We start from the raw sequence: 53,255 nt of genomic DNA, 5'->3' as shown, positions 1-53,255 counted from the left end.
AGATCCCGAAGCGATCATCAGCAGCGGCGCGAGCATGGCGGTCATCCTCGCCCTAATTGCGTGCGCCGCTGCCGACGTCTAGTCATGGGGCGTGCGCCCACCTACCGATCCCGCCGCCGCGCGCGCCCGCCTGACCGAGGCGTTGGTGCGTACCGGGCAGGAGGATCGCGCGGCGCTGCAGGACGTGTACCGGCTGACATCGGCGAAGCTTTTCGGAATTTGCCTGCGTATCTGTGGAGAGCGGAGCGCTGCCGAAGATGTATTGCACGAGGTCTATCTCACGATCTGGAAGCGCGCCGGCGCGTACGAGCCCGGCCGCGCGAGTCCGATTTCGTGGCTGGCGACGATCGCGCGCAACAAGGCGATCGACTGGGTGCGGGCAAGAGGCGCCCGGCCCTCGCATCCGGTCGAGGAGGCCGCGTTGGTAGCCGATCCGTCCCCCGATCAGCGCGAGATCGCCGAGCGCGACCAGGAGTCGCAACGGCTACACGATTGCCTCGACGCGCTCGACGAGCGCGCGCGCGACGCGATCCGCACGGCCTTTTTCGACGGCGTGACCTATGCCGAATTGGCCGAGCGCAAGAACGTGCCATTGGGCACGATGAAGAGCATCATGCGGCGCGGCCTGCTCCAGCTGAGGGGATGTGTCGATGACGCCTGACGCTCCCGATCCCGATATGACCGCCGCCGAACTCGCGCTCGGCCTGCTCGATGGCGAGGAGCGCGCCGCGGCGCTGCGTCGCGTGCTGGCCGATCCCCATTTCGCGCGCGAGGTCGAGCAATGGCGCCAGCGGCTGGCCGGCCTGTTCGACGATTATCCCGAGGTGGCGGCCCCCGACTCGGTTGCCGCACGGCTGGCCGCGCCCGAGCCGCTGCCCCAGGCACGGGCGACACCCGGCTTCCGTTGGCCGATAGCAGCGCTGGTCGGCGCGGTCGCAGCGATGTTTGCGCTGTTCGTCGTGCTGCAACCGACGTCGCAAGTGGCCGGCCCGCCGCACCACATGATGGTCGCCTCGTTGATGATGAGCGATAAATCGAGCGCGGTGCCGGCGATGGTCGACATGACCACCGGCGAGATGCGGATCGGCGAGGCCGGGATGGCGCCCCAGGGCAAGACCGCGCAGCTCTGGATGATCGGCGGCGACGGCGTGCCCAAGCCGATGGGAATGCTGGCCTCGACCGGCCCGTCGCGCATGATGCTGCCGATGGAGAAGCGTCGCGGCCTGAAAGCCGGGATCATGCTGGCGGTGTCGATCGAACCACTGGGCGGGTCGCCGACTGGCCTGCCGACCGGACCGGTGGTGGCGAGCGGCAAGCTCTCGATCGCCTAGCTGCATCCAAGGGTGATCCCCAGCCGTACCTCTCGATGCACGCGCCAGAAGGCGTGCTTCAGGAGAGAGCGACATGAAGGCATTCCGGAAATTCGCGCTCGCGACCGCATTGGTCGCCGGCGCCACCGCGGGCGTCGCCGCGATGAAGAACCCGATGGTCGGCGGCGCGCCGATGTATTCGACCAAGACGATCGTCCAGAACGCGGTCAATTCGAAGGACCACACCACGCTGGTCGCCGCGGTCAAGGCCGCGGGGCTGGTCGACACCTTGTCGGGCAAGGGCCCGTTCACCGTCTTCGCCCCAACCAATGCCGCGTTCGCCAAGCTGCCCGCAGGCACCGTCGACACTCTGCTCAAGCCCGAGAATAAGGGCCAGCTGGCGTCCGTCCTGACCTATCACGTCGTGCCGGGCCGCATCACCGCGGCCGACATCGCGGCCAAGGCCAAGAAGAATGGCGGCGTCGCCAGCTATGCGACGGCCCAGGGCGGCATGCTCAAGTTCAAGAAGATGGGCGCCGGTTGGGCCGTGATGGACGACAAGGGCGACATGGGAATGATCACCATCGCCAATGTGATGCAATCGAACGGCGTGATCCACGTCATCGACACCGTCATGCTGCCCTAATTCCTGCCGGGGCAGCGAGGGACCGGCGTCATTCCCCCGGCGCCGGTCTCTCACGTCACCAGCTTCCTGATCCCCGCGATCGTGTCCGCCTCCGCGGCCGGCTTGTCGGTGCGGATGCGGTGGATGCGGGGGAAGCGCATCGCGACGCCGGATTTGTGCCGTTTCGACTCGTGGATCGAATCGAACGCGACTTCGAGCACCAGGGTCTTCTCGACCTCGCGCACCGGGCCGAAACGGTTGACGGTGTGGTTGCGCACGAAGCTGTCGAGCCATTTCAGCTCGTCGTCGGTGATCCCCGAATAGGCTTTGCCGACGGGCAGCAACTCGCCCTCCTCGGTCCAGCAGCCGAACGTATAATCGCTGTAGAAGGACGAGCGCCGGCCATTGCCGCGCTGCGCGTACATCATCACGCAATCGGCGGTCAGCGGGTCGCGTTTCCATTTGTACCACAAGCCGGTGCGGCGGCCGGCGACGTAGTCGGAATCGCGCCGCTTGAGCATCACGCCCTCGATCGCGGCATCGCGCGCGCCGGCGCGGATTTCCTCGAGCGCGGCGAAATCCTTCGCTTCGATCAGGACGCTGATGTCGAACCGGCCGGAATCGAGCCGGCCGGCGAAGCTCTCGAGCCGCGCGCGCCGGTCAGTCCAGGCGAGCGCGCGCAGATCCTCGCTGCCATCGAACAATATGTCGTAGAGGCGGACGAAGGCTGGATAATCGTCGAGCATCTTCGCCGACACGATCTTGCGCCCCAGCCGCTGTTGCAGCGCATTGAAGCTGGCGGCGCCCGCGCCTTCCTCGAGCGCGCTGCCCTGCGCTTCGCCCTTCACCATCAATTCGCCGTCGAGCACGCCCGGCGAGCGGAACGCCGCGGCGATGTCGGGAAAGCTGCCCGTGATATCGTCGCCCGCGCGGCTATAGAGCCGAGTCTCGCCGCCGACATGGACGAGCTGGACGCGGATGCCATCCCATTTCCATTCGGCGGCATAATCGGCGAGATCGACCGTTCCGTCCTCGAGCGGATGCGCGAGCATGAAGGGGCGGAACACAGGAATATCCGCGGCGGTCGGCTGCGGGCCGCGGCCTTCGACCCAGTCGAACAATTCGGCATAAGGCGGGCGGATCGCATGCCAGACTTCCTCGACCCCTTCGACCGCGACGCCGAAGGCCTGGGCCAGCGCGGTCTTGGCGAGCCGCGCGGAGACGCCGATCCTGAGCGCACCGGTCGCCATCTTGAGCAAGGCGAACCGCTCCTCGGCGTCCATCCGGTCGAGCATCGCGGCGAGTGCGGCCGGCGCGTCCGAGCGTGACAGTGAATTGAGCGTGTCGACGACCTGCCCGACCGACAGCGGCTCGCCTTTGCCGTCATCGGCACCGGGCCACAGCAAGGCGATCGTCTCCGCGGTATCGCCGACATAATCGCGGCTCATGCGGAACAGCACCGGGTCGACGCGCTCCTCGATCAGCGCGCGGATCACCGCCGGCTTGACCGCGGGGAGGTCGAGATCGCCGGTCAGCGCGGCGATCGCCCAACCGCGGTCGGGATCGGGCGTCGCCTTGAGATAATCGCCGATCAGCTTGAGCTTGGCGTTGCGCGACCGCGTGTAGATCAGCGAATCGAGGAGCTGCGCGAAAGCGTGCATGTCGCGACCAACATGGCGCTCGCGTAACGGTTCCACCAGAGGCGTTGGCGAAGGCGAGCATGATCGTGCATGTCCAAAATTCCTCCCCGGCACGGGGAGGAATTTCCAGACCATTGCTCGCCGCCCGCGCACCCCTTACGCCCTCGACCATGCGCAAGCTGCTGAAGGTTCTGCTGATCCTGCTGCTGATCGTGGCGGGATTCTATCTCTATGCGCGCGCCGAGGCGCGGTTCGACCCCATGGTGCGCACCGCCACGATCAAGCTGCCGCGCTGGCCCAAGGGGGTAAAGTCGGTTCGCGCCGTCCTGATCAGCGACGTGCATATCGGCAGTCACGCGATGGACGAAGCGCGCCTCAGCCGCATCGTCGACCAGATCGACGCGCTCAATCCCGATATCGTGCTGATGGCGGGCGACTTCATCTATGGCCACGATCCACATGGCGGGAGGAAGCTCGGGCCCGGGTTAGTGGCGCCGTTCAAGAAACTGCATCCGCCGCTCGGCGTCGTCGCGGTGCTCGGCAATCACGATCATTGGACCGGAGCCGACGACGTCACCAGCGCGTTGGCCCAGGCGCGGATCACCGTTCTCGTCAACGACGTCACAGCGCGCGGGCCAATTGCGATTGGAGGGATCGACGATGATTTTTCCCACCATGCCAATATCGCCGCGACGATGGCCAAGCTGCGCCCGTTCGAGGGAGCACGCATCATCCTGACGCATTCTCCCGACATCGCGCCGCGATTGCCGGGGGACGTGCATCTGCTGCTCGCGGGACACACGCATTGCGGACAAGGCGTGCTGCCCTTTTACGGCCCGGTTGCAAGCGTATCCCGTCTCGGGGACCGGTATCGCTGCGGGCTGGTGCTCGATCCGGGGCGTGCCGTGATCGTGACCGGAGGATTAGGCACGAGCGGCCCGCCGCTCCGGTTCGGCGCGCCGCCCGATCTGTGGTTGATCACGATCGAGGGCTGACGCTTATCCGTCCGCTAACTCGCGCAAGAACAGGCATCAGCCTCCATATCACGCCTTCCGCCCAGCCTCGAACAGGAACCAGGCGCGGCGTTCGGCCTGGTCCGTCCAGTCGTCGATCATCGCGCTGGTGGCATTGTCCCTGGCGTTGTCGGCGATGTCCTTGGCCTCGCGCAGGCTCTCGACCAGCTTGAGGTTATCGTCGCGCAATTCCTTGAGCATGTCGTCGGGCGCGACGAAATCCTTGTCGTTGTCCTTGAGCGTCTGGTGCCGGGCGATGTCGCCGATCGAGCGCAGGGTGACGTTGCCGGTCTTGCGGACGCGCTCGGCGATATCGTCGGTCGAGGCGAAGATTTCCGCCGCCTGTTCGTCGAGCATCAGATGATAGTCGCGAAAATGCGGGCCCGAGACATGCCAGTGGAAGTTCTTGGTCTTGAGGTAGAGCGCGAACGAATCGGCCAGGATCGTGTTGAGCGCGTCCTTCACGCTTTTCGCGGCGTTGGACGACAGATCGGTCGGCGTCTTGAGATCGGCGTTGGGCATGGTGTCTCCGTTGAACGAAAGAGTCGTTGCGACAACGGATCAATATAGGATTGGCTCCGCCCCTTGCCGCACGAAAATGCCGGGCAGAGTGATCGACGCGCTAGATCAGCCGCAGCGCCGAGAATGCCAACCAGAACCCCGCGACTGCGAGCAATCCGCCCAGGATTATGCCGATCGCGCGGTGCGGCAAGGTGCGCCAGATCAGGTCGCCGCCGATTGCCGCGAACCCGAGCACAACCGCACTGCCGATGAACCCGCCGATCCCGGCAAGCGCGGCGGTGCCGCTCATCGCCAGCGCGAGCGTGACGAATTCGCTGCGCCCGCTCCACCCGCCGACGATCAGCCGTGCGGCGACGGTCCAGAACGGATGGCGCCCCTCGCCCGGCTCGATCGGCTTGCCCGGCCAAATCCCCCCGCTCGCCGCGGCGAGCAGGGCGAAGGCGACGAACAGCCGCTTCGGATTGGGCGTGAGATGCGGCGCCAGGAAGAAGCCCGCCACCGCGGCAATTGCGTGCGTGATCAGGATCGCGACCAGCGCACCGGCCAGCACCGCGCCGGCCTTGCGAGAGCGATCGGCGACACGCGCGACATAGGCCGCGGTTGGATCGGTCGCGCGAATCAGCAAGGCGGCAACCAGCGCCGCCATCAATGAATCCATTAGCCGCCCAGTCGCATCGCGCCGGCGGCGAGGAAGACGTGGCCGGTCTGCGCGTCGGTCTGGCCGCAGCCGACCGCTTCGGTCAGCATCGCGATCCAGCCGCGCACGATCATCCCGCTTTCGCCGCGTCCCAGTGCCGATTCGAGCGCGTGCGCCACCGCCACAACGGGCAGCACGCCCGCCGCTTCGGCCACGCAACGGATTGAATCGACTTCGACGACGAGGTCGCGCGGACGCACATGCTGTGCCATCAGGTCGAGCCGCGCGATCCGCGCGGCGAGATCGTCATTACGAGCAGAAACCCCCATTTCCCTAACTCCCGCTTCGCTGGCTCGAGAGTGCTACCGATATGGTAAAGGGGGTGTTAAAGCCCCTTCCGCTTGACAATCCCCCTCGGCTGGGCCAATGGCCCGCCCCTGACAAGCGGCGGCGCGTCCGCCGCTTTTGTATTTCAACCAGCAGGAATTTGGGTCATGGCCAAGCCGACCACCGTCAAGATCAAGCTCGTCAGCTCGGCCGACACCGGCTTCTTCTACGTCACGAAGAAGAATCCGCGCACCCAGACCGAGAAGCTGTCGTTCCGCAAATACGATCCCGTCGTGCGCAAGCATGTCGAGTTCAAGGAAGCGAAGATCAAGTAACTCGCGCTAGCGCGAGTTACGCAGTTCCCGCGTCAGCGGGGACCCAGGCCGCAGGGGAAACCCTCGCGGCCTTTTTGCTTTTCCCGCTCCGCCAGCCCCGACTCGTCACCCCAGCGAAAGAGCGTCGGGTTGAGCATGCCCCGCATGCTCAAGGATCGTCCGGGGGGACGATCCGACCCGACGCTGGTCTCACGCGGATCGCGCCATCGCGAGAGATCCCAGCTTTCGCTGGGATGACGGATTTGGTGTCGATGACGGACTCGCGTCAAAGCAGCGCGTTCACTTCCTCGACGAATCGCGCGACCGAGATCGGTTTGGACACATAGGCGTCGGCACCGGCGGCGCGGATGCGGTCCTCGTCTTCGCGTCCGGCATAAGCGGTGACCGCCATGATCGGGATCTTGCCCAGATTCTCGTCAGCCTTGATCTGCAGGATGAGGTCATAGCCGCTGACATAGGGCAGCTGGATGTCCATCACGATGAGGTTGGGAACGAAGGCGCGCGCGCGGTCGACCGCCTCGCGCCCGTCGCGCACGGGTTCGGTCTCGAATTCGTGCGCGCGCAGCAAATCGCAGAACAGCTTCAGATTGAGTTCGTTGTCCTCGACAACCAGCACGCGCTTTGCCAACGGGGTCTCCTTGGACCACGACATAGCAATGAACCCCACCGACACCAACGACGCCCCGACCCTGGCATTGCACGCGCTGGCCTGGACGCTGGCCGATCCGGCGCGCGCGCGGCGGTTGCTCGACCTGACCGGACTCGACGCCGATGACCTGCGTGCGTCGGCGGCAAATCGCGGTACCCAGGCGGCAGTGCTGGGATTCCTCGAAGCGCACGAGCCTGACCTGGTCGCCTGCGCGGCCGAGCTCGGCATCAAACCCGAGGCGCTGGTCGCCGCCCGCCGGAGCCTGGAAGCATGACGCGCCCGCTGCTGATCTGCGATTGCGACGAAGTGCTGCTGCACATGGTGCGCCATTTCGGCACCTGGTTGCGCGAGCGCCACGACATCGCCTTCGCGCATGAAACGGGCAGTTTCATCGCCATGACCCATGCCGATGGTAGCCCAGTCGACCATCAGCGAATCTGGGCGATGCTCGACGAATTCTTTCCCGCCGAAATGGAGCGCCAGACCCTGGTCCCCGGCGCCGCCGAAGCGCTGGCGGCGCTGTCCGAGCGCGCCGACATCGTTATCCTGACCAATCTGGGCGACCATTGCCGCGACCATCGCATCGAGCAGCTGGCGCGGCACGGCATCCGCCACCGGGTCGAGACCAATCAGGGCGGCAAGGGTGGACCGGTCGCACGGCTGGTCGCGGAACATGGCAATCCGGTCACGGTTTTCGTCGATGATCTGGCGACGCACCACGAATCGGTTGCCAAGCACGCGCCCACAGTCCACCGGCTGCACCTAGTCGCCGAGCCCGCAATGGCACCGCAAGTGCCGCCCGCGGCGCACGCGCACGCACGAATCGACGACTGGGGGGCAGCGCGCGACTGGATCGCCCAGCGCTTCGCCGCCGACCAGCCGGCCATAACAGAAGGGATTTCCGCATGACCGACCGTATCGACCGCAAGCTGGAGGAAATGGGCCTGAGCCTGCCGTCGCCGGCCGCCCCGGTTGCCTCATACGTGCCGACGGTCGACGCCAACGGTTTGCTGCACATTTCGGGGCAGTTGCCGTTCAAGGACGGCAAGGTCGTCACCGGCCGATTGGGTGACGGGGTCGACAAGGTCGCGGGCCAGGAAGCCGCCGAACTGTGCGGGCTGATGCTGGTCGCGCAGATCAAGGCGGCGTTGGGCGGCGACCTCAGCCGCGTCGAGCGCATCGTCAAGCTGGGCGTGTTCGTCAATTCGGCGCCCGATTTCACCGATCAGCCCGAAGTCGCCAATGGCGCATCGAACCTGATGGAAGCTCTGTTCGGTGAAGCCGGCAAGCACGCCCGCAGCGCGGTCGGCGTCGCGGCGCTGCCGCGCGGCGCGGCGGTCGAGGTCGACGCCGTCGTCAAGCTGGCCGACTGAACCAACTAAACGTCATGCCGGGCTTGTCCCGGCATCCACCCGTCCGCATATTCCCAAGCATGCAGGATGAACGGCGGCGTGAATCCCGGCGCAATGTCGGGGTGACGGGGAAATGCGGCGCGTGAGCCGCCAGCCCGTCACCGCGCGCATCTCGGAAGGCGTGTCGCAAGTGGCGGCCGCCGACTGGGACGCCTGCGCCGGCACCGGCAATCCGTTCGTGCGCCACGATTTCCTCTCGATCCTCGAAGAATCGGGCAGCGTCGGGCGCGGTACCGGTTGGCAAGCGCTACCGGTAATCGTCGACGGCGCCGACGGTCGGCCCGCCGCGATCGCGCCGGCCTATGCCAAGAGCCACAGCCAGGGCGAATATGTCTTCGACCATGGCTGGGCCGATGCCTGGGAGCGCGCCGGCGGTGATTATTATCCCAAGCTTCAAGTGGCGGCGCCGTTCACCCCGGTGCCAGGCCCGCGATTGCTGCTACGCGACGAGACGATGGCTCCCGCGCTGATCGGCGCGATCGAGGCGCTGACCGATCAGAACGGGCTGAGCTCGGCGCATGCGACCTTCATCGCGCCCGACCAGTTGCCAATGTTCGAGGCGGCGGGCTGGCTGATCCGCGAGGGCACCCAATTCCATTGGCAGAATGACGGCTATGCGACATTCGACGATTTCCTGACAGCGCTCGCCAGCCGCAAGCGCAAGGCGATCCGCCAGGAGCGCGCCAAGGCGGTCGAGGGCCTGACCATCCGCCACGTCACCGGCGCCGAGCTGACCGAGGCGCATTGGGACGCGTTCTGGGCATTCTATCAGGACACCGGCAGCCGCAAATGGGGGCATCCCTATCTGACGCGGCCATTCTTCTCGTTGCTCGGCGAGCGGATGGCGGATGAGGTTCTGCTGATCCTGGCCGAACGCAACGGCCGCCCGATCGCCGGCGCGCTCAACCTGATCGGCGGCGATACGCTATACGGCCGCTATTGGGGATGCGTCGAGGACGTCCCCTTCCTCCATTTCGAACTCTGTTATTACCAGGCGATCGACGCCGCGATCGCGCGCGGGCTGTCGACGGTCGAGGCAGGGGCGCAGGGCGAGCACAAATTGGCGCGCGGCTATGTTCCGGTGCCGACCTGGTCGGCGCATTACATTCCCGACCGCAACTTCCGTCGTGCGATCGCCGATTTCCTGGCGCGCGAACGCGCCGGCGTCGAGAGCGACCAGCAATATCTGGCCCAGCTCACGCCATTCAGAAGAGGGGAACCTTGCTCTTAGGCGGGAGCGGGAAGTCGCTCCTCTTGGCCTGCGGCGCCACCTCGACATGGTTGACCTTGAACACCACGCTGTCGCCGCTGCGCCAGATCGGGGTCAGGTCCTGGACGTATTTGGCGTGATAGGGCGGCGGCGTGATCAGCCACACATAATCGAATGCCGGGCGCGGGAAGAGCGCGAGGCTGCGGTCGATCGGTCGCCACCATTCGCGCGCGCATTGCCGTTCGGTGACGATTTCCGAGGGGTCGTGCGAGAAGTGCCCGGCAGCGACATATTTGGTCGTGAGCAATTGCGCGCCCGGCATCGACCATTGGTCGTTGGTATAGGCAGCGTTGCGTTCGAGCGCGAGCGCGGGGAGATGCTCGAGCCGGCTCATCAGCCATTCGTTGTTGCACGTCTTGCCGACGAAGCTGACCAGGCGCGCGCCGACCGGGATGTGATCGAGCGCCTTGAGCTCACGGTCGTAATTCTGGTCGAAGATGTAAAAGCTGACCGTCGTCGCGGTGGTACGGACCAGCACGAAGGCAAGGCCCAGCGCCGCGACCGTCGTCATCGTGCGTGGCGACACCATTTTTTTGGGCCGGATCGCGATCACCGCGATCGCCACCATGAACGGCGCCAGCCGCATATCGGCATAAGCCGAACCGAACACGATGCGCGGCAACAGCACGAAGACCGCGACCAGGAACAAGGTCGAGAGGCCGACGGCGCGCGAATATTCGAAATTGGGGTCGCGCACCGCCTTGTAGATGACGAGCCCGATCACCGCCACCGAGGCAATGTCGAACGCCATCCAGCGATCGCGCAGCATCATCGTCAGCCAGCTGATCTTGGCCTGCCAATTGAACCAGTCGCCGGTCTCCCCGGTCACATGCTGGCCATTGCGCCAGGCGATCATCAGCAGCATCGGCAAGCAGAGCGGCAGGCAGTGCAGTCCGGCACGCACGAATCCCATCGCCCAGCGCTTGGCGCCTTCGCGCGTGATCGGCCCGATCCGCGCCCCGACCTCGTTTTTTATGCGGTCATGCTCGCGCACCATTTCCGCCGAGAAGGCAAGCACGCCGAGCACGCCCCAGCCGAAGGTGTGACAGACCCACAGGATGCATGACAGCGGCACGAAGAGGATCGCGCGCAACCAGAACTTCTTGAGCCGCGCGAGGCGCAGCCACAGCGCAAACATCGGCAGCGCCCAGGCCATGGACAGCATGAAGTTCACGAAGCCGAATTGCAGCGGGTAGCAATAAGCGAGCGGCAACGCGAACAAGGCAGTGGGCGGGATGCGCCCATGGACTTCGCGCGCGATCCACAACAAGCCGATCACGATCAGCGGCGGGATCGACAATACGATCAGCTTGACCGACAGTTCGAGCCCGAAGATCGGGTGCATGATCTCGACCAGCAGATCGACGCCGAGATTGCCGATCAGCGACCATTGAAAATTGTACCAGTCGAGCAGCCAGGGATAATTCTGGAGATCGACCTGGACACGATACCGGCCCATATGCCCGGGCAGGTCGACGAGCGGCGGGATGTCAGGCCATAACAGCGGCACCATCGACAACAATGCCATCACCACCACGAAGGTGCGCGTCTGCCACCATTGAAGTTTGCCGCTGCCGTCCATCTTCGCGGCTTTAGGCATGGGCGGGGCCACGCCGCAAGATCAACGCACGCGCCAAACCTTTGCGGGCGAGCCGGGGAGCGGCATCGGCGTCAGCCAGGCAGGTATCCGGCCGGCGTCGAGACGTGCCAGGAACCCCGAGGGCGATTCGCTTTCATAGATCATGATCTCGGGCAGGCCGGGGCAGAACGCGACATAGTCGATTCGCCGCTTGAGGATGATAGCATGCGCCTGATCCTCGGTGCCGACAAACGCCGCGATCACGTCATGCATGGCGGTTGCGCCACGATGATGCCCACTCGCGACGGCGTCGTGCGGTGTGAGCAGCAGGATCGCCGGCGAAATATCGAGCGGCGCGAGCACGTTGCCGCGTGGCAAAGCGTGGAGCGCCCGCATGTCGCTGGCGTCGAGGCACCCCATCGCCCGGTGCACCGTTGCGACCCGCGGATCGGGCGCCAACGCGGCCAACGACGTGTCGAAAACCGCGCCCGGCGCCGCCGCGGCAAAGATACCGAACGTCGCTGCGAGCCGCTTGGGCAGGCTGTCGATCGCCCGCGCCCGTAGGAGCAGCGGATGAAGCAGGCGTACCACCCCCGCGATCGCCAGCAGGTTGGCGACGCCGCCCGACCGCTGGACGAAGATCGCCGCCGCCGTCGCCGCCCCCAACAGGAACAACAAGGTGATCCAACGTACACGCTCTTCGCCCGTGCTCGTCCTCACCGCCAGCATGGCCCCGGCCAGCCCGAGCAGCGGAAGGGCAATCGTGTTGACGATCGCGAACGGCGTCTGGTCCCATAACGGCAGGCCTTCGGCCACGTTCATGTACCAATAATGGTGGACCAGCGGATCGAGCTGGCCGAACGGACCCGCCGCGCATTGCGGCGCGAGCAAGGGAAGTGGGACGAGGGCTGCCACGCCGACGCCCGCCAGTCCGGCCAGACGACCGGCGACCGTCCGGATCGGCAGCGCGGTCAGGGCGATTGTGCCCACCGTCGCGACCATGAGCATCGCGAGATAGACTGGCGACACCGCGTCGCACGGCGACACCAGCCAGGCGCTCGCCGGATGCGATGCCAGGAAGATGGAGACGGCGCCGAGACTGGTGGCCGCTACCGTCGCCGTCAGCAGCGGGCGATTGGCCGGCGTCACCGCCCATTTCAGCGAGACCAGCGCCAGGATCGCCGCGATCATCGGCAAGCCTTCGAGCGAGATCGACAGCCACACGGCGATCGCCGCTCCGGCCAGCAATCCCGCCTTGCGGGTCGGGGCGCCGACCAGCGCATAGGCCGCGAGAAGCGCGGTCGCCATTTGCCAGCCGTGATGGTCGATCCGCATCGGCCGCAGCTGGTGGAGGACTTCCACGCCGAGGGGGGTAATACACACCGCCATCAGCGCCGCACCGTCATTGGCGAGCAGCCGCCGGGCGAGCGCCGCGACCAACGCCATCACCACGCCGAGCGTCAGCAGCGGCACGACCACCAAGGCGACATGTTCGGCGGCAAGTTGGCCGAGCAGCGGCCGCAGCGTCACGATCACCGCCGCGATCGGCAAGTCGACCACGCGCGACCAGTGCATCGGCACGCCGGCGGGATCATTGAGACGATGCTGGGTCAGATCGAACCAGCTCTGCCCTGCCAGCCAGTCGCGGACCTGCAACAGCCGCATCTGGTCGTCGGGATCGGGAAAGCGCCAGGCGACGATGGCGCTCCAGGTGATGACGATGAGCAGGGCCGACGTGATCGCCCAGATCGCCGCGACCGACAGCCAAAAGCGCCGCCGAGTCATGCGAATACGATCTTCGCCCGCAATAGATACGTGGCCTGGAAGCTCGCCGCGACCGCGATCAGCTTGGCCAGCCGGGCGTCGAGCCCGAATTGAACCGCCAGGCTGACGATCGCGACGGTGATCAGCAGGCCGGCAAAGGCCGAGAGCAGGAACAGCGCCTGTTGCCGGGCGCGGTCGATGCCGACGTCGCGCAACTCACCGGCGAACACCAGCCGACTCGATATCAGCCAGTGCATCAGGATGCCGGCGCTGTAGCTGAGCGCCGACAACAGCGCGATCGGCATGCCGCTGGCCTGGAGCACCAGGAACAGCGAGACATCGACGCCAAGCGCGACGACGCTGGCGGCGAGATAGCGCAAATAGGTTGCTCGCCACAGCAAGGCCATGACGCGATTCATCATGCCGCCGCCCCCAGGCGGGCAGGCACGAGGCGTTCGGACGCCAGTGCGGCGCGTTCACCCTCATTGCCGCTCTCGTGATATTCGGCGTCCTCGTTGACCGCCCAGATATCGTAGATGCGCTCGCCCGCCTGGATGTTGCGGACAGTGAGCATCGCGGTCATCATCGCGTGATCCTGATTGTTATAGCGATGCATGCCGTTGCGTCCGACCATATGGAGCGTCGGATAGCGCGCTTCGAGCTCGCCGCGCATCTCCTCGACATTGGTCCGGTAAGCGTCGTCATAGACCGGATAGGCCTTTTCCTGCCGCACGACGCGCCCGCCGACCACGGTGGCCGGATCCGCCAGCCCGAGCGTCGCGAGCTCCTTCGTCGCCAAAGCGACGAGGTCATCGTCCGAAGCCGACCACAGACCATCGCCTTCGAAGCAGAAATATTCGAGGCCGACACAGGCGAGCGCTTCGTCGGGCACCATTTCGGGCGACCAGCTGCGGAAATTCTGGACGCGGCCGACCTTCACGCGGGGGTCATGGATATAGATCCAATTGTCCGGGAACAGATCGTCCGACCGGATCATCAGCGCCACCGTCAGGAAGTCGCGGTAATTGAGGTCGAGGGCATTGGGCAGGGTCACGGGCAACGGGTGGATCCGTCCTGCCAGTTCGCGCATCGGCGCGGACGAGATGACATGGCCGGCATTGATCGTCAGCATCTCGTCGCCACGCCGCGCCGCGACGCGCCAGCGCCCGGTCGCCTGATCCTGGCTGATCTGATGCAGCGCGGTGCCCATCAGCACACGATTGCCCCCGGCCAGCACCTTGTCGCGCGCGGCATCCCACATCATGCCCGGCCCCTGGCGCGGATAGCGGAAGGTTTCGAGCAATGTCTTGACGGCCATGCCGTCGTTGCGCCGCTTGTTGAGCCCGAGCGACCGCTTGAGTCCGTCGATCACCGCGCCGCCCAAGCTCAATCCCTTGATGCGCTGCGCGGCCCAGTCCGCCGACATTTCGTCGCACGGCATTCCCCAGACCTTTTCGGTGTAGGTCTTGAAGAAGATCGAATAGAGTTTGTGGCCGAACTGGTTGACCACCCATTGCTCGAACGAGCGCGGGTTCTTGGTCGGAAACGCCTTGGCCTTGGCATAGCTCAGCATGCACATTGCCGAGCGCCAGATGCCGAGATTCATCAGCGCCTCGAACCCGCGCAACGGATAGCTGTAGAATTTGCCCTCATAATAGATGCGGCTCATCCGCGGGCGTTCGATGAAGTCATCGGGCAGGATCTCGTTCCAGAGATCGACTACCTCTTTCGATTTCGAGAAGAAGCGATGGCCGCCGATATCGAACCGGAAGCCGTCATGCTCGACCGTGCGGCTGATCCCACCGACATAGACCGGATCCTTCTCGATCACCGTAACCGAATAGCCGAGCTTGGTGAGCTGGTACGCGGCAGTCAGGCCCGCCGGGCCGGCGCCGATGATCGCGACATCGACTGCCTGATCGTCCCGCATGTCTACTTTCCCCCCGAACCGCGATGGTCGAGAGGAGCCTTGGCGGCAAAATGGTTAACGCTCCCCTAAAACGCGCTTGGGGTTGCGCGGAATCGGACCATTCCTGCTCGGCTGCACGAGCAGGCACCAATAGTCGTCATCCCAGCGCAAGCTGGGATCTCAAGCGAGGGCGCGATGCCGCACGAGACCCCAGCTTGCGCTGGGGTGACGATATGGGGCGATGACGGATGCTGGCTCAGCGATCCCGCCGCCCGAGCAACCGCAACCGCAGCGCGTTCAATTTGATGAACCCTGCCGCATCGCGCTGATCGTACGCGCCCTGATCGTCTTCGAAGGTCACGACCTTCTCGCTGTAGAGCGAATAAGGCGATTTGCGCCCGATCACATAGACCCCGCCCTTGTAGAGCTTGAGCCGCACCGTGCCGGTGACCTTTTCCTGGCTGTGGTCGATCGCCGCCTGGAGCATTTCGCGCTCGGGCGAGAACCAGAAGCCGTTATAGATCAGCTCAGCATAACGCGGCGCAAGCTCGTCCTTGAGGTGGGCAGCGCCGCGGTCGAGCGTCAGCTGCTCGATGCCGCGATGCGCGAGGTGATAGATCGTGCCGCCCGGCGTCTCGTACATGCCGCGCGATTTCATCCCGACGAAGCGGTTCTCGACCAGGTCGAGGCGGCCGATGCCATGGCGCTTGCCCAGCTCGTTGAGCTTGGTGAGGAGCGTCGCGGGGGACATGCCCTCGCCGTTCAACGCGACGCCGTCGCCGCGCTCGAAATCGATCGTGATGATTTCGGGCGTGTCGGGCGCGTCCTCGGGATTGTCGGTGCGCGAATAGACGTAATCGGGGACTTCTTCCCACGGATCCTCGAGCACCTTGCCCTCGGACGAGGTGTGGAGGAGGTTGGCGTCGGTCGAGAACGGCGCCTCGCCGCGCTTGTCCTTGGAAACCGGGATCTGGTGCTGTTCGGCGAATTCGATCAGCCGGGTGCGGCTGGTCAGGTCCCATTCGCGCCACGGCGCGATCACCTTGATGTCGGGGGCGAGCGCGTAATAGCCGAGCTCGAAGCGGACCTGGTCGTTGCCCTTGCCGGTGGCGCCGTGGCTGACCGCATCGGCATTGACTTGCTTGGCGATCTCGATCTGGCGCTTGGCGATCAGCGGCCGCGCGATCGAGGTGCCGAGCAGATACAGGCCCTCGTAGAGCGCATTGGCGCGCATCACCGGGAAGACGTAATCCTTGACGAATTCCTCGCGCAGATCGTCGATGAAGATATGCTCGGGCTTGACCCCCGCCATCTCGGCCTTCTTGCGCGCGGGCTCGAGTTCCTCGCCTTGGCCGAGATCCGCGGTGAAGGTCACCACCTCGCATTGATAGGTCTGCTGGAGCCATTTGAGGATGACGCTGGTGTCGAGGCCGCCCGAGTAAGCAAGGACGACACGATTGATCTTTTCCGACATGGCGGCTCCGAACGCTGAATTGGGGAATCGCGAGCGCGTCTAAGTCCCGGGGGACGGTTCCGCAAGCGGCGGAGGCGTTCCGACGTCCTTGAGCAGCCCCGGCCACCACAAAGCGAGCGCGCCAGCGCGATAGACATAGCTCATGGTCAGTGCGATCCACACGCCGAGCGCTCCCCAGGGGCGCATCGCGAGATCGGTCGCGATGTACAAGCCCGTCGACAGGATCGCGGCGTTTCTCAACGCCTTGCCTCGCGTCGCGCCGATGAAGATGCCGTCGAGCAGCCAGGCTGGCGCGCCGATCAGCGGCAGCAGCGCGGCGAACGGGGCAAACGCCAGCGCGCGTTCCTGCACGTGCGGGTTGCTGGTCATCAGCTCGACCAGCCAGCGCCCGCCCAGGCCGATCGCCGCGACGAAGACGAAACCGCTGGCGAAGGAGAATTCGCCGGTCAGCCGGATCGCACGGAGGAAATCAATCCGCGACTTTGCCCCTATCGCCTGGCCGACACGCGATTCGGCGGTGAAGGCGAAGCCGTCGAGCACATAGGCCGCCAGGCCGACGAATTGCGACAGGACATGGTTGGCGCCGAGCTGGACCGGTCCCAATCGGGCGCCGGCATTGGCGAACCAGCCGAACAGGATCAGCAAGGCGATTGTGCGGACCATGATGTCGGCATTGACCCCGAACAGCCGCTTGAGCGCGGCCGGATCGAAGGCGCGCGCCGCTTCGCTGCGGATCGCGGTGCGGCCATCGCGCCCGAGCACGACAGCGGCGATGGCGAGGCCGGTGGCGAGCGCGATCCACTCCGCGCTCGACGTACCGAACCCGACGCCGCGCGCGCCCCAGCCGAAATGCCAGACGAAGATCAAATCGAGCGCGATGTTGGCGGCGTTCATCACCAATTGGAGCAGCAAGGCCGCGCGCGTCCGCCCCAATCCGAGCAGCCAGCCGTTGATGGCGAAGCCGGCCAGCGCGGCGGGTGCGCCGAACAGGCGAGCGGCAACGAACCCCTCCGCCACGCTGTCGAGCTCGCCCGAGCCCGCGAAGATACGAAAAGCGAGCGGGATGAGCACAATCTGGAGCGCGAGCAGCGCCGCGCCGAGTCCGAGCCCAAGAGCGATGCCGCGGATCAGTAGCGCACGAACCTCGACCGCGTCCTTGGCACCCTCGGCCTGCGCGGTCAGACCGGTCATCCCCATCCGCAGGAAGCCGAAGGTCCAGAACAGGAAAGTGACGACGAAACTGCCGAGCGCGACCGCCGCCAGCGCCACCGCATCGCCGGTCCGGCCGATGATCGCGGTGTCGACCAGCCCGACCAGCGGCACCGTGATCTGCCCGATCATGATCGGCCAGGCCTGCGCTGCGATCGAGCGGCGGGTGATCGCGGAGGCGGTCATGGGGGTGTGCCTAATCGGCGGTGCAGCCGGCGTCACGTCGAGATTGGCGAGCGGACGGGCTCAAAACTGGTCGTCATGCCGGCCTTGTGCCGGCATCCACTGAACCGCTCGGCCCAGGGGTCGGGGCAAGGTGGACCCCGGGACAAGCCCGGGGTGACGACGGATTGTTTGGCAAGCGCTGGGCAGACAGGGGCCGCCAGCGCGACCACGCAGCCCTAAGGCTTCGCCCCGATCTCGCTCACGCTCCCGGCGAATTCCTCGAAATCCTTCGCCTCGGTGAAGTCCTTATAGACGCTGGCGAAGCGGATATAGGCGACCGAATCGAGGCCCTTGAGCCCTTCCATCACCATCTGGCCGATCTGCTGCGCGGGGATTTCGGGGTCGCCCGTCGTCTCGAGCTGGCGCTGGATGCCCGACACCAGTTTCTCGATGCGCACGGGATCGATCGGGCGCTTGCGTGTCGCCACCGAGATCGAGCGCATCAATTTCTCGCGGTCGAACGGTTGGCGGCGATCGTCGCTCTTGAGCACGACCAGGTCGCGCAGCTGGATGCGCTCGAACGTGGTGAAGCGCGCCGCGCAGCCCTCGCATTGCCGCCGGCGGCGGATCGCCGCGCCGTCCTCGGTCGGGCGCGAATCCTTGACCTGGCTGTCTTCGTGGCCGCAAAAGGGGCAACGCAAGGTCGATCAGTCCTTCTTCGTGAGTCTGTCGAGCGCGGCGGCACCGGCGCCGATCACCGCGCCGCCGATCACGCCGATGCCCGCGACTGGCAGCGAGACGATCGCCCCCAGTACCGCACCGCGCTTCATCGCACCGCCAACGCCCGGTTCGGGCTCACCGGCGCGCGAGCGGTGAAGGGCGGCGCGGGCCGCCGCGAGCGTTTCGTCCGAAGAACTCATACGTCTCCTTATTTGGCGAATCGATTATACGCCATGATTCCGGCGCCGATCACCGCGCCCGTCACCATCGAGATCGGCAGCACGATCGCCGCCACCGCGCCAACCGCCGCGGCACCCGCGATCTTCTGCGCATCCTCGTTCTTCATCAGCTCGCGCGCGGTCTTTTCGGCCTCGGACGCGCTGTTCATCACGAACGCCTTGGCTTCTTCATAGGTGGTCGAACCGTCGCCGGTCGCGACGCCGCACGCCGGGCAGAATTTGGCGCCGTCGGGCAGTGCCGCGTCGCAATGCGTGCACATCCGCTTCAGATTGTCTTCGGTCATGTCTCAGCCTTCCGGATAAATCGGGAATCGGTGACATAGTGCATTAACACGGTCACGCACAGCCATTTCGACTTGAGCGTCGCCCTGCTCGCCATTTTTGGCCAGGCCATCGAGCACGTCGGCGACCATATTGCCGATCTCGCGGAACTCGGCGGGACCGAATCCGCGGGTAGTACCGGCGGGCGATCCGACGCGGATGCCGCTGGTCTTGACCGGGGGGAGCGGGTCGTTGGGGATGCCGTTCTTGTTGCAGGTGATGCCCGCGCGCTCGAGCGCTTCGTCGGCGTCCTTGCCGGTCACGCCCAGCGGGGTCAGGTCGATCAGCGCGAGGTGCGTGTCGGTGCCGCCCGAGACGACCGCCGCGCCGCGTTCGGCCAAGGTCGCCGCCAGCACCTTGGCATTCTCGATGATCGCCGCGGCATAGAGCTTGAAGTCGGGACGCAGCGCCTCGCCGAACGCGACCGCCTTGGCGGCGATGACGTGCATCAGCGGGCCGCCCTGCAGTCCGGGGAACACCGCCGAGTTGATCTTCTTGGCGATCGCCTCGTCATTGGTGAAGACGGCACCGCCGCGCGGGCCGCGCAAGGTCTTGTGCGTCGTCGTGGTGACGACATGGGCGTGGCCGAACGGGGTCGGGTGGACGCCGCCCGCGACCAGCCCGGCGAAATGGGCCATGTCGACCATGAAGATCGCGCCCACTTCATCGGCGATCGCGCGGAACCTGGCGAAGTCGATCTGGCGCGGATAGGCCGAGCCGCCGGCGATGATTAATTTGGGCTGGTGCTCGCGCGCCTTGGCCGCAACCTCGTCGAAGTCGATCAGATGCGTCGTGGCGTCGACGCCATATTGCACCGCGTTGAACCACTTGCCCGACATCGCCGCCTTGGCGCCGTGAGTCAGGTGCCCGCCCGAATCGAGGCTGAGCCCCATGATCGTCTCGCCCGGCTTGACGAGAGCGAGCATCACCGCACCGTTCGCCTGCGCGCCCGAATGCGGCTGGACGTTGGCGAACTCGCAGCCGAACACTTCCTTGGCGCGATCGATCGCCAACTGCTCGACTTCGTCCGACGGGTGGCAGCCTTGATAGTAACGCTTGCCCGGATAGCCTTCGGCATATTTGTTGGTGAACACCGATCCCTGCGCCTCGAGCACCGCTTTCGAGACGATATTCTCCGACGCGATCAGCTCGATCTGGTTCTGCTCGCGGGCGAGTTCGTGGCGCACGCCGGCGAACACCGCGGGATCGGCCTCGGCCAGGCCGCGAGTGAAATAGCCGTCGGGCTGGACGTCGTGGAGCGTGCTGGGATTCGTGCTCATCGTTCAGGCTTTCGTTGGTTCTGCTGGCGTGGGATGGCCGAGCTTGTCGACCCGGTGCTGGTGGCGGCCCCCGGCAAAGGGGGTGGATAGAAAGGCTTCGAGGCAAGCGATCGCCATCGCCTCGCCGGTCAGCCGCGCGCCGATCGCGATCGCGTTGGCGTCGTTATGTTCGCGGGCAAGCGCGGCAGACAAAGGTTCGGAGACGAGCGCGCAGCGAACCTTGGGATTGCGATTGACCGCGATCGAAATGCCAATGCCGGATCCGCACAAGGCGACCCCGCGTTCGGCCGCACCACTGGCGACCGCCTCGGCGAGCTTGTAGCCGTAATCGGGATAATCGACGCTCGCGCCGTCGTGCGGACCCAGATCGTCGACTTCATGCCCGGCCGCACGCAACCATTCCGCAAGCGTCGCCTTGAGGGCGATGGCGGCATGATCGGACGCGATGGCGATGCGCATGAACTGGGCGCGGGTCCTTTGAGCTGTCGTGTGAGACGCCCTTACCGATCCGTCGCGGGTTACGCCACCCCGACTTTGGGTTTTATCTTCAGCCAGCCGCGCGCGCGGACCGCGGAAAGGTAGGTGTCGCTGACCGGCAGCCGCGTCCCGTGGACCAGCACCAGCCGCCAGGCGCGCCCGTCGCGCACCGCGCCGTCCATGCCCGCGGCGGCGATCCACGCGCCGCGATGAACCTGCTCGCCGTCGATCCCCGCCAGTTCGGCGCGTAGATCGGCGAACCGCGCCAGCACCAATAGAGTCCGTCCGTCGCCGAGATGGACGCGGCAGTAATGATCCTCGGCACGCAGGCCGTGCACCTCGGCGAGGTCGCGGACGCCCGCGCGAAACAGGATGCCGGTGTCGGCGGGAATGACAGCTTTCGCTGGGCCCGCCCGCCGCGCCAGGAACAAGGCGACGAATAAGGTGACGCTGATCGCCGCCGCCTCGATCCAGGTCCGTGCGGGATCGATTGCGGTACTGACCCCGAACAAACGGAGCGCGAGCGGGATTTCGAGCGGCAGCGGCAGGTTGATGGCCAAAGCCCCGAGCACCGCGGCTCGCCGCCAGTCCCGCGGGCGCCGCACCCGCCAGGCGAACCAGACGATCCATTTGGCGATGTTCCAGCCGATCAGCAGCGACCAGAAACCGAACCGCGCCGGATAGGCCATCGCGATCGTCCCGAACGCCCCGGTGATCGTCGCCAGAACGATCGCCGCGAGCCCGCTCGCCGTCAGCGGCACGAAACCCGGCAAAGCGACCACATGGTTCGCGAAATTGCGTGCGGCATTGGCGAAGCCGCGATTGCGCGGCCGTTGTCGTTTCGGCTGATCAGGGGAAAGCGTCGCCATCGCGGCCGACGCTGCCACGAAGCGACGCGGAGGACCATATGCGGCGGATTATCCTGGGGACGTTGGCTCTAATCATGACGGTACCGGCGAGCGCGCAGCAAGCCGATCCCGCCACGATCGCTGCGCAGAAGGACGCAGCGGGCAAATTCGCCTGGATGGACGGCACCTGGCGCGGCACCGCAACGACGCGCGGGCCGAGCGGCGAGCATAAAGTCACGCATACCGAGCGCATCGGCACCATGCTTGGGGGGAGCTTGAGGGTGATCGAGGGCCGGTCGTTCAATGCCGACGGGTCGATCGGCTTCAATGCCTTCGCAGTGATTTCGTACGAACCGACGAAGAAAGCTTACAATTTCCGCTCTTATGCGCTTGGTCATGCCGGCGACTTCGTCATCACGCCGACCGCCGACGGCTATGTCTGGGAGGTTCCTGCCGGCCCGGCGACGATCCGCTACACCGCGACGTTCAAGGACAAGGTGTGGACCGAGATCGGCGAGCGCGTCGTGACGGGTCAACCACCGGTGCAATTCTTCGAGATGCACCTGACCCGGGTCAGCGACACCAGCTGGCCCGATGGCGGGGCAATGACCCCGTGATCGCCTCGCCCCATCGCGAGTCCGGGGGGCGTCATCGAAACGTCACCGGATTGCCCTAGCGCGAAAAGGTCGCGCGCGGTAAGGCCGCGCACCCTCTGGGACACTTCATATGGCCACTGCCCTTGCTCCGCAAAAGAACCGCGCCGTCCAGGATGCGGTCCACCGCCACGACCATCTGACCAAGCAGGGCATTCTCGAACGCGCCTTCACCTTCGCCTTCCGCGGCCTGGTCTATGCGCAGATCTGGGAAGATCCCTCGGTCGATATGGAAGCGCTGGCGATCCAGCCCGACAATCACGTCGTGACGATCGCCTCGGGCGGGTGCAACGCGCTCAGCTATCTGACCGCCAATCCGCGCCGGATCACCGCGGTCGACCTCAACACCGCGCATATCGCGCTCAACAAATTGAAGCTCGCAGCAGCCCGCCATCTGCCCGATTACGATGCTTTCCACCGCTTCTTCGCCGAAGCCAACACCAAGGCGAACATCGCGGCGTACAAGAGCTATATCCGCCCGCATCTCGATGAGCCGACGCGGCATTATTGGGAAAGCCGCGACCTGATCGGCCGCCGCCGCATCGGCGGGTTCGCCAAGGGGCTGTACAAGCGCGGCCTGCTCGGCGGCTTCATCGGCGCGGCGCATATGCTGGCACGGCTCCACGGGCTCGATCCCAAGGCGATCCTCAAGGCCAATACGATCGAGGAACAGCGCGAGATATTCGACCGCGAATATGCGCCGTTCTTCGACAAGGCGTTCGTGCGCTGGCTGACCGACCAGCCGGCGTCCTTGTTCGGGCTCGGCATCCCGCCCGCTCAGTACGAAGCGCTGGCCGGTGACGCCAAGATGGCGACGGTGTTGCGCGAGCGGCTCGAAAAGCTCGCTTGCGACTTCGACCTCAAGGACAATTATTTCGCCTGGCAAGCGTTCGGCCGCGGTTATGGCGAAGGGCCGGAGGCACCGCTGCCGCCCTATCTCCAGGCCGACAATTACGCCGATGTCGTCGACCGGCTCGACCGGATGGAAATCCTCCATTCAAACTATAGTGAGTTCCTCAAGCGCCAGCCCGATGCCTCGCTCGATCGCTACATCCTGCTCGATGCGCAGGATTGGATGACCGACGAGCAATTGACCGATTTGTGGACCGAGATCACCCGCACCGCGCGGCCGGGATCGCGCGTGCTGTTCCGCACCGCGGGCGAGCCGACCATCCTGCCGGGCCGCGTGCCCGACGCGGTGCTCGGGCGCTGGACCTATCGCGCCGAGGACTCGCTCGATTACACCCGGCGCGATCGTTCCTCGATCTATGGCGGCGTGCATCTCTACGTGCTGGGGGACGCCGCCTGAGCGAGCAGCCGCATGCGGCGCAGATGGACGCGATCTATCGCTCCCAGCGCCACTTTTACGACCTCACCCGCAAATATTACTTGTTGGGACGTGACGCGCTGATCGAGGGCCTCGCGCCTCCGCCGGGCGGCAGCGTGCTCGAGGCGGGGTGCGGCACCGGGCGCAATCTGATCGTTGCCGCGCGGCGCTGGCCCGACGCGCATTATTACGGTGTCGATATCTCGGAGGCGATGCTCGAGACCGCGCGCGCCAATGTCGCCAAGGAGGGACTGAGCGATCGCATCGCTTTCGCGCTGGGCGATGCCACCGCGTTCGATGCGAAGGGCATGTTCGGCCGCGCCGAATTCGATCGCGTGTTCCAATCCTACACCCTGTCGATGATCCCCGACTGGACCGGCGCGATCCGCGAGGCGGCAAGCAAGCTCGCGCCCGGCGGGCGGCTCGACATCGTCGATTTCGGGCAGCAGGAACGCCTGCCGCGCTGGTTTCGCGCGATGCTGTTCGCCTGGCTCGGCAAGTTCGATGTCAGCCCGCGCGCCGAGCTGTTCGAGGTGGTGGACAAGATCGGGCTGAACGCGCAACACCGCACGCTCTATCGTGGCTATGCCTGGAGCGCGCGCCTCACTCGTGACTGAGCTTACCGACCTTCATCAGCCGATTATCGTCCTCGTCCGTCCCCAGCTTGGTGAGAATATCGGCAAAGCGGCACGCGCCATGCTCAATTTCGGGCTGACCGAGATGCGGCTGGTGGCCCCGCGCGACGGCTGGCCCAACCCGCAGGCGGGACCGGCGGCATCGGGTGCCGACGTGGTGCTCGAACGTGCGCGGGTATTCGACAGTGTCGCCGAGGCGGTCGCCGATTGCCCTCATGTCTATGCGACCACCGTCAGGAAACGCGGCGTCACCAAGCCGGTGATGACTCCCGAGGCCGCGGCGCGCGAGATCCATGAGCAAGCAGGCCGGTCGGCGATCCTGTTCGGGCCCGAGCGCTCGGGGCTGGAAACCGACGATGTCGCGGTCGCGCGGACGATCGTCACCGTGCCGATCAATCCCGCGTTCGGCAGCCTCAATCTCGCCCAGGCGGTGATCCTGGTCGCGTACGAATGGTCGAAAAGCGTGTCGCTCGCGCAGCCGACCGACACCGACCTGCCGCTACCCGCGCCGCAGGAAGAGCTCGACGGCATGATCGGCCAGCTCGACGCGATGCTGGAGGGTGCCGGCTTCTATTTCCCGCCCGATCGCGTGCCGACGACGAAACGGACATTACGCACGCTGTTGACCAAGCCCGGTTGGTCGAGCCAGGAAGTGCGGACATTGCGCGGCGTCTTGTCGGCACTTGCCAATCCGCGTCAGCGAGGCTGACGTTTTTGACTTCCTTCGGCGCTAGGGAACCGATACAGCTTCGCGCCAAGTAAAGCCGCTCTCACTTCGGAGTTATACATGCGTTTCAAGATGATGGCAGCTGCGGGCCTTGCGCTGCTGACCGTTCCCGCTTTCGCCCAAACCGGCGATACGGCGCCGGCGCCCAAGCCGAAAAAGGAAAAGAAAATCTGTCGCCCGCTCGAGCCGTTTCCCGGTTCGAACATGATGCGCAGTTCGTGCCACACCAAGGACGAATGGGCGAAAATCGACGGCACCGGCGTCGATCCCAACGCCGAACGGGCGCCCATGCCCGGCGTGCGCTCGGGCGACGGGCTCACCTCAGGCAGCGGTGCGTCGGACGCACACTGACACTTCATCGAACGCTGCCCGTCGTCGAACGACGGAGGCGCGCTGGGTCCAGGCGCTTCGCCAGGTTGGTGATGAGCGCCCCAGCCGCTTTGGCCTTCGCTCCAGTGACGGACACGATAGTCGGATAAGCAATCCAACCAGGGGAGTTACTAATGCATTTCAAGATGATGGCGGCAGTACCCGCCATGTTGTTCGTTGCTCCGGCGATCGCTCAGTCCGCTACCGACGCAGCCGCGCCGGCACCCGTCAAGGAAAAGAAGACTTGCCGCCGCGACGGTCCAGCCACCGGCTCGATCCTCGGTGGCCATGTGACGTGTCATACCAAGGCCGATTGGAGCCGGATCGATTCTGACAATGCGCGCGTCAGAGACGATGCGATGCAGCGTTCGCAAACGCTCCAGAATAATGGTCAGGTCGTCCGACAATAAGGCCGACCCCACCACTGAGGCTTGACTCTAGCGGACGCCTCTGCGAGAGGCGCGCCCTTCGCAAACGGCCCCGCACTTCCGGTGAAGCGGTGGCCCTGCCGATCTCCTGATCTCAGCAGAGCGATGACCGGAATTAGCGCCGCCTTCGGGCGGCGTCGTTGTTGGCAATTGCAAAGGAATATTTATGTCGAAGCGCTCCAGCGCCAAGCACAAGCTCGACCGCCGGATGGGCGAAAACATCTGGGGTCGTCCCAAGTCCCCGGTGAACAAGCGCGAATACGGCCCCGGCCAGCATGGTCAGCGCCGCAAGGGCAAGATGTCGGACTTCGGCATCCAGCTGCGCGCCAAGCAGAAGCTCAAGGGCTATTACGGCGACGTGACCGAGAAGCAGTTCCGGCATTGCTATCACGAGGCCGCCCGGATGAAGGGCGATACTTCGCAGAACCTGATCGGCCTGCTCGAACAGCGCCTCGACATGATCGTCTATCGCGCCAAGTTCGCCCCGACGATCTTCGCCGCGCGCCAGCTGGTCAGCCATGGCCACATCCGCGTCAACGGCGTGAAGTGCAACATCGCGTCGCGCCGCTGCTTCGTCGGTGACGAAATCACGCTGGGCACCAAGGCCAAGGAAATGGCGCTGGTGATGGAAGCGCAGCAGCTCGCCGAGCGCGACATTCCCGATTACGTCTCGCCCGACGGCAATGCCAAGGTGACCTTCACTCGCGTGCCGACCCTCGACGAGGTGCCGTACCCGGTGAAGATGGAACCGAATCTGGTCGTCGAATTCTACTCGCGCTGATGACACGGATCGGCGTGAGCTGATCTGGACGACATCGTCGATATGCGAAAGGGCGGTCCCTATGGGGCCGCCCTTTTGCGTTGACGGATAAACATTCTAGGACTGTCCGAAGCTCTCTTGTGTGGTTGCGAGCGCCGACCCACAAGTTGGTGTCGCGAAACGGACGAACCGGCCGACGGCATTGGGGAAAAGTGATCGATATTCTGCAACGATACCCGCACGTTGCGGACGAGCCGCTCGCCATGGCGATGCTGTGCCAGGCGCTCAAGACAAAGGGCATCGCCGGCGACGCTTATGCGCTGGGGCTGGCCGCGGTGGCGGCAGCGCCCGACGACACCGACGTGCGCGACCTGGTCCGCGCGGCACTGTCGGCGGGCGTACCGCACTGGCATGCGCCAATGCTGCGCGACGGCCCCCGCAACGCTTGTTACTCCCAAGCGATCGCCAGGCTGGTGTCCCCGGGAATGCGTGTATTGGAGATCGGTACCGGGGCCGGGCTGCTGTCGCTGCTCGCCGCCCGCGCCGGTGCCCAGGTCATCACCTGCGAAGCCAATCCGGTGATCGCGGCGGCGGCGCGCGAGATCGCGCAGCGCAATGGGCTGGCCGATCGCATCACGGTCATCTCCAAATATTCGACCGACCTGGAATTGGGACAGGATCTGGCGGAGCCTGCCGACCTGCTGATGTCCGAATTGTTCGACGACGCGTTGTTTGGCGATGACATCGTTCGGGTCATTACCGACGCCCGCGGGCGGTTGATCCGGCCCGATGCGCCGATCCTGCCGCCGCGCGCCGAATTGCGGTGCGCGCTCGTCGCGCTCGACCACCCGGCCGAATGGCCGCTTGGCATGGTGGAGGGCTTCGACATGTCGCCCTTCAACCTGCTCGCCGCGCCCTCTCCGGCAGTGTTGCGGGCGCGCGCCGATGGAGCCACGCGCCGATCTCGCCCCACCAGCCTGCTCGCCATGGACTTCGAGGCGCCGTCGTTCGGGCCGACCCAAGAGACTGCGACGCTGATCTCCGATGGCGGCGTGATCCACGGGGTAGCGCAATGGCTGCGAGTCGATTTCGGCGCAGACGTGACGTTCGAAAACAGCCCATTCGACGAGTCGCGTTCGCATTGGGGCGCGCCGATCCACCCGCTGTCCGAACCGATCGAGACAGTAGCAGGCGAAGCGATCGAGGTGACCGCGCGGCTGGTGGCGGCGCAATTGCTGATCAGCGCGCGGCGCGCCTGACCAACGCCGCGCTACAACCCCATCGCGTTGCGCAGGAAAGCGTCGGCCTTGCCAAGCATCGTCGTGCGCGCCGTATCGTCATCGAGTTGATGGTCGAGCCCCTTGAACTCGACGAATTCAACCTTGCCACCCGCGCTTTTGATCTTGCCGGCCATCAATCGCGACTCGCCGATCCCGACGTTGGTGTCGCGATCCCCGTGGAACAGCAGCACAGGCGCCTTGATCTTGCCCGCATTGCGCGCCGGCGACCCTTCGGCGATCCACGGACCGTGGCCGATCTGCGCATCGACCTGAGGGAAATTGGTGAAGTCGCGCGACTCGTCTCGTAGCGCGTCCAAGTCGGTGACCGGCGCGATCGCGACGATGGCCTTGAACAGATCGGGGTCGAGCACCGCCGATTGCAACGCGGCATAGCCGCCGTAAGACCAGCCGACGATCGCAAGTTTTCTGGGATCGGCGATGCCGGATTTCACCAGCCAGCGTCCGGCATCGTTCACGTCGCCGATCGAGGTCCGCCACGACTGGAATCCGTTCTTCTGATACCAGGCGTCGCCATAGCCGGTCGATCCACGGAAATTGGGTTGGATAACGACATAGCCACGCGCCACGAAATATTGCGCGAGCCAATCGAAACCCCATTCGTCGCGCGCGCTTGGCCCGCCATGCGGCATCACGATCGCGGGCAGGTTTTTGCCGTCGCTGCCAGCGGGAAGAGTCAGAAAAGCGGGAATGCTGGTGCCGTCCGCGGCTTGGTAGGTAACCGGCTTCACCGTCGCGAGCTTGACGCTGTCCAGGTCGGGCCGCGACGACAGAACTTCCGCCATCGATCTCGTCTTCTTGTCGAACACATAATAGCGTCCGGGATCGAGATCGCTGTAGGCGAACATCAGCAACTTGCTCTCGTCGGCGCTGGCGTCGATGAAGGTGATGATCTTGCCCGGCAACGCCTTGCCCAGCGCAATACGCAGCGCCTTCAGTGGGGGGTCGAAGAACACCGCCTCGCGGCGATCAGTGACATAGGTGGCGCCGACCACGCGATTCTGCCGACCCACTTCGACGAGATCGTCGACATCGACATCCGGCCGCGACAGCACCAGCTTCTTGGTCAGGCTGCCGTCGAGCGCGACGCTGTAGAGCGCGGCGCGCCCATCCTGATTTTCGAATCCATAGGCCACATTGAGCGCCGGATCGACGGCGTAAGGCAGGAAACCCGCCGCCTGACCGGCGACGGACGTTCCCGTCGTGAGCGGCTTCCACGTTCGGCTGTCGGAGGTCCGGTAGGAATAGATGATCTTGTCCGAATCGTACCCCGAACTGGTCTTCGGTCGGATGCCCATCACGCGGACGTTACCCCGACCGTCGCTGATATAGTCGACCGCACCGTCGCGCGCCGGCTCGACCTGCTTGCGCGACAGCGAGGTCGTATCGATCAATTCGACCCCCAATCCCGATTGGCTCTCGGCGATGTGCGTACCGGTCGACGATTCGGGGACGAAAAGCCGCGTCATCAATGCCGACCCATTGCCTCCGGCGCCCCAGTCGATCAGCGAGCCGCCGTTTTGCATCAGCCCCAGCGAGCGGTCGCTGGTCCGCGCGCTCAGCAGCTTGAGATTCTTGCCATCCGAATCGACCGCGATAATCCGGGAGAAACCCAGCCGATCGCCATTGATGTTGGTAGTGATGACAATGCGGCAGATCAGCCGCGTGTCGGTCGACCAGTGGCAATCGCCCAGCTGGTCCGGATTGCCGGTCGAGGTGACGATAGCCTTCAACTCGCCACCCTTGACCAGGTCACCGATCATCAGCGCCGAGCCCCGGCCTTTGGTCGGCTGGATGATCGCCACCTTGGTGCCGTCCGGCGACAGGCTGATCTGCCGCACCGCCTCGCGCGCGCCGAATGCGGCAGCCAGGTCATTGGAAGATTTGGCAGGTGCATCCTGTGCCGCGGCTGCCGTGATAGCGATGGGCGTCAGGCCCAATGCCGCCGCCAAGCCCCATATCCGCATAAGTCCCCCAACCCCTTGATCGCACGATGAATAACGATGACGCCGGACTTCGCAAGGAAAGGCGCGCCCGGTGGCAACCCTTTTGCTCCGTTGTGGACCAAACAGTGGACCGACGCGCGCCGACCGGCCGTGAGGCCACGATGGTCGGCGATGATAGTCCGGCTTGCGCCCTTGGCGGGGCGCTGCCAGACAGCGGCCAACCCTAGCGAAAGGTCGCCGATGCGCCGTCTCGTCCTCTCTCTTGCCGTCCTGGCCGCAACGCCCGCGCTTGCCCAGTCGAGCACCCCCGCCATCTCGGTCGACACGCTCAAGGACGTCACCAAAACCTTGTCTTCCGATGCGTTCGAGGGACGCGCGCCGACCACGCCCGCCGAGGACAAGACGGTCGCCTATATGGTCGAGCGGATGAAGGCGGCGGGGCTGAAACCCGGCAATGAAGGCAGCTGGTTCCAGGACGTGCCGATGGTCCAGCTGACCGCCGAGAACATGACGCCGATGACCTTCACCGGCGGCAAGGCACCGGTCAGCCTGACCTATCGCGACGATATGGTGGTCTCGACCTATCGCGTGACGCCGAAGATCGACATCCGCAACTCGGACGTCGTGTTCGTCGGTTATGGCATCAACGCCCCCGAAAAGGGCTGGAACGATTATGCCGGCGTCGATGTGAAGGGCAAGACGGTGGTCGTGCTGGTCAACGACCCCGATTGGCAGGCGCCCAACAATCAAGGCCTCTTCGAAGGCAAGGCGATGACCTATTACGGCCGCTGGACCTACAAGTTCGAGGAAGCCGCGCGCGAAGGCGCCGCCGCCGTCATCATCGTCCACGATACCGATCCCGCCGCGTACGGCTGGGGCGTGGTACGGTCGAGCTGGTCGGGCGCGCAGCTCGAGCTCGATGAAAAAGGCGATCATATGGACCAGAGCCAGGCGATCGGCTGGATGCAGCTCGCCAAGGCCAAACAGGTGTTCGCCAGCGCGGGGAAGGATTTCGATCAGCTTCAGGCGGCGGCCAAGGTCAAGGGGTTCAAGGCCGTCCCGCTGGGGATCAAATTCTCGGTCGGCTTCACCAACACGATCAAACGCCAGGCATCGAAGAACGTCATCGGCATCCTGCCGGGGACCGAAAAGCCCGACGAGACGGTGATCTATTCGGCGCATTGGGACCATCTCGGCCATTGCACCCCGGTCAAGGGCGACGACATCTGCAACGGCGCGCTCGACAATGCCTCGGGCTCGGCCGGGCTGATCGCGCTGGCGGAAGCGCAGGCCAAGGCCGGTCCGGCCAAAAGAACGATGGTTTTCCTGTCGGTCACTGCCGAGGAATCGGGACTGCTCGGGTCGAAATATTATGCCGAGCACCCGATCTTCCCGCTCGCCAAGACGGTCGGCGGGGTCAACATGGACGGATTGAACGTGATCGGGCCGGCGAAGGATTTCGTCGTCACGGGCTGGGGCAAATCGGAGCTTGAGGATCTGATGAAGCCGCTGGTCGAGGCGCAGGGCCGGGTGATGAAGCCCGAACCCAATCCCGAACGCGGCGGCTATTTCCGCTCGGACCATTTCAGCTTCGCCAAATTGGGCGTGCCGATGTTCGACGGCGGGTCGGGCGAGGATCTGGCCGATGGCGGCGTTGCCAAGGGGCACGCCGCAGTGCTCGATTATATCGAGAACCGCTACCACAAGCCGCAGGACGAATATGACCCCAATTGGAACTGGGCGGGCGCGGTGCAGGATCTGACGCTTTATTACCAGCTCGGGCGCCGGCTCGCCGACACGCCGGTCTGGCCGAATTGGTACAAGACAGCCGAATTCCGCGCGATCCGCGACCGGTCCCGCGCCGGGGCGCGCGCTGGCCAATGATCAAGATTGCCCCTCCCCGGCCCGAATGGGCGCCGCACAAGGCGGTGTGGATCGGATTTCCCAGCCACCCCGAATTGTGGGAACTCGATCTCGAACCCGCGCGTGACGAAGTGACCGCCTTCGCGCGCGCCATCCATGCCGATGGCAAGGGCGAACAAGTGCTGCTGGTCGCCGCCGACGAAGAGGCCGCCGCCGCCGCGCGGCGCCGCGCGGGCGACATCGCCAAGGTCGTGATCCAGCCGTTCGGCGACATCTGGTTGCGCGACACCGGGCCGATCATCCGCGGCGACGGGGTGGCAGCCGATTTCCAGTTCAACGGCTGGGGCGGCAAATATGATCTGCCTGGCGACGACGATATCGGCGCGCGGCTGGCCGAGGCGCGCGGCAAGACGGTCGAGACCTTCAACTGGGTGCTCGAAGGCGGCGCGATCGACGGCGATGGCGAGGGGTTGGTGGTAACCACCGAACAATGCCTGCTCAATCGCAACCGCAACGGATCCACGTCGCGCACCGAGATCGAGGAACTGCTCCATCGCGATCTCGGCTATAGCGAAGTGCTGTGGCTCGGCGACGGCTTGCTCAACGACCATACCGACGGGCATGTCGATAATCTCGCGCGCTTCGTCGGCACACGGCGGCTGGCGATTCCCGAAGCGAGCGAGAACGACCCCAATTGGCAAGTCTATCAACGCGCCACCGCGCGCGCGCTCCAGCATGGCGATATCGAGGTGGTGCCGGTCCCGTCCCCTGGCCGCGTGCTGCGCGACGACGAGATCATGCCGGCGAGCTATATGAACTTCTATATCGGCAATGCCAGCGTGGTGGTGCCGCTCTACGGCACCGAAAATGACGACACGGCGGTCGAGGCGATCGGCGCGCTGTTCCCGGGACGCAAGACCGTCGGTCTACGCGCCGACCATATCCTGACCGGCGGCGGCAGCTTCCACTGTATCTCGCAGCAGATACCGATTTGAGATCAGCGCGATGATCCTCCTCGCCGCCACGTTCGTTGCCCTGCCAGCCTCGGTCTCGGCGCACCCTATGCGCCAGCGCACATCGTCGCGGCGCCCGAACGCAAGGGGTGTTACGTCCGCTGTCACCTATCCGCCGATGCGCCGATCGCCAGCGTCGTCGCTTTCTATCGGATCGAAGCGGCGCGGGCCGGCGTGGCGCTGTTCAACGACACCCAGGCGAAATTCGCCGATTATCGCAACCTGACATTCATTGCGCTGCCCAAGTTCATGAAGGTCGTGATCGATCGGCAGGAAGGGCGCACGAATGTCTTCGTGAGCTACAAGATCGGCAACGCCTCAACCTGCTCCGCGCGTTAGGCGTTTACATCAGTCGCGCGATGGCTTCCTCACCTCTGCGGAGGTGCAGTGCGGCCAGGCCATTCTATTGCAGCGTGACGCGATCCTCGCCATCGTGGCGGCCGAAGAATTGCATCAATTGCACGGTCAGCTCGGCGCGTGCGGCGAGGTCGGTGGCCTCGAGCAGCGCCTGCTTGGCCGCCGCGTCGAACGGCGCGATCTGGGCGATGCCATTGACCAACGCCTCATCGTCGAGCCGCGCCACCGAATCCCAGTCGACCGCATAGCCCTGCGCATCGGCGAAGCGCCGCGATTCGGTTTCCAGCGCGGCGCGATGCCCCAAGGACAGCGTCTCCGATTCGTGCGGCAGCGGGATCAATTCGGCCTCGACCTGACGGAACGGCGTTGTGACTTCCAACTCGCGCGCGACTCGGAACAGCGACGTCCCTTCGAGCACGATATTGTAACGGCCGTCGTCGAGCGCCTCGACCTCGGCGATGCGGCCGACACAGCCCAGATCGAATAGCGGCGGAGGATCGCCATCGCCGCGCGGCTGGATCATCCCGATGCGGCGGTCGCGCGCCATCGCGGCCGACACCATCGCGCAATAGCGCGGCTCGAAGATATGCAGCGGCAGATGCATCCGCGGAAACAGCAACGCTCCCGCCAGCGGGAAGATCGAGAGCCGCGTCGTCGTCACGTAAACAAGATCGCCGACAGCCGGCGGCGCTGCGCCGACACCCAGGGATCCTCCAGCCCGACCACTTCGAGCAACTTCAGGAATTGCGCGCGCGCCGCGCCGTCATTCCAGGCGCGATCCTTGGCGACGATCGCCAGGAACGAATCGGCGGCGGCATCGCGCTGCCCGGCTGCCATTTGCGCATTGGCCAAATCGAACCGCGCCTGCAGATTGTCCGGATCGGCTTCCGCTGCCGCAATCAATGGCGCCAAATCCTCCGCGGGCGGAGCCGAGCGTGCGAGATCGAGCGCAGCGCGGGCGCGATCGATCTCCGCGCCCTTGGCCGCGTCTTCGGGCAGGGCGGCGAGCACTGCCTCGGCGTCGTCCAGCCGGCCGAGCGAGACCAGCGCGCGGACACGGCCCGACACCACTTCGGGATGATCCGGCGCGATCTCGGCGATCTGCTCGAAATAGGACAAAGCGCGCTCCGCGTCGCCATCGTGCAAAATCTGCTCGGCGGCCGCGACCAATGGTTCGATCTCGGCTTCCTGCTGCGCCTCCGCGCTCTCGACCGGCAATTGGCGAAGCACCTGGTCGAGCATCGCCTTCAATTGCGATTCGGTCCGCGCGCTGGTCAGGTCGGCGATCAACTGCCCCTGGAACATCGCATAGACGGTCGGGATCGACTTGATCTGGAATTGCGCGGCGATGAACTGGTTCTTGTCGGTATCGACCTTGGCCAGCACGACGCCCTTGTCGGCATAATCGGCGGCGACCTTTTCCAGCACCGGGCTCAGCGCTTTGCACGGCCCGCACCATTCCGCCCAGAAGTCGATGATCACCAGCTTGCTCATCGACGGTTCGACCACGTCCCGGCGGAATGCCTCGACGGCTTCCTTTTGCTCCGGGGTCATTCCAAGCGTAGCCAAGTCTCTTCTCCGTCAGCGATAAAGGCCCTTATGTGGGCGCTAGCGCCGCGAAGCCAAGGCTTTTCGATCGGGTTGCAACAGGGGGTTGCGGACCCGCGGGAGCGCTGCTAATGGCCCCGCTCCTTACCCGCCCGTGGCTTCACGGGCCGGCGCCAGAGCGGGCGTAGCTCAGGGGTAGAGCACAACCTTGCCAAGGTTGGGGTCGAGGGTTCGAATCCCTTCGCCCGCTCCAGTTCGCTGCCGCTGATTAGCGGCAGCTAATCAGCGTAATCGCAGCGAACCGGCCGGCATGGCGCAGCCATGACCGACGACGCGGCTTTGCCACGCCGGAACCCCCGAGTCTTTTGTTGGCGCTCCGTCCTTAAGCCGGGCCCCGCAGCCCGATACCCCCGCACACGAAAAAGGCCGCCGGACGTGTCCAGCAGCCCTTTCGCAGCAGAGCGGCGCCGACCTCAGGCGGAGACGAACTCGACCTTGCCGTTGCCACGCAGGTGGCGGCCGAAAGCGTCGCGCAGCCCCTTGATATCGGCGACGTGCGCATCGCGTCCCGCGAGCGCAGCGACACCGCGATAGGTCGCGGGCATGTCGGGCACGATCGCCAGCTTGCCAGCACGGGCATGGTAGTGCGCCAGCGCGCGCGCGCCAGCGTCGAAACCGTTCTCGCCATGCAGCACGACAACCACATCGAGGTAGGAGCTATTGCTGGGTGCGACGAAATAGCCGTCGATGATGCGGCCACCGCGTAGTGCGTACCGGCCCTTGAATGTCTTCAGCCCGTCATCCGACCCGGCGGCACGCGCCACCGGAGTCAAGGCCGGTGCCACCATTCCCGCGGCAGCGACGGCAGCCACCCGGCTCATGATGCCGCGGCGGCTGACCGAATTGGAGTGCGAAACGCCCATGTCGAAACCCCCTAAAGCCCTATTTACCGACACGATAATCCGCCGTCGTCGCCAATACAACCAATATGAATGCTTGGGGCATAGTGGCTTTGCTCAGTCGTCGGGCGTTGGACGGCAGTAAGTGCGCCGTCGCAAGACAATCCTGCTATCCGCCTGTCGACTACCAGATCTTCATTATCGGCGACCGGAGCGCTTCCGCTTCACCAACGTATTGATTGTCTTGGAGAAGACCCCGATACGGCGCCTCACAACGACCGGATTGCTGCTGCCATGGCCGCACTAGGCTGTGACCATCATAAACGGATGACCGAAGAGCCAATCATTCCGAAATAGACGGGAAGGTGATTGCCTCAATCTTGTTGCCATCGGGATCGATGATGAATGCGCCGAAATAGGTGGTCAGCGCGGCATCCCTAGGGCCGGGCATTCCGGCATCGGTCGCGCCATTCGCCATAGCCAAGGAATGGAATTCACGTACCGACTGCTCGCTGGCGGCCCGCAAGGCGACATGTGCGCCAGGATTGACATCATGGTGGCGGGTGCTGCGCTTGTTGAGCCAGAATTCAGGGTATCGCTTGCCAAAACCTGCCGTCTCGTCGCGCGTTACGAGACGTGAAAGGCCAAGGGGCGCCAGAACTCGCTCGTAGAATGCGATTGCGGCAACAAGATCGCCGACCGGAACGGACACGTGGTCGATCATGCCGTCACCCTAAAGGCTTGGGTCTTGGACGCAATGTCCTCTGGACGCCCGCGGCCGGGCGGGTCTTTCCCGGCCGAAATAGCTCGAGCGCAAATGGCCAGGCTCGACAATCTCGATGTCGCCGGTGCCCTTTCTACCGCGCCAGCACGACCTCGGCGACATGGCGCCGCCCGCCGGTTCGCGCCAGTTGGACGAAGACGTCGACCGTGCTGCGGACATAATGATGCACGTCCTCGCGCCCCAGCCGGGTGCCGGTCTGCAGCACCAGCAAGGCGATCTGCTCGATCGCACGCTCGGCGCTGTCGGCATGGACCGTGGTCATCGAGCCGGGATGGCCGGTATTGACCGCGCGCAGGAAGGTGTAGGCCTCGGGTCCGCGCAACTCGCCGACGATGATGCGGTCCGGGCGCATGCGTAGCGACGCGGCGAGCAGGCTGTCGGCGGTGACCTGCGCCTCGCCCAGCGCGCTTCGCGCCGCGAGCAGGCCGACAGCATTGGCGTGGCCAAGATGCAGTTCGGGCGTATCCTCGATCAGGATCAGCCGTTCGTGCGACGGAATCTCGCGGATCAGCGCGTTGAGAAAGGTCGTCTTGCCGGTCGAGGTGCCGCCCGACACCAGGATGTTCTTGCGCGCCTTGACCGCGGTCGCGAGCATTCCCGCCACGTCGCCGGCATCGAGCATCCGCGCCAATTCCACGTCGATCGGCGCGCGCCCGCCGACATCGCCGCGCTTGGTTTCGGCGAACGATCCCGCCGAAACATAATCCGACAGGCTGAGGTCGGGCGAGACGTGCTTGCGGATCGCCAGCGCCAGGTCGCCGCGCGTCGCCGGCGGGGCGACGACCTGGACGCGCGCTCCGTCGGGCAAGGTCGCCGATAGAAGGGGGTGCTCGCGACTGATCCCCTGATGCGACAGCGCAGCGATCTGGCGCGACAGCCGATCGAGCGTCGCGCGGTCGAGCGCCGGCGCATCGTGCCGCTCGGTCGCGCCGCCCAATGTCTCGACCCAGATCTCGCCGGGCCGGTTGACATAGATGTCAGTGACGTCGTCGCGCGCCAGCATCCCGCCCAACGGGGCAAGATAGCTCTTGAGATAGATGGGATCGCTGGCGGCTATCGCTTCGTCTCCACCGCGGTGAAATCGAGGTCCTTGGCGACGAACACGCTGACCGACACGCCTTGCTTGACGCGCAAGGTCGGCTTGATGTCCTGGTTGCCGACCAGCGACGATGCTGCCGTCCCGGTCGCGCCGGGCAGAGCGACCACCGCGACATTGTTGTTGCTGCCGAGACCGGCGGCAAGCCCGGTGCCGATACTGAGCGACGTCTGCAGCAGCGCGTTGCCGAACCGCTGCAGGAAATGGCTGTTGACCTTGCCCTTGATGCCGACGCGTCCCAGCGGATCGGCCGAGGGCGAGGCGAGCTCGATCGTCGCACCGTCGGGACGGACCAGCCGCTGCCAGATCACCAAGGCGCGATTCTGTCCGGGCTCCAAGTCGGCCTTATACTCGCCGATCAACCGGCTGCCGCGTGGGATCAGCACCTTGCTGCCGTCGAACCCGCGGACATCGCGCGTCACCAGCGCGCGCGCCGGACCGGGTCGGGTGGAATCGAGCGCGGTTTCCAGCACCGCGGGGATCAGCGTCCCTTGCGGCACCGTGGTCGCGCGGTTGCGCAGCACCGAGGCGCGCGACCGGCCGCCGAGCGTGCTGCCTCCGCTACCCGGATTAGCCGTCGCGACGGCGCCCGCGCTGCCTTCTCCGGCCGGCCCGGTCGGAACGATCGCCTCGCCGGCCGTGGTGTCGAGTACGAGCACCGGATCAGCCGAGGCGCGCGGCGGTGGCGCCGGCGGCGCGACCGGCTGGGGCGGCGGCGGCGCCGGGACATAGACGACGCGCGGTTGCGGCGGTGGCGGCGGAGGTGGCGGCGGCGGAGGTGGTGGCGGGATCACCGTCGGCGCCGGCTCGGGCACCGGTGGGACGTAGAGCGGGGGCGGTTCGGCGCCGTTGCGCAGATCGGCAGTGCGCACGCGGGTCGCCGGCGCCGACAATTGGCGACGGCGCGTCTCGAGGACCAGGAACAGGATCAGGCCCGCGACGACGATGCCGACCGCGATCACCCAATTGGGCAGCCCGCCACTGGGCCGCGCGACGACCGGGCGCGCGCTCGGCTCGACATCGGCCAGCGGCGGCAGCGTGGCGCGCGGATCGCTTCCCGCCACCGCCATCAGCGCGCCACCTGCGGCACGCGCGTCGCGCTAGCCATCTTCTTGTCGAGCCGGAACACGAGTTTGTTGTTGATGCTGTCGAGCACATAGCGCCCATCGCGCATCGCGCCGTCGGCCAGCGTCTCCTTGCCGTCGCGGTCGATCACGAACACCGCCGGCAAGGTCTGTGTGTCACGCCACATGATGAAAGTCTTCGACCCATCGTCGGAAATCGCGTCCGGCCGCACATCATCCGATCCGGCGAGCTTGTAGCGGCCGGCTTCGACCGGCGCGGGTCCGGCATTGGCCGGCGCGGGCGGCGGCGGATAGCGGAAGCGGACGATGAACGGCGCGCTGCCGGCGCTGCCTGGCGACAGCTCGAACACATAGCTACGTGCGTCGGTCACCACGGTCATATTGGTGGTGACGCCTTGCAGTGGCTTGAGGAACAGGCGGTCGCCGCGCTTGTTGGGAGTGACTTGCCACGCTCCGCTATCGCCGACCGCGACATTCTCGATCCGCTCGTCGGGGGCGAATTCGACCGTCAGCTCGTACCCGCCCGGCACCTGCAGCGAGACGACCTGGTCGGCATCGTACATCACCGTCTGGATGCGCGGATCGCCCGAGCCGGGCTGTGGCCGGACTTGTGCCTGCGCCGGGTCGACGGCAAGCGCGATCGTCAGCATCAGAGGGACAAGAAACCTCAAAGCGTGACCTCGACGCCGTTGGGCTGGCGCGATGGTGATGCGCCGGGAGACGGTTGCGCGCCGGGGGCGAGCACTTGCGGTTGGCTCGATCCTGGCAGCGGCGCTACGGAGGTGGCCGGCGCCGGCTGGGGCGCGAGATTTTCCTGGCTGCGATTATAGCCGAACACCTGGAAGCCGAGCGGATTGATGAAGCGGTCCTCGGCGCGCATCGGCCCGGTCGAGAAGCGATATTTGATCACCGCGACCCAGGATTCGGCCGGCTGCGCCTGCCCACCCGGATCGCGACGCACGGTGTCGAACCGCACCAACGCTTCGTTGCCGCCCATCGAGGTGATGCTCTTGACCCGCGTGTCGACGACCGACCTTGGGTAGCGGCTGAGCGGGCTGGCGGGATTGGCCGCCTGCATGCCGTTGACGTAATCGGCCTTGGCGACCTGGGCCGACCAGGTCTGCACCTTGCGATAATTGGCCTGGACCGTGCCGGCATCGTAGCTTTCGCGCGCGATGACATATTGCACCAGGAACGACTGGGTCAGCGCGGTGTCGGGCGCGATCTTCTCGGCGTCGAGTGGCTTCAGTTCCTGGACATAGCCGGTCTGCTTGTCGACCAGCAACGTATAGGGAACGACCGTCTTCAGCGGCATCAGCACGATCAGCGCGATCGCCTCGAACAAGGCGATTGCCACCGCGACACCAGCGACGATCCACGCCGTGCGACGCGACGCGCGCAGCATGTCCTGGCGATCGTCGGCCCAGCTGTCGGCCTCGCGATAATAAGCGTCGAGCGATTCGCGCGCGGCCTGTTTCATCTGTTGCTATCCCGCCGTGTTGCTCCGGCCGACACGCGCCCCCGCGTCCGCCTCCTGAAACTCTGGCCGAGCGGCACGGCAGCCGCAACGGCGATCTCTCGCGTGTTGGTGGGGACTATCCCGGGTCGCCCGAGCGAAGCGGCGGGCGGCTGGCTGGCATGGCTCTCGCGCCGCTGGGTCGCGGTCACCGCATCGGCGATCGCGATGGCGCGCGAGCGTTGGTCGGTGATCGTCCCCTCATTGCCGCGCGCGCCGGCGAGCACCGGCACGCGGTCGGCGAAGCCGGTGGCGACCCGCTCGCCAACCTGTTTCCAGCTCGACGGTATGCGGAATCCCTGCGCTACGCGCGCGACCGCGACCAGCACCGCGATCAAGGTCACCGCAAAGATCAGCGACAAAGCGAGCAATTCGACCGGGACCGCTGGTGTCGCGATCTCCTGATGCCGCAACTCCATCACCGCGGCCATCCAGGGTTCGAGCAAGGCGAGTTCGACCCCCAGCACGATCGCGGTGCCGAGCGCGCCCAGCGCCGCGCCGGCCAGGCCGCGCACCCAGCCCTCGAACAGCCCGCGCGTGCCCTCAAACAGCAGGAAGATCGCGAACAGCGGTCCCAAAGCGAGCAACAGCCCGGCGATCAGCCGGACGCTGGCAAAGGCGGCGATCGTCCCCGCCAGGAACAAGGTCCGCGCACTCCCCAGCAGCGACAGGTCGCGCGCCGGATCCCAACGCGCATGGCTGGCCAGCCCCTGTAACCGGCGGCGCTCCTGCGCCTGTTGCTCAGGCGTCATCGGCTGCGTGGCCGGCCCCGCGACCAGATCTGTATTGGGCGGGCGTCCGGTGCCGATGACGTTGAGCTCGGCGATCTCGTCGTCGACCGCCTGCAATCGCGCGACCAGCCCGCCACCGGCGCCGGGCAGGCCCGACGCGCCGCCAACCGCACCGGCGAGTTCGGCCGGGCCCTTGAGCGCAACGTCATAAGCGAGCGTGCGGAACGCCGGCCAGCTTGTCGCCAGCAGCAACACCACGCCGAGTTTGATCACGGTGAGGATGGCGCTGCGCACATCGGGCGTGTCGCCCAGGATCAGTCGATAACCGAACAGCGCGATGAACACCGTCAGCACGCCGCCCAGGATCATCGACGAAGCCGATCCGCCCGCCGACATCGCCTGATATCCGGCCGCGCCCAGGGTCTGCGCCTGACAATCGATATGGCCGAGCACGCTCGACAGGAATTGCGAATCGCTGATCGCCGGGCACGCCACCTGCATCACGCGCGCTCCAGCAAAAGCGGGATCCAGTCGGCGGGGTCGTCGCCCTTCTCCGCACGGATCTCGTCGAGCAGGCGCACGGTGCGCTCGCGCCCCGACAGAATCGTCAGGATATCGCGCTCGCCGGTCAGATTGAGCCGCACCACGACGCTCTCGTTGCCGTGCTTGATCAGGAAGCAATGCGCGTCGTCGGGCAAGGTCCGGACGATTTCGTATTCGTGCGGGGTGAGCCCGAAGCCGTCGATATAATCGGCGGCGCGCGCCTTGGGATTGGTCATGAATATCTGCGTCGCGGCCTGCTCGATGATCGCCGAGGCAATGCGGCTTTCGAGCGCGTCCTGCGCGCTCTGCGTCGCAAAACCGACGATGCCGTTCCTTTTGCGGATCGTCTTTTCCCAATCCTTGATGCGGCGCACGAACACTTCGTCGTCGAGCGCCTTCCACCCCTCGTCGACGACGATGATCGCCGCCGATCCGTCGAGCCGCTCCTCGACGCGGTGGAACAGATACATCATCGCCGGCGTCCGCACCGCGGGATCGTCGAGGATCTGGGTCATGTCGAACCCGACCGAGGTGGCCGACAGATCGGTCAAATCGCGCTCGTTGTCGAACAGCCAGGCGCGCTCGCCGTCGCCCCACCAGGGGCGCAAGCGCGAATAAAGATCGGCGGCGGTCGGCCGCGATCCGCCGCGGAACAATTCGGCCAGGTGACGCAGCCGGCGATGCTCGATCGGCTGGGCGAAATTGGCGTCGATCGCGTCCTTGATCCGCGCGGTCTCGTCGATATCGGCGCCGCCTGCGAGTTGCGCGACCCAGTCGATCAGGAACTGGCGGTTGGCCGGGCTGTCATCGAGCTGGAGCGGGTTGAGCCCCGCCGCCATGTCGGGGCGCAGCACGTCATAGCGCCCGCCGATCGCGCGGATGAACAATTCCGCGCCGCGATCCTTGTCGAAGAAGATGATCCGCGGATGGAATTTGCGCGCTTGCGCGAGCAGGAAGTTGAGCACCACCGTCTTGCCCGATCCCGACGGGCCGATGACGGTGAAATTGCCGAGATCGCCCTGATGGAAATTGAAATAATAGGGGCCGGCGGCGGTGGTCTCGAGCAGGCTGACCGCCTGGCCCCAATGATTGGCCTCGGGCTTGCCCAGAGCAAAATTGTGGCTCGACGCGAAACCGGCGAAATTGCCCGTCGAGATCAGCCCGCGCCGCGCGATATATTTGAAATTGCCGGGGAACTGTGCCCAGAAAGCCGGCTCGAGCGCGATCTCCTCGCGCACCGCGATGATCCCCAGGTCAGACATCGACGCCTGCACCTCGGCGACCCCGGCATTGACCTCCTCGATCGTGTCGCCGTGCACCGCAACCGTCATGTGATGCTCGCCGAACCCGGCGCGCCCGGCGGCGACATCGTCCTTGGCATTGGAGAGTTCGCCGCGCAGGCTGACCGCCTCGTCCTCGGCCGAGCGCATCCGCCGCAGCGCCAGGTTCATCTTCCCGAGCGCGGCCTGGCGATCGACGAACCCGAACGATTGCGACACGGTGATCTCGAACGGCAGCCGCAGCAATTCGTCGAGCATTCCCGGCGCGGTCTGCGCGGGATAATCCTTGATCGACACCATGCCGACGAAGCTGCGCTCGGTATTGCCCGCCGGGCCGAGCTCCACCGTCTCCTCGCCGAAGCTGATCCGGCGATAGGGCAGATAGCCGCCGACATCCTGCATCGGCATCAGCACCGGACGCATCTCGGCATTGTACAGCGCCGACAGGAATTCGAGCGGCTCCGAACAGAAGCCCGCCTTTGTCTCATAGACCGACAGCAAGCGCGGATCATAGCTGCCGAGCTGCGCCAGCAAGGCATCGCGCGCGGTGTCGAGCTGATGTACTTCGTGGCTGCGCGTCACGTCGGGGTCGACCCCGGTGCTGCCGAACCAGCCGCGAATACGGTCGGCGACTCCGACTCGACCCTGCATCGGGCGCCGCACCAGCGTCAGGAAGATGTCGTTGACGTAAAGCCGCCGCGCCGACAGCCGCGCGCGCCACGCGGCATCGAGCCGGGTCGAGAAATCGTCGGGGAATTTGTCCGACATCTCGGCGTCGGCCTCGCGTCGGATGACGTGATGATAGACCGCGAAGCGCGACGATCCGATCGCCTGCAGCATCGCATCGCGCAACGACTTGCGGTAATTGATCTCGTCGGTGTCGGCAGTTTCGAACAACAGCCCGCGTAGCTGGATCACTTGCATCAGCAAGCCATCGCGGGTCTCGATCGTGTGATCGTCGACGTGCCGTGCATAGGGAAGATGCGCCCCGGCCGCTTTCTCGCGCACGACGGCTCGTCGGTCGTTGGTCAGGGGCGGTAGGAGTTGCATCGCCAGATCGAATAATTGCGCACGCGCGGACAGCGGCTGACCTTGGCCAGCCACAAGTCGAAAAAGCGCGGCTCGCGCACGCACAGGATCATGCCGACGACGTGGATCAGGGCGGCGGCGGCCAGCACCCAGATCGAATGGAAGATCAGGAACAATTCGGTCGCGACCACGCCGTTGACGACGAAATAGCTATAGGTCACGCCCGCGAACATCTGCGGTCGCGTCAATGCGACGAACAAGGGATCGCGATCGAGCCCTTCGGCCATGGCTCAATTGCCCAGAGTGGCGGTGGACTGGATACCCGCGACGATCGAGGCGGCACCGAACAGGATGAAGCAGCCGACGATGACGGTCGCGCCGTACCGCCAGTTGATCCGCCCGGTCAGCATCATGAACCCGACCGCGGCGACCGCGATGATCGCAACCACGGTGGCGACGGTGCCGAGCAACGTGCCTTGCAACCAGCGCACCGCGGAGACCAATACGCCCGATCCGGCGGGGTCGCCCACCGTATCCTGTGCATAGGCGACACTGGCGTTGATCGTGGCGCCAAGGGCGACCAGCAATTGTGCAATCCGGGACTTCATCAAACGCAACACGCCTTACCTCTCGCCTGGGCGGGTCGATGGCGCATGCAGCCGCGGATTCGCGGCGACAGGCGCCCCCCGCACCCGAGTCGCGGGTGTGCACCAGCGCGCATCGCGTTTCAAGCGGTGCGCCCTTCGCTACATGAAACGCGTTTCGCCCTAATGCGTTGAAAAGCCATGCCCTCCAGCGTGATACGCTCTTTCGACTATAATGAGGCAGCACATCGGCTCGATATTCGCTTCGTCAACGGGCGGCTTTATTCGTATCTCGACGTGCCCGAATGCGTCGTCGAGGCAATGCGCCGCGCGACGTCCAAGGGCGGATTCTTCAACCGCCGCATCCGCGACCGCTATCGCTTCGTGCAACGTTGAGCGATATCCTCCCCCTCATGGCGACTATACGAATCGGAATCGGCGGCTGGACCTACGAGCCCTGGCGCGGAACCTTTTTTCCCGAAAAATGGCCCCAAAAACGTGAGCTTGAATATGCCTCGCGCCAACTCACCGCGATCGAGATCAATGGCACCTATTATTCGGGGTTCAAGCCGGCGACCTTCGCCGGCTGGGCGGAAGTCGTGCCAGACGACTTCGTTTTCACCGTCAAGGCATCGCGTTTCTGCACCAACCGCAAGGTGCTGGCCGAAGGCGGCGAATCGATCGCGCGGTTCGTCGGCCAGGGGATCGTCGAACTTGGTCCCAAGCTCGGCCCGATCCTGTGGCAGTTCATGGCGACCAAGAAATTCGACTCGGACGATTTCGGCGCGTTCCTGAAACTGCTGCCGGCGAGCCATGACGGCGTCGCGCTACGTCACGCGGTGCAGGTCCGGCACGACAGTTTCCACGTCCCCGAATTCGTCGATCTGTGCCGCGAGGCCGGGGTCGCGATCGTCTATGCCGAATCGGCCGATTATCCGGCGATTGCCGATGTGACCGGCGACTTCGTCTATGCGCGGCTCGAAAATGCGGTGGAGGAAGAGCCGCAAGGTTATTCCTCCGACGCGCTCGACCATTGGGCGGTGGTGGCGAAGGACTGGGCGGCGGGCGGATCGCCCAAGGGGCTGCCTTATGCCGCCGATCCGGCGCCGAAGAAGCCGCGCGATACCTTCATCTTCATGATCAACGGCGCCAAGGTCCGCGCGCCGGCGGCTGCGCAGGCGTTGATCGAGCGGGTCTAATATTCCGCAATATTCCGCTCGTCCCACCACCCGTCATCCCCGCGCAAGCGGGGACCCAGCTCCTGATCGAGCAGCGCAACACAGCGGGTGTGATGGTTGGATGTGTCCGAGATGGGTCCCCGCTTGCGCGGGAATGACGGTAAAAGCGCGGACGCCGAACTCTACCCTCTCACCGGCGGCAGCGCCGCGGCATTCCCCTGCAGCGCCGCGGCTTCGAGCGTGTCGAGCGCTTGGCGCGTTGCGATGTAGCGCTGCGCGCCGTCGAGCCAGGCCTTGGATTGCGCGGCGCCGGGCAGGCGCTTCACTTCCTCGACCGCGGCCTCGACCTGTCCCTGGGCCAGAAAGCGGCGAATCCGCGCCAGCCGTTCGCCCGGGACCGGCGACGGCGCGTTGCGCGGGTGGATCACCACCAGGCTGCCGAGCATGCGGACGAACGACCCGCCCCAGCCGTCGCCGGCCGGGCCTAACGCCAGCTGCGATCCGATCTGGTCGAGCCCGAGCCGCAGATCCTCGACCGTGATCGGGTTGCGCCCGGCATCGATGATCGCGGCGACTTCACTGGGTCGCGTCGTGCCGAACCGATCCCGCAATTGCTGTTCGATATAGCCCAAGGACGATCCGCGATCGATCGCGCGGCGCGCGGCGAAGGCGATCATCATGCCTTCGGCGCGGGTGGCATTGCCATAGGAATTGGCGGCTTCCCCGGTCACCGCGGCGGTGCGCTGTTCGAGCGCGGAGAGCTCAGCGGCGAGCATCTGCTGGCGCGCGGAGATCGAGGCGGGGTCGGTTGCGACAGGCGGGGCGACGATGACCTTGGTGGCCGGCACCGCGGCTTGCGGTTCGGGCACGGGTTGCGCGGGGACCATCCGCCAGACAACCAGCCCGGCGATCAGCAGCCCGACGATGAAAGTGGCGAGCGCGATCCCAATGGTCGCGGTCAGGGTCAGCTGCCGGGCGGGCGCCGGCGGACTTTGCGCGATGTCGCTCATGGCATCCTTATCCGCCGCGGCGCAGGGGCGGTCAATCGGCCAGGGTGCGCGCGAGCTGGATCAATGTGGCATCATCGGGAGAAGCCGCCGCCGCGATACCCTCCCAATTCCCGCCGGCGGCGGCGGCGGCCGCCGCGCTGATCGCCGCCAACCGCACCGTCCGGCGATCGATTCCGGCGCGATCGATCAGGTCGGCGACGCGGCGCGACGCGCGGGCCGAATGGAGCAGCACCACCGATCCCGCGAGCTGGTCGAGCGCCTCGAGCGCCACGGCAACCGGCTCGCTCGCATAGACGGCGATCGCCTCCGCGATGATCGGATGCTCCTCCACCGCGCGATCGCGCCCGCCGAGCAGCAAGGCACGCTGTACGCCGCTCGCCGCGGCAGCCGCGACCAATGCCGCGCCGTCGCGATCGCCGACCGCGACGACCTCCAATCCGGCATCGCGCGCGGCGGCGGCGGTGGCATCGCCGACCGCATGAACCGGCAGTCCCCGCAGAGCGGCCAACCCCGGTCCGGCACGGCGAAGTGCATTGGCGCTGGTCAGCAGCAGCGCATCGAATCGCGTGACGTCAGGCGGCGTCCAGTCGATCGCGTGGACCTCGAACAGGGGCAAGCGGATCGCGGTCAGCCCCAGCGCTTCGATCGCGGCGGCGGTCGCGGCGTTGCCCGGCTCGGGGCGCAGCACCGCGATGGCGCGGCTCATCCCGCGAACCCCGCGCGAATCGCCGGCGTCGTGCGCTCGAACAGCGCACTCGCCAGATCGCGCGCCAATGCTTCGCCATCCGGTCCCGAGGCGTCCCCCGCGACGTGCTCGCCGCCATCCTCGGACAGCAATTCGGCGCGCAAGGTCACGACATCGTCCGCGATCGTCGCCAGCGCGGCGATCGGCGAGTGGCAGGTGGCATCGAGCGCAGCCAGGAACGCGCGCTCCGCGCGAACCGCGCGGCTGGTCGCCTGATGGTCGATCGCCGCGAGCAAGGCCGCCGTCATGGCGTCATCGGCGCGGCATTCGATCCCGACGGCACCCTGGGCCGGGGCAGGCAGCATTTCCTCGACCGCCAAGGCCACGCCGACATCGTCGCGCCCCAGCCGGTCGAGCCCCGCCGCCGCGAGCAAGGTGGCATCGGCTTCGCCCGCCGCCAGTTTGGCCAGCCGCGTATCGACATTGCCGCGGAACAGCACCACCGACACATCGGGGCGCGCGCGCAGCACCTGGGCGCGTCGCCGCGGGCTGCTCGTACCGACCACGCCATGTTCGCGGATCGCCGCCAGGCTGTCGGCACCGACCAGCCGGTCGCGAACATCGGCGCGCTCGAGCATCGCGGCGATGACGATGCTGTCGGGCCGGATCGTCTCGACATCCTTCATCGAATGGACGGCAAGATCGATCTCGCCGTCGAGCAACGCGCGGTCGAGTTCCTTGGTCCACAACGCCTTGCCGCCGATTTCGGCCAGCGCGCGATCCTGGACGCGGTCGCCGGTGGTACGGATAATGTGGATCTCGCAGGCGATATCGTGCGCCGCGGCCAGCGCGTCCTTCACCATATTGGCCTGGACCAATGCGAGCGGCGATCCTCGCGTGCCGAGTTTGAGGACAGTCATCGCCCCCCTCTAGCGAGTCGCTTCCGGCTTGTCGGCTCCGTTTTCGCGACCGCCGGTCGGCAGCATCGGCGCCCCCTGCATGGCCAGGATTTAATCGACCAACTGCGTCTCCACCGTCGGACAGTTTTCCAGCGTCCGGTGCACCGGGCATTTATTGGCGATCACCAGCAGGCGATCGCGCTGTTGCTGGGTGAGGTTGCCCTCCAGCCGGATGTCGCGATGGAGGATCTCCAGCCGCGGCCGCCCGCCTGCCGCCGCAGCGCTGTCGTCGGCATGGCGGCGTTCGTGGCGGAGCAGCACCTCGACTCCCTCGACCGGGATGCCCTCGGCATGCGCCACCAGTTCGATCGTCATCGAGGTACAGGTGCCGAGTGCCGCGAGCAGCAGGTCGTACGGCGTGGGGCCGAGGTCGCTGCCGCCCGATCGCAGCGGTTCGTCGGCCAGGAACGTGTGTCCCGACGCATCGACCAATTGGACGAACGGCCCCTCGCCCGAGCCGACACGGACGCAGCCTTCGGGCAACATGTCGGGCGATTTGGCGGGCAGCAGAAAGGGCTCGACCCAGGCGGTGATGATCGACGCGGCATAGGATGCGCGCTCGGCATCGGTCAGCAGATGATCGGCGCCGTCGAGCGCGACGAAACTCTTCGGGTGTTTGGCGGCGTCGTAGATCGCCTTGGCATTCTCTATCCCGACCACCTCGTCGGTCGGTGCATGGAGCACGAGCAGCGCTTTTTTGAGGTGCGCCAACCGCGTTGCCTGATCCTGTCCCTTGGCGGCATCGAGAAAGTCGCGCCCGACGCGGAACGGACGTCCGCCGATCGCGACCGTACCGACCCCTTCGGCCTCGATCCGCGCCGCATCTTCCGCGCTGATATGATGCAGCGCATGCGCGGGGTCGAACGGCGCGCCGATCGTAACCACCGCGCGCGACGAGCGGATATGCGCCGCCGCGGCGATCACCGCCGCACCACCCAGCGAATGGCCGATCAGGATCGACGGCGCGCCGATCGTCGCCTCGAGATGGGCCGCCGCCGCGACGAGGTCTTCGACATTGGCGCCGAAATGGCTGTCGGCGAACTCGCCTTCGCTCTTGCCGAGTCCGGTGAAGTCGAACCGCAAGGTGGCGATGCCTTGCGCCGCGAGCGCGGTGCTGACGCGCCGCGCGCCATGGCTCGCCTGGGTGCAGGTGAAGCAATGCGCGAACAGGGCGATGGCGCGGACCCGCCCCGGCGGCAGTTCGAGCGATCCCGCGAGCGCCACGCCCGCCGCATTCTCGAACTGAACCTCTCGCGCCATCCTCGCCTCCATTATCGCTGGAGCCCAGGCCTATAGCATGCAGGTTACCGTTCGAAGGCCCGACATGGCGGAGAAGCAGCGTTTTTGATTGGCTCGTAAGCGCATAAAGCTGCCTGTGGTAAGCGACCCAGTTGCGGACATCACGTCTGTCAGCCAGAAGTCTCACATGGCAAAGCTCGCAGTTGGAGACGTGTTCCTGGTTCCACTCGACGGTGAACGCTACGGTGTTGGCCAGTTGGCGGGTGACTGGAAAGGCGAATTGTACGTCGTTATTTACGACAAGGTTGTGTCGCACGATGCGTCGCCAGCCGACATAGAGGGGGCAGAACTTACGTTCGCGGCTCTCACTCTCGACGCGAAGTTTCATCATGGCGATTGGCCAGTCGTCGGTAACCGCCGAGATAATCTCCCCGACATACCGCAACCTTGGTTCGCTGTCGGCGTCGGCGGCGAGACACACATTGAAGCGCGGGACAGGTCAGTAACGCGCCGCGCCACCTCGGCAGAAGCGGCCGGTCTCCGAAACAGAACCGTTGTCGCGCCAGTTCGCGTTGAGAAAGCGACGAAGGCCTTCCATGGCCTTGGTGAGTGGGATGCGCGCTTTGACGACCTCCGTGCCGACTATGCGCTACAGAGTGCCAAACTGGTGTGCGGCTAACGGCAGCTATCCACCCACTAACTGCCGCTCAGGGCGGGACTTCGACGTGGTCGTTTATGGCCTTACGACCTGGCGGCGCCCGTGACGCGACCGCAAGGCTGCCGCTCCGAAGGTCAAGCGACACCTTTCGGCGCCGCCCATGGCCGCTCTAGGACAGCCGCGGTTCGCCCGCCGCCCGGTGGTCGCCGGGATGAACCGGCAGGGTAGAGTCGCTCAGGCGTCCGCGCCGGCCAGCGCCGCCTTGGCGCGGTCTTCCGCTTCCCGGTGCAGCGCCCAGAAATCGGGGACGCCGCGCCCTTCGAGCCGCGCTTCGAGCACGGCCAGATGCGATGCCCAGCCGCCGCCGAAATTGGCCGCCTGATCGCGGTTCTTGATGCCGCTATGCACCAGGGTCAGCAACGTCTTGCCGTCGCCGGCGTCCTTCAGCTCGAACGTGGCGATGCTGTCGGCGTCGGTGCCGAACGTATAGGCAAAAGCGTGCGGCGGCTCATAGCGCACCACTTTCTCGCTCCAGCGGCGGCCGACATTGCCGGCGAAGCGCGCGGGCATCGGCACGTCGTCGTCCGACAATTGGTCGTGATCGAACACGAATTCGATCTCGCCGCCGACGCGGCCATCGAGCGAGCCGGCCATGAACCAGCGTTGGCGAAGCTCGGACTCGGTGAGATATTTCCACACGGTCTCGAGCGGCGCCGGCAAGAGGCGCTCGAAGCGCAATTCGGTTGCGGTGAAGCTGTCGGTCATCTTTTGTCTCCAATCGTATCGGACAATGTGTCGAGGATCATCGTCCAGCCGTGGCGCGTCTGGTCTTCATACGCCGCCCAGGCCGGATCCATTTCGTGGGTGAGCGTCAGTCAAGCGCCGGTCGCGGTCGCCGCGATCTCGATCGTCACGCGAGTCCATTGCCCTTCCGCGGCCGGATCGGCGGCGAACAGGAAGACCAGGCGGCGCGGGCGGTCGATCTCCTCGAACAACAAGCGATGGTGCGCATCACCAGAGGGCCGCCGCTCGACGATCAAGCCGCGTCCGCCGACTCGCGCATCGATCTCGCAAGTCAGCATCTCGCCATCGGGCGTCGCGAACAGGAAGCGTCGCGCGATCGTGGGGTCGAGCCAGGCATCGAACACCCGCTCGGGCGAGGCGGCGATGTCGCGGTGGACAGTCAGGATGATGGGATCGGTCATGGTAGATTCACCTGCCAGGAGACGCCGAACCGGTCGTTCACCCAGGCGAACCTACGGCTGAACCCGTAATTGCCCGGCGGCATCAACACGCCGCCGCCCTCGCTTAATGCAGCGGCGAGGTGCTCGACCTCGTCCTCATCCTTGCAGGTCAGCATGAACGAGATCGACGGCGTGAAGGTGAAGGCGTGGTGGACGAAGCTGTCGCTGGCCAGGATCGGCAGCCCGGCGACCGCCGCCCGCGCCAGCCGGACCGATCCTTCCGGACCCGGCTCGCCGGCGCCATAGCGATCGACATGCTCGATCCGGCTTTCCGGAATCGTCGCGACGTAGAAATCGAGTGCTTCCTCGGCGCGTCCCTCGAACATCAGGAAAGGCGTGGCGTCGGTCATTTCAGTTTCTCCTGGTCCTCGACGATGATCGCCTCGAGCCGATCAAGTGTCGACGTCCAGAACCGTTCCCATTGCCGCAGCCATTCGTCGGCCTCGCGCAGCCGTTCGGCCTTCAAACGACAGAGCTGCTGACGGCCGGCCTTGCGGCGCTCGACCAGCCCGGCGCGTTCGAGCACGCCGACATGTTTGGCGGCGCCGGCAAAACTCATCGCATGCGGCGCGGCGAGTTCGCCGACCGATCGTTCGCCCAGCGCCAGGCTGGCAAGCATCGCGCGGCGGGTAGGATCGGCCAGCGCCGCGAAAGTGAGATCGAGTTGTTCAACCATATGGTTTTATATTGCGAAGCCGCCGAGAAAGTCAACCCATCGGTTTAATGTTTCCTCGCTCGGTTATAGCCCTCTCCCGTTTACGGGAGAGGGTTGGGTGAGGGTCTTCCTTCTTCTTCCAAGCGGCATGTGCCAAGACAGAGGAAGTAAGAAGACCCTCACCCTCCCACCGCTTCGCGGCGGGCCCCTCCCTCTCCCGCAAGCGGGAGAGGGGCTCAACGCCACGTCCGGCCAACCCGCCTAGTTAAAAACTTGCCAAGAACACCCTATTTGCCACAAGATGACGAACCGATCTGGTTTGCCGGAGGGGCGATATGATTACCGCGATCCGCGAAGTACGCCGCGCCAAGGGAATGACGCTCGACGATGTCGCGCAACGATGCGTGCCGCCGACGACCGCGCAGACGATCGGCCGGCTCGAGACGGGTATGCGAACGGTGTCGGTCAAATGGCTCAATCGCATCGCGGCGGCGCTCGGCGTCGAAGCCGCGGATTTGGTGCGATTGCCCGACCAGGCGGATTTGCCCGTCGCCGCCGTGCTGGGCGCGGATGGCGTGTTCGCTCCAGTCCGAGCCAGCCTGATCCCGCCGCCGCGTCCCGAAGCCGGCGCGGTGGCCGTATCGGTCAGCGCGGGGATCGGCGATTACCGCGCGGGCGACACGATCTGGTGCGCGCGCCTGGAGCCCGAAGCGTTCGGCCGCGCGCTCAACCGCGACGTGCTGGTGCCGCGCCCCGGCGGGCGATTCCTGTTCGGCAGGCTGATCGGGCGCGAAGGCGACCGGTTGCAGCTGCTCCCGCTCGGGCCGGGCCAGCGCCAGCAAGTGATCAGCGACCCCGCCTGGATCGCGGAAGCGCGGACACTGGTCCGCGCCTTGTGATTACGTCAGTCCTTTGCCTTTGATCCGCAGCGCCGGCGCAAAGGCGCCATCCTGCGGCGCCGGCAGCGTCAGCCGCAGCGCATCGGCATCGCGGCGAAACCGCAATTCGGGCCCGCCGATAAGGTCGACGCGCTCGATCACGGCATCGCGAAGCGCGTTCTTGCCGAGCGAGGCGATCGCGCTTTCGCGTTCGGGCCAGTCGAGGAAGATGACGTAAAGCGTCTCGCCCTTCTTGGTGAAACGGACGTCCTCGCCGGTGAACGGCTTCTGCTTTTCCTCGCCGAACGCTCCGGGCGGCGGCGCTTTGGTCGGGCCTTCGCCATATTTGCGCCAGGGACGCGTAGCGAAGATCGCCTCGCCGTTGCGCCGCGTCCAGGCGGTGAACTGGTCGAGGATCGCTTCTTCTTTCTCGTCGATCGTGCCGTCGCCGCGCACCGGCACGTTGAACAGCAAGGTGCCGTTCTTCGACACGACGTCCGCCAGGATCTGCACGACCTGTTTCGCGCTTTTATAGCCGTTATCCTTATAGAGC

Annotated in this window: 64 protein-coding genes and 1 tRNA gene (2 of these 65 cut by a window edge); 25 read left to right on the top strand and 40 right to left on the bottom strand. The window is 65.7% G+C overall.

The features are described from left to right. On the bottom strand, positions 1-45 hold the 5' end (the start) of the coding sequence (locus AC1DRD_RS11815) for an EamA family transporter (protein ID WP_478031118.1). It extends 786 nt beyond the left edge of the window; only the first 45 of its 831 coding nucleotides appear in the window; the start codon lies at positions 43-45; the stop codon falls past the left edge of the window. 46 nt (positions 46-91) lie between these two features. On the opposite strand from AC1DRD_RS11815, the gene AC1DRD_RS11810 reads away from it, so the two are divergent. The 3 genes from AC1DRD_RS11810 to AC1DRD_RS11800 all read left to right on the top strand — a co-directional run bounded on the left by AC1DRD_RS11810 (position 92) and on the right by AC1DRD_RS11800 (position 1,956). Next, a complete protein-coding gene (locus AC1DRD_RS11810; RefSeq protein ID WP_478031120.1) occupies positions 92-661 on the top strand; it encodes a sigma-70 family RNA polymerase sigma factor in 570 nt (189 codons plus the stop codon). Beyond that, positions 651-1,331: an anti-sigma factor gene (locus AC1DRD_RS11805; protein WP_478031121.1), complete on the top strand. Its 681-nt coding sequence runs from the start codon at positions 651-653 to the stop codon at positions 1,329-1,331. The genes AC1DRD_RS11810 and AC1DRD_RS11805 overlap by 11 nt, the downstream gene beginning before the upstream one ends. Before the next feature lie 73 nt (positions 1,332-1,404). Beyond that, positions 1,405-1,956, top strand: a complete 552-nt coding sequence (locus tag AC1DRD_RS11800; RefSeq protein WP_478041505.1) for a fasciclin domain-containing protein — start codon at positions 1,405-1,407, stop codon at positions 1,954-1,956. Between the two features lie 50 nt (positions 1,957-2,006). Here the strand turns inward: AC1DRD_RS11800 and AC1DRD_RS11795 are convergent, their stop codons facing one another. Beyond that, a complete protein-coding gene (locus AC1DRD_RS11795) occupies positions 2,007-3,596 on the bottom strand; it encodes a cisplatin damage response ATP-dependent DNA ligase (RefSeq protein ID WP_478041504.1) in 1,590 nt (529 codons plus the stop codon). A gap of 149 nt (positions 3,597-3,745) precedes the next feature. Here AC1DRD_RS11795 and AC1DRD_RS11790 point away from each other — a divergent pair, with 149 nt between their 5' ends. Next, positions 3,746-4,570, top strand: coding sequence for a metallophosphoesterase (locus tag AC1DRD_RS11790; protein WP_478041503.1), 825 nt, complete (start codon positions 3,746-3,748; stop codon positions 4,568-4,570). 48 nt (positions 4,571-4,618) lie between these two features. Here the strand turns inward: AC1DRD_RS11790 and AC1DRD_RS11785 are convergent, their stop codons facing one another. The 3 genes from AC1DRD_RS11785 to AC1DRD_RS11775 all read right to left on the bottom strand — a co-directional run bounded on the left by AC1DRD_RS11785 (position 4,619) and on the right by AC1DRD_RS11775 (position 6,076). Further along, on the bottom strand, positions 4,619-5,110 hold the full coding sequence (locus tag AC1DRD_RS11785) for a Dps family protein (RefSeq protein ID WP_478031129.1): 492 nt from the start codon (positions 5,108-5,110) through the stop codon (positions 4,619-4,621). A 100-nt stretch (positions 5,111-5,210) separates the two neighbouring features. Continuing rightward, the gene (locus AC1DRD_RS11780) at positions 5,211-5,756 is read right to left on the bottom strand and encodes a TMEM165/GDT1 family protein (RefSeq protein WP_478041502.1); all 546 of its coding nucleotides are present in this window, start codon (positions 5,754-5,756) and stop codon (positions 5,211-5,213) included. Between the two features lie 11 nt (positions 5,757-5,767). After that, on the bottom strand, positions 5,768-6,076 hold the full coding sequence (locus tag AC1DRD_RS11775; RefSeq protein ID WP_478031131.1) for a hypothetical protein: 309 nt from the start codon (positions 6,074-6,076) through the stop codon (positions 5,768-5,770). Positions 6,077-6,241: 165 nt separating this feature from the next. Between AC1DRD_RS11775 and rpmG the strand changes: the two genes are divergently transcribed. Next, positions 6,242-6,409: a 50S ribosomal protein L33 gene (gene rpmG / locus AC1DRD_RS11770; RefSeq protein ID WP_066808222.1), complete on the top strand. Its 168-nt coding sequence runs from the start codon at positions 6,242-6,244 to the stop codon at positions 6,407-6,409. A 265-nt stretch (positions 6,410-6,674) separates the two neighbouring features. Here rpmG and AC1DRD_RS11765 read toward each other — a convergent pair whose 3' ends face one another. Continuing rightward, the gene (locus AC1DRD_RS11765; protein ID WP_478031132.1) at positions 6,675-7,037 is read right to left on the bottom strand and encodes a response regulator; all 363 of its coding nucleotides are present in this window, start codon (positions 7,035-7,037) and stop codon (positions 6,675-6,677) included. Positions 7,038-7,065: 28 nt separating this feature from the next. Between AC1DRD_RS11765 and AC1DRD_RS11760 the strand changes: the two genes are divergently transcribed. From AC1DRD_RS11760 to AC1DRD_RS11745, 4 genes are all read left to right on the top strand, one after another. Beyond that, positions 7,066-7,332: a DUF3572 domain-containing protein gene (locus tag AC1DRD_RS11760; protein ID WP_478031134.1), complete on the top strand. Its 267-nt coding sequence runs from the start codon at positions 7,066-7,068 to the stop codon at positions 7,330-7,332. Then, the gene (locus AC1DRD_RS11755) at positions 7,329-7,967 is read left to right on the top strand and encodes an HAD family hydrolase (RefSeq protein WP_478041501.1); all 639 of its coding nucleotides are present in this window, start codon (positions 7,329-7,331) and stop codon (positions 7,965-7,967) included. The genes AC1DRD_RS11760 and AC1DRD_RS11755 overlap by 4 nt, the downstream gene beginning before the upstream one ends. Next, positions 7,964-8,431, top strand: coding sequence for a RidA family protein (locus AC1DRD_RS11750; protein WP_066821255.1), 468 nt, complete (start codon positions 7,964-7,966; stop codon positions 8,429-8,431). The genes AC1DRD_RS11755 and AC1DRD_RS11750 overlap by 4 nt, the downstream gene beginning before the upstream one ends. Positions 8,432-8,552: 121 nt before the next feature. Further along, positions 8,553-9,701 (top strand): GNAT family N-acetyltransferase, encoded by a 1,149-nt coding sequence (locus AC1DRD_RS11745; RefSeq protein WP_478041500.1) that lies wholly within the window; start codon positions 8,553-8,555, stop codon positions 9,699-9,701. On the opposite strand, the gene AC1DRD_RS11740 is transcribed toward AC1DRD_RS11745, so the two are convergent. The 12 genes from AC1DRD_RS11740 to AC1DRD_RS11685 all read right to left on the bottom strand — a co-directional run bounded on the left by AC1DRD_RS11740 (position 9,676) and on the right by AC1DRD_RS11685 (position 21,746). Then, complete coding sequence (locus AC1DRD_RS11740; RefSeq protein WP_478031375.1) at positions 9,676-11,322, bottom strand: hypothetical protein; 1,647 nt, start codon at positions 11,320-11,322, stop codon at positions 9,676-9,678. The two genes, AC1DRD_RS11745 and AC1DRD_RS11740, sit on opposite strands and share 26 nt — an antisense overlap. A gap of 39 nt (positions 11,323-11,361) precedes the next feature. After that, a complete protein-coding gene (locus AC1DRD_RS11735; protein WP_478041499.1) occupies positions 11,362-13,104 on the bottom strand; it encodes a hypothetical protein in 1,743 nt (580 codons plus the stop codon). Then, on the bottom strand, positions 13,101-13,505 hold the full coding sequence (locus AC1DRD_RS11730) for a GtrA family protein (RefSeq protein ID WP_478031140.1): 405 nt from the start codon (positions 13,503-13,505) through the stop codon (positions 13,101-13,103). The genes AC1DRD_RS11735 and AC1DRD_RS11730 overlap by 4 nt, the downstream gene beginning before the upstream one ends. Next, entirely contained in the window at positions 13,502-15,013 is a 1,512-nt protein-coding gene (locus AC1DRD_RS11725; RefSeq protein WP_478041498.1) for an NAD(P)/FAD-dependent oxidoreductase, read from the bottom strand. Before AC1DRD_RS11725 ends, AC1DRD_RS11730 begins: the two co-directional genes overlap by 4 nt. A 235-nt stretch (positions 15,014-15,248) precedes the next feature. Next, positions 15,249-16,466: an argininosuccinate synthase gene (locus tag AC1DRD_RS11720; protein WP_478041497.1), complete on the bottom strand. Its 1,218-nt coding sequence runs from the start codon at positions 16,464-16,466 to the stop codon at positions 15,249-15,251. A 39-nt stretch (positions 16,467-16,505) separates the two neighbouring features. Then, positions 16,506-17,861: an MATE family efflux transporter gene (locus AC1DRD_RS11715; RefSeq protein WP_478041496.1), complete on the bottom strand. Its 1,356-nt coding sequence runs from the start codon at positions 17,859-17,861 to the stop codon at positions 16,506-16,508. A gap of 215 nt (positions 17,862-18,076) precedes the next feature. Further along, positions 18,077-18,541, bottom strand: coding sequence for a transcriptional regulator NrdR (gene nrdR, locus AC1DRD_RS11710; RefSeq protein ID WP_478031148.1), 465 nt, complete (start codon positions 18,539-18,541; stop codon positions 18,077-18,079). Positions 18,542-18,547: 6 nt separating this feature from the next. Then, a complete protein-coding gene (locus AC1DRD_RS11705; RefSeq protein WP_066821230.1) occupies positions 18,548-18,760 on the bottom strand; it encodes a hypothetical protein in 213 nt (70 codons plus the stop codon). Between the two features lie 8 nt (positions 18,761-18,768). Further along, positions 18,769-19,083: a zinc ribbon domain-containing protein gene (locus tag AC1DRD_RS11700; protein WP_478041495.1), complete on the bottom strand. Its 315-nt coding sequence runs from the start codon at positions 19,081-19,083 to the stop codon at positions 18,769-18,771. 3 nt (positions 19,084-19,086) lie between these two features. Next, positions 19,087-20,400 carry a serine hydroxymethyltransferase gene (gene glyA, locus AC1DRD_RS11695; RefSeq protein ID WP_478041494.1) on the bottom strand — a complete coding sequence of 438 codons (1,314 nt, stop codon included), beginning with the start codon at positions 20,398-20,400 and terminating at the stop codon, positions 19,087-19,089. Positions 20,401-20,403: 3 nt separating this feature from the next. Further along, positions 20,404-20,859 carry a ribose 5-phosphate isomerase B gene (gene rpiB / locus AC1DRD_RS11690; RefSeq protein ID WP_478031152.1) on the bottom strand — a complete coding sequence of 152 codons (456 nt, stop codon included), beginning with the start codon at positions 20,857-20,859 and terminating at the stop codon, positions 20,404-20,406. A 59-nt stretch (positions 20,860-20,918) separates the two neighbouring features. Then, positions 20,919-21,746, bottom strand: coding sequence for a LytTR family DNA-binding domain-containing protein (locus AC1DRD_RS11685; protein ID WP_478041493.1), 828 nt, complete (start codon positions 21,744-21,746; stop codon positions 20,919-20,921). A 38-nt stretch (positions 21,747-21,784) separates the two neighbouring features. Here AC1DRD_RS11685 and AC1DRD_RS11680 point away from each other — a divergent pair, with 38 nt between their 5' ends. The 8 genes from AC1DRD_RS11680 (at position 21,785) to AC1DRD_RS11645 (ending at position 27,883) form a co-directional block, all read left to right on the top strand. Further along, complete coding sequence (locus AC1DRD_RS11680) at positions 21,785-22,342, top strand: DUF1579 domain-containing protein (protein WP_478031155.1); 558 nt, start codon at positions 21,785-21,787, stop codon at positions 22,340-22,342. A gap of 109 nt (positions 22,343-22,451) precedes the next feature. Beyond that, entirely contained in the window at positions 22,452-23,687 is a 1,236-nt protein-coding gene (locus tag AC1DRD_RS11675) for a BtaA family protein (RefSeq protein ID WP_478041492.1), read from the top strand. A gap of 23 nt (positions 23,688-23,710) precedes the next feature. Then, on the top strand, positions 23,711-24,322 hold the full coding sequence (locus tag AC1DRD_RS11670) for a class I SAM-dependent methyltransferase (protein WP_478041491.1): 612 nt from the start codon (positions 23,711-23,713) through the stop codon (positions 24,320-24,322). Continuing rightward, entirely contained in the window at positions 24,315-25,049 is a 735-nt protein-coding gene (locus AC1DRD_RS11665) for an RNA methyltransferase (RefSeq protein ID WP_478041490.1), read from the top strand. The genes AC1DRD_RS11670 and AC1DRD_RS11665 overlap by 8 nt, the downstream gene beginning before the upstream one ends. 78 nt (positions 25,050-25,127) lie before the next feature. Beyond that, positions 25,128-25,418, top strand: a complete 291-nt coding sequence (locus tag AC1DRD_RS11660) for a hypothetical protein (RefSeq protein ID WP_478031161.1) — start codon at positions 25,128-25,130, stop codon at positions 25,416-25,418. A gap of 152 nt (positions 25,419-25,570) precedes the next feature. Next, positions 25,571-25,846 (top strand): hypothetical protein, encoded by a 276-nt coding sequence (locus AC1DRD_RS11655; RefSeq protein WP_478031162.1) that lies wholly within the window; start codon positions 25,571-25,573, stop codon positions 25,844-25,846. Positions 25,847-26,030: 184 nt separating this feature from the next. Continuing rightward, positions 26,031-26,645, top strand: a complete 615-nt coding sequence (gene rpsD / locus AC1DRD_RS11650) for a 30S ribosomal protein S4 (RefSeq protein WP_066808264.1) — start codon at positions 26,031-26,033, stop codon at positions 26,643-26,645. A 191-nt stretch (positions 26,646-26,836) separates the two neighbouring features. Further along, the gene (locus AC1DRD_RS11645) at positions 26,837-27,883 is read left to right on the top strand and encodes a 50S ribosomal protein L11 methyltransferase (protein ID WP_478031164.1); all 1,047 of its coding nucleotides are present in this window, start codon (positions 26,837-26,839) and stop codon (positions 27,881-27,883) included. Between the two features lie 11 nt (positions 27,884-27,894). Here the strand turns inward: AC1DRD_RS11645 and AC1DRD_RS11640 are convergent, their stop codons facing one another. Continuing rightward, on the bottom strand, positions 27,895-29,889 hold the full coding sequence (locus AC1DRD_RS11640; protein WP_478041489.1) for an alpha/beta hydrolase family protein: 1,995 nt from the start codon (positions 29,887-29,889) through the stop codon (positions 27,895-27,897). 219 nt (positions 29,890-30,108) lie between these two features. Here AC1DRD_RS11640 and AC1DRD_RS11635 point away from each other — a divergent pair, with 219 nt between their 5' ends. From AC1DRD_RS11635 to AC1DRD_RS11625, 3 genes are all read left to right on the top strand, one after another. Beyond that, the gene (locus AC1DRD_RS11635) at positions 30,109-31,752 is read left to right on the top strand and encodes a M28 family metallopeptidase (RefSeq protein WP_478031167.1); all 1,644 of its coding nucleotides are present in this window, start codon (positions 30,109-30,111) and stop codon (positions 31,750-31,752) included. After that, on the top strand, positions 31,749-32,726 hold the full coding sequence (locus AC1DRD_RS11630; RefSeq protein ID WP_478041488.1) for an agmatine deiminase family protein: 978 nt from the start codon (positions 31,749-31,751) through the stop codon (positions 32,724-32,726). Before AC1DRD_RS11635 ends, AC1DRD_RS11630 begins: the two co-directional genes overlap by 4 nt. Before the next feature lie 192 nt (positions 32,727-32,918). Further along, positions 32,919-33,083 carry a hypothetical protein gene (locus AC1DRD_RS11625; protein ID WP_478041487.1) on the top strand — a complete coding sequence of 55 codons (165 nt, stop codon included), beginning with the start codon at positions 32,919-32,921 and terminating at the stop codon, positions 33,081-33,083. Positions 33,084-33,147: 64 nt separating this feature from the next. Here the strand turns inward: AC1DRD_RS11625 and AC1DRD_RS11620 are convergent, their stop codons facing one another. Then, positions 33,148-33,762, bottom strand: a complete 615-nt coding sequence (locus tag AC1DRD_RS11620) for an LON peptidase substrate-binding domain-containing protein (RefSeq protein ID WP_478041486.1) — start codon at positions 33,760-33,762, stop codon at positions 33,148-33,150. Further along, positions 33,759-34,655 (bottom strand): tetratricopeptide repeat protein, encoded by an 897-nt coding sequence (locus AC1DRD_RS11615; RefSeq protein ID WP_478031377.1) that lies wholly within the window; start codon positions 34,653-34,655, stop codon positions 33,759-33,761. The genes AC1DRD_RS11620 and AC1DRD_RS11615 overlap by 4 nt, the downstream gene beginning before the upstream one ends. 172 nt (positions 34,656-34,827) lie before the next feature. On the opposite strand from AC1DRD_RS11615, the gene AC1DRD_RS11610 reads away from it, so the two are divergent. Then, a tRNA-Gly gene (locus AC1DRD_RS11610) sits at positions 34,828-34,902 on the top strand. Between the two features lie 220 nt (positions 34,903-35,122). Here AC1DRD_RS11610 and AC1DRD_RS11605 read toward each other — a convergent pair. From AC1DRD_RS11605 to AC1DRD_RS11560, 10 genes are all read right to left on the bottom strand, one after another. After that, the gene (locus AC1DRD_RS11605; RefSeq protein ID WP_478031173.1) at positions 35,123-35,572 is read right to left on the bottom strand and encodes a dienelactone hydrolase family protein; all 450 of its coding nucleotides are present in this window, start codon (positions 35,570-35,572) and stop codon (positions 35,123-35,125) included. 319 nt (positions 35,573-35,891) lie between these two features. Next, a complete protein-coding gene (locus AC1DRD_RS11600; RefSeq protein WP_478041485.1) occupies positions 35,892-36,272 on the bottom strand; it encodes a VOC family protein in 381 nt (126 codons plus the stop codon). 133 nt (positions 36,273-36,405) lie between these two features. Next, on the bottom strand, positions 36,406-37,335 hold the full coding sequence (virB11, locus tag AC1DRD_RS11595) for a P-type DNA transfer ATPase VirB11 (protein WP_478031177.1): 930 nt from the start codon (positions 37,333-37,335) through the stop codon (positions 36,406-36,408). Positions 37,336-37,385: 50 nt separating this feature from the next. After that, entirely contained in the window at positions 37,386-38,498 is a 1,113-nt protein-coding gene (locus tag AC1DRD_RS11590; RefSeq protein ID WP_478031179.1) for a TraB/TrbI/VirB10 family type IV secretion system protein, read from the bottom strand. Beyond that, complete coding sequence (locus tag AC1DRD_RS11585) at positions 38,498-39,163, bottom strand: TrbG/VirB9 family P-type conjugative transfer protein (RefSeq protein WP_478031181.1); 666 nt, start codon at positions 39,161-39,163, stop codon at positions 38,498-38,500. The genes AC1DRD_RS11590 and AC1DRD_RS11585 overlap by 1 nt, the downstream gene beginning before the upstream one ends. 17 nt (positions 39,164-39,180) lie before the next feature. Then, positions 39,181-39,993, bottom strand: coding sequence for a VirB8 family type IV secretion system protein (locus tag AC1DRD_RS11580; RefSeq protein WP_478031183.1), 813 nt, complete (start codon positions 39,991-39,993; stop codon positions 39,181-39,183). Then, positions 39,990-41,261, bottom strand: a complete 1,272-nt coding sequence (locus tag AC1DRD_RS11575; RefSeq protein ID WP_478041553.1) for a type IV secretion system protein — start codon at positions 41,259-41,261, stop codon at positions 39,990-39,992. The genes AC1DRD_RS11580 and AC1DRD_RS11575 overlap by 4 nt, the downstream gene beginning before the upstream one ends. Then, positions 41,261-43,633 (bottom strand): VirB4 family type IV secretion/conjugal transfer ATPase, encoded by a 2,373-nt coding sequence (locus AC1DRD_RS11570; RefSeq protein ID WP_478031185.1) that lies wholly within the window; start codon positions 43,631-43,633, stop codon positions 41,261-41,263. Before AC1DRD_RS11570 ends, AC1DRD_RS11575 begins: the two co-directional genes overlap by 1 nt. Beyond that, complete coding sequence (locus tag AC1DRD_RS11565) at positions 43,612-43,899, bottom strand: VirB3 family type IV secretion system protein (protein WP_066821144.1); 288 nt, start codon at positions 43,897-43,899, stop codon at positions 43,612-43,614. Before AC1DRD_RS11565 ends, AC1DRD_RS11570 begins: the two co-directional genes overlap by 22 nt. A gap of 3 nt (positions 43,900-43,902) precedes the next feature. Continuing rightward, the gene (locus AC1DRD_RS11560) at positions 43,903-44,220 is read right to left on the bottom strand and encodes a TrbC/VirB2 family protein (RefSeq protein ID WP_478031187.1); all 318 of its coding nucleotides are present in this window, start codon (positions 44,218-44,220) and stop codon (positions 43,903-43,905) included. A 177-nt stretch (positions 44,221-44,397) separates the two neighbouring features. Between AC1DRD_RS11560 and AC1DRD_RS11555 the strand changes: the two genes are divergently transcribed. Both AC1DRD_RS11555 and AC1DRD_RS11550 read left to right on the top strand, forming a co-directional pair. Continuing rightward, complete coding sequence (locus tag AC1DRD_RS11555; RefSeq protein WP_478041484.1) at positions 44,398-44,592, top strand: KTSC domain-containing protein; 195 nt, start codon at positions 44,398-44,400, stop codon at positions 44,590-44,592. A gap of 17 nt (positions 44,593-44,609) precedes the next feature. Further along, on the top strand, positions 44,610-45,395 hold the full coding sequence (locus AC1DRD_RS11550) for a DUF72 domain-containing protein (RefSeq protein ID WP_478041483.1): 786 nt from the start codon (positions 44,610-44,612) through the stop codon (positions 45,393-45,395). A gap of 161 nt (positions 45,396-45,556) precedes the next feature. On the opposite strand, the gene AC1DRD_RS11545 is transcribed toward AC1DRD_RS11550, so the two are convergent. The 4 genes from AC1DRD_RS11545 to AC1DRD_RS11530 form a co-directional block, all read right to left on the bottom strand. Beyond that, on the bottom strand, positions 45,557-46,384 hold the full coding sequence (locus AC1DRD_RS11545; RefSeq protein ID WP_478041482.1) for a hypothetical protein: 828 nt from the start codon (positions 46,382-46,384) through the stop codon (positions 45,557-45,559). A gap of 31 nt (positions 46,385-46,415) precedes the next feature. After that, positions 46,416-47,090, bottom strand: a complete 675-nt coding sequence (locus AC1DRD_RS11540; protein ID WP_478041481.1) for a uroporphyrinogen-III synthase — start codon at positions 47,088-47,090, stop codon at positions 46,416-46,418. Further along, positions 47,087-47,989, bottom strand: coding sequence for a hydroxymethylbilane synthase (hemC, locus tag AC1DRD_RS11535; protein ID WP_478041480.1), 903 nt, complete (start codon positions 47,987-47,989; stop codon positions 47,087-47,089). The genes AC1DRD_RS11540 and hemC overlap by 4 nt, the downstream gene beginning before the upstream one ends. A gap of 90 nt (positions 47,990-48,079) precedes the next feature. Further along, positions 48,080-49,288: a bifunctional alpha/beta hydrolase/OsmC family protein gene (locus AC1DRD_RS11530; RefSeq protein ID WP_478041479.1), complete on the bottom strand. Its 1,209-nt coding sequence runs from the start codon at positions 49,286-49,288 to the stop codon at positions 48,080-48,082. A 166-nt stretch (positions 49,289-49,454) separates the two neighbouring features. Here AC1DRD_RS11530 and AC1DRD_RS11525 point away from each other — a divergent pair, with 166 nt between their 5' ends. Then, positions 49,455-49,946, top strand: coding sequence for an Imm26 family immunity protein (locus tag AC1DRD_RS11525; RefSeq protein WP_478041478.1), 492 nt, complete (start codon positions 49,455-49,457; stop codon positions 49,944-49,946). Positions 49,947-50,159: 213 nt separating this feature from the next. On the opposite strand, the gene AC1DRD_RS11520 is transcribed toward AC1DRD_RS11525, so the two are convergent. The 4 genes from AC1DRD_RS11520 to AC1DRD_RS11505 all read right to left on the bottom strand — a co-directional run bounded on the left by AC1DRD_RS11520 (position 50,160) and on the right by AC1DRD_RS11505 (position 51,845). Continuing rightward, the gene (locus tag AC1DRD_RS11520) at positions 50,160-50,690 is read right to left on the bottom strand and encodes an SRPBCC family protein (RefSeq protein ID WP_478041477.1); all 531 of its coding nucleotides are present in this window, start codon (positions 50,688-50,690) and stop codon (positions 50,160-50,162) included. A 110-nt stretch (positions 50,691-50,800) separates the two neighbouring features. Next, positions 50,801-51,130, bottom strand: a complete 330-nt coding sequence (locus tag AC1DRD_RS11515; RefSeq protein WP_478041476.1) for an SRPBCC family protein — start codon at positions 51,128-51,130, stop codon at positions 50,801-50,803. After that, a complete protein-coding gene (locus AC1DRD_RS11510) occupies positions 51,127-51,519 on the bottom strand; it encodes a VOC family protein (RefSeq protein WP_478041475.1) in 393 nt (130 codons plus the stop codon). Before AC1DRD_RS11510 ends, AC1DRD_RS11515 begins: the two co-directional genes overlap by 4 nt. Continuing rightward, positions 51,516-51,845 (bottom strand): ArsR/SmtB family transcription factor, encoded by a 330-nt coding sequence (locus AC1DRD_RS11505; RefSeq protein ID WP_478041474.1) that lies wholly within the window; start codon positions 51,843-51,845, stop codon positions 51,516-51,518. The genes AC1DRD_RS11510 and AC1DRD_RS11505 overlap by 4 nt, the downstream gene beginning before the upstream one ends. A gap of 314 nt (positions 51,846-52,159) precedes the next feature. Here AC1DRD_RS11505 and AC1DRD_RS11500 point away from each other — a divergent pair, with 314 nt between their 5' ends. Then, a complete protein-coding gene (locus AC1DRD_RS11500) occupies positions 52,160-52,723 on the top strand; it encodes a helix-turn-helix domain-containing protein (RefSeq protein WP_478041473.1) in 564 nt (187 codons plus the stop codon). On the opposite strand, the gene AC1DRD_RS11495 is transcribed toward AC1DRD_RS11500, so the two are convergent. Beyond that, positions 52,724-53,255: the 3' end of an alpha-L-fucosidase gene (locus AC1DRD_RS11495; RefSeq protein ID WP_478041472.1), read on the bottom strand. The gene runs 1,115 nt beyond the window's last position; the window shows 532 of its 1,647 coding nt (coding positions 1,116-1,647); its start codon lies off the right edge, out of view; the stop codon is at positions 52,724-52,726. It abuts the gene before it with no gap.

The organism is Sphingomonas sp. P4_G2 (genome assembly GCF_056401155.1).
Note: the sequence above shows the minus strand (reverse complement) of the source record. Positions and strands in the feature narration are given on the sequence as shown.

Excerpts from the sequence above, each read along its gene's own strand:
- AC1DRD_RS11775 (WP_478031131.1), bottom strand. The coding sequence starts at position 6,076 with ATGGGGGTTTCTGCTCGTAATGACGATCTCGCCGCGCGGATCGCGCGG.
- hemC (WP_478041480.1), bottom strand. The coding sequence starts at position 47,989 with ATGACTGTCCTCAAACTCGGCACGCGAGGATCGCCGCTCGCATTGGTC.
- rpsD (WP_066808264.1), top strand. The coding sequence starts at position 26,031 with ATGTCGAAGCGCTCCAGCGCCAAGCACAAGCTCGACCGCCGGATGGGC.
- AC1DRD_RS11580 (WP_478031183.1), bottom strand. The coding sequence starts at position 39,993 with ATGAAACAGGCCGCGCGCGAATCGCTCGACGCTTATTATCGCGAGGCC.
- AC1DRD_RS11685 (WP_478041493.1), bottom strand. The coding sequence starts at position 21,746 with ATGGCGACGCTTTCCCCTGATCAGCCGAAACGACAACGGCCGCGCAAT.
- AC1DRD_RS11590 (WP_478031179.1), bottom strand. The coding sequence starts at position 38,498 with ATGGCGGTGGCGGGAAGCGATCCGCGCGCCACGCTGCCGCCGCTGGCC.
- AC1DRD_RS11805 (WP_478031121.1), top strand. The coding sequence starts at position 651 with ATGACGCCTGACGCTCCCGATCCCGATATGACCGCCGCCGAACTCGCG.
- AC1DRD_RS11730 (WP_478031140.1), bottom strand. The coding sequence starts at position 13,505 with ATGATGAATCGCGTCATGGCCTTGCTGTGGCGAGCAACCTATTTGCGC.
- AC1DRD_RS11555 (WP_478041484.1), top strand. The coding sequence starts at position 44,398 with ATGCCCTCCAGCGTGATACGCTCTTTCGACTATAATGAGGCAGCACAT.
- AC1DRD_RS11600 (WP_478041485.1), bottom strand. The coding sequence starts at position 36,272 with ATGATCGACCACGTGTCCGTTCCGGTCGGCGATCTTGTTGCCGCAATC.
- AC1DRD_RS11520 (WP_478041477.1), bottom strand. The coding sequence starts at position 50,690 with ATGACCGACAGCTTCACCGCAACCGAATTGCGCTTCGAGCGCCTCTTG.
- AC1DRD_RS11680 (WP_478031155.1), top strand. The coding sequence starts at position 21,785 with ATGCGGCGGATTATCCTGGGGACGTTGGCTCTAATCATGACGGTACCG.
- AC1DRD_RS11570 (WP_478031185.1), bottom strand. The coding sequence starts at position 43,633 with ATGCAACTCCTACCGCCCCTGACCAACGACCGACGAGCCGTCGTGCGC.
- AC1DRD_RS11750 (WP_066821255.1), top strand. The coding sequence starts at position 7,964 with ATGACCGACCGTATCGACCGCAAGCTGGAGGAAATGGGCCTGAGCCTG.
- rpiB (WP_478031152.1), bottom strand. The coding sequence starts at position 20,859 with ATGCGCATCGCCATCGCGTCCGATCATGCCGCCATCGCCCTCAAGGCG.
- AC1DRD_RS11615 (WP_478031377.1), bottom strand. The coding sequence starts at position 34,655 with ATGACCCCGGAGCAAAAGGAAGCCGTCGAGGCATTCCGCCGGGACGTG.
- AC1DRD_RS11780 (WP_478041502.1), bottom strand. The coding sequence starts at position 5,756 with ATGGCGGCGCTGGTTGCCGCCTTGCTGATTCGCGCGACCGATCCAACC.
- AC1DRD_RS11760 (WP_478031134.1), top strand. The coding sequence starts at position 7,066 with ATGAACCCCACCGACACCAACGACGCCCCGACCCTGGCATTGCACGCG.
- AC1DRD_RS11670 (WP_478041491.1), top strand. The coding sequence starts at position 23,711 with ATGGACGCGATCTATCGCTCCCAGCGCCACTTTTACGACCTCACCCGC.
- AC1DRD_RS11795 (WP_478041504.1), bottom strand. The coding sequence starts at position 3,596 with ATGCACGCTTTCGCGCAGCTCCTCGATTCGCTGATCTACACGCGGTCG.
- AC1DRD_RS11500 (WP_478041473.1), top strand. The coding sequence starts at position 52,160 with ATGATTACCGCGATCCGCGAAGTACGCCGCGCCAAGGGAATGACGCTC.
- virB11 (WP_478031177.1), bottom strand. The coding sequence starts at position 37,335 with ATGCTGGCGCGCGACGACGTCACTGACATCTATGTCAACCGGCCCGGC.
- AC1DRD_RS11540 (WP_478041481.1), bottom strand. The coding sequence starts at position 47,090 with ATGAGCCGCGCCATCGCGGTGCTGCGCCCCGAGCCGGGCAACGCCGCG.
- AC1DRD_RS11525 (WP_478041478.1), top strand. The coding sequence starts at position 49,455 with ATGGCAAAGCTCGCAGTTGGAGACGTGTTCCTGGTTCCACTCGACGGT.
- AC1DRD_RS11785 (WP_478031129.1), bottom strand. The coding sequence starts at position 5,110 with ATGCCCAACGCCGATCTCAAGACGCCGACCGATCTGTCGTCCAACGCC.
- AC1DRD_RS11505 (WP_478041474.1), bottom strand. The coding sequence starts at position 51,845 with ATGGTTGAACAACTCGATCTCACTTTCGCGGCGCTGGCCGATCCTACC.
- AC1DRD_RS11700 (WP_478041495.1), bottom strand. The coding sequence starts at position 19,083 with ATGACCGAAGACAATCTGAAGCGGATGTGCACGCATTGCGACGCGGCA.
- AC1DRD_RS11740 (WP_478031375.1), bottom strand. The coding sequence starts at position 11,322 with ATGGACGGCAGCGGCAAACTTCAATGGTGGCAGACGCGCACCTTCGTG.
- AC1DRD_RS11635 (WP_478031167.1), top strand. The coding sequence starts at position 30,109 with ATGCGCCGTCTCGTCCTCTCTCTTGCCGTCCTGGCCGCAACGCCCGCG.
- AC1DRD_RS11640 (WP_478041489.1), bottom strand. The coding sequence starts at position 29,889 with ATGCGGATATGGGGCTTGGCGGCGGCATTGGGCCTGACGCCCATCGCT.
- AC1DRD_RS11660 (WP_478031161.1), top strand. The coding sequence starts at position 25,128 with ATGCGTTTCAAGATGATGGCAGCTGCGGGCCTTGCGCTGCTGACCGTT.
- AC1DRD_RS11705 (WP_066821230.1), bottom strand. The coding sequence starts at position 18,760 with ATGAGTTCTTCGGACGAAACGCTCGCGGCGGCCCGCGCCGCCCTTCAC.
- AC1DRD_RS11790 (WP_478041503.1), top strand. The coding sequence starts at position 3,746 with ATGCGCAAGCTGCTGAAGGTTCTGCTGATCCTGCTGCTGATCGTGGCG.
- AC1DRD_RS11715 (WP_478041496.1), bottom strand. The coding sequence starts at position 17,861 with ATGACCGCCTCCGCGATCACCCGCCGCTCGATCGCAGCGCAGGCCTGG.
- rpmG (WP_066808222.1), top strand. The coding sequence starts at position 6,242 with ATGGCCAAGCCGACCACCGTCAAGATCAAGCTCGTCAGCTCGGCCGAC.
- AC1DRD_RS11565 (WP_066821144.1), bottom strand. The coding sequence starts at position 43,899 with ATGGCCGAAGGGCTCGATCGCGATCCCTTGTTCGTCGCATTGACGCGA.
- AC1DRD_RS11575 (WP_478041553.1), bottom strand. The coding sequence starts at position 41,261 with ATGCAGGTGGCGTGCCCGGCGATCAGCGATTCGCAATTCCTGTCGAGC.
- AC1DRD_RS11720 (WP_478041497.1), bottom strand. The coding sequence starts at position 16,466 with ATGTCGGAAAAGATCAATCGTGTCGTCCTTGCTTACTCGGGCGGCCTC.
- AC1DRD_RS11735 (WP_478041499.1), bottom strand. The coding sequence starts at position 13,104 with ATGACTCGGCGGCGCTTTTGGCTGTCGGTCGCGGCGATCTGGGCGATC.
- glyA (WP_478041494.1), bottom strand. The coding sequence starts at position 20,400 with ATGAGCACGAATCCCAGCACGCTCCACGACGTCCAGCCCGACGGCTAT.
- AC1DRD_RS11655 (WP_478031162.1), top strand. The coding sequence starts at position 25,571 with ATGCATTTCAAGATGATGGCGGCAGTACCCGCCATGTTGTTCGTTGCT.
- AC1DRD_RS11530 (WP_478041479.1), bottom strand. The coding sequence starts at position 49,288 with ATGGCGCGAGAGGTTCAGTTCGAGAATGCGGCGGGCGTGGCGCTCGCG.
- AC1DRD_RS11585 (WP_478031181.1), bottom strand. The coding sequence starts at position 39,163 with ATGCTGACGATCGCGCTTGCCGTCGACCCGGCGCAGGCACAAGTCCGG.
- AC1DRD_RS11630 (WP_478041488.1), top strand. The coding sequence starts at position 31,749 with ATGATCAAGATTGCCCCTCCCCGGCCCGAATGGGCGCCGCACAAGGCG.
- AC1DRD_RS11725 (WP_478041498.1), bottom strand. The coding sequence starts at position 15,013 with ATGCGGGACGATCAGGCAGTCGATGTCGCGATCATCGGCGCCGGCCCG.
- AC1DRD_RS11605 (WP_478031173.1), bottom strand. The coding sequence starts at position 35,572 with ATGGGCGTTTCGCACTCCAATTCGGTCAGCCGCCGCGGCATCATGAGC.
- AC1DRD_RS11510 (WP_478041475.1), bottom strand. The coding sequence starts at position 51,519 with ATGACCGACGCCACGCCTTTCCTGATGTTCGAGGGACGCGCCGAGGAA.
- AC1DRD_RS11515 (WP_478041476.1), bottom strand. The coding sequence starts at position 51,130 with ATGACCGATCCCATCATCCTGACTGTCCACCGCGACATCGCCGCCTCG.
- AC1DRD_RS11800 (WP_478041505.1), top strand. The coding sequence starts at position 1,405 with ATGAAGGCATTCCGGAAATTCGCGCTCGCGACCGCATTGGTCGCCGGC.
- AC1DRD_RS11545 (WP_478041482.1), bottom strand. The coding sequence starts at position 46,384 with ATGAGCGACATCGCGCAAAGTCCGCCGGCGCCCGCCCGGCAGCTGACC.
- AC1DRD_RS11755 (WP_478041501.1), top strand. The coding sequence starts at position 7,329 with ATGACGCGCCCGCTGCTGATCTGCGATTGCGACGAAGTGCTGCTGCAC.
- AC1DRD_RS11560 (WP_478031187.1), bottom strand. The coding sequence starts at position 44,220 with ATGAAGTCCCGGATTGCACAATTGCTGGTCGCCCTTGGCGCCACGATC.
- AC1DRD_RS11675 (WP_478041492.1), top strand. The coding sequence starts at position 22,452 with ATGGCCACTGCCCTTGCTCCGCAAAAGAACCGCGCCGTCCAGGATGCG.
- AC1DRD_RS11550 (WP_478041483.1), top strand. The coding sequence starts at position 44,610 with ATGGCGACTATACGAATCGGAATCGGCGGCTGGACCTACGAGCCCTGG.